This is a genomic window from Pseudomonas sp. 13159349 (assembly GCF_013305685.1).
GTDB lineage: Bacteria > Pseudomonadota > Gammaproteobacteria > Pseudomonadales > Pseudomonadaceae > Aquipseudomonas > Aquipseudomonas asiatica.
On the sequence record NZ_CP045553.1, the window covers coordinates 4283755 to 4340509 of the forward strand.

General features: G+C 63.4%; 52 protein-coding genes and 1 pseudogene (1 of these 53 cut by a window edge). 22 read left to right on the plus strand and 31 right to left on the minus strand.

Going from position 1 to position 56755, the window contains the following annotated elements:
* Positions 1 to 178 precede the first annotated feature (178 nt).
* Entirely contained in the window at positions 179 to 1459 is a 1281-nt protein-coding gene (locus GEV38_RS19795; RefSeq protein WP_054572796.1) for a M91 family zinc metallopeptidase, read from the plus strand.
* A 21-nt stretch (positions 1460 to 1480) separates the two neighbouring features.
* On the opposite strand, the gene astE is transcribed toward GEV38_RS19795, so the two are convergent.
* The 13 genes from astE to acs all read right to left on the minus strand — a co-directional run bounded on the left by astE (position 1481) and on the right by acs (position 16308).
* Positions 1481 to 2488: a succinylglutamate desuccinylase gene (astE, locus tag GEV38_RS19800; protein ID WP_173895925.1), complete on the minus strand. Its 1008-nt coding sequence runs from the start codon at positions 2486 to 2488 to the stop codon at positions 1481 to 1483.
* Between the two features lie 10 nt (positions 2489 to 2498).
* Positions 2499 to 2789: a topoisomerase II gene (locus GEV38_RS19805; RefSeq protein WP_003256592.1), complete on the minus strand. Its 291-nt coding sequence runs from the start codon at positions 2787 to 2789 to the stop codon at positions 2499 to 2501.
* 14 nt (positions 2790 to 2803) lie between these two features.
* The gene (gene astB, locus GEV38_RS19810) at positions 2804 to 4153 is read right to left on the minus strand and encodes an N-succinylarginine dihydrolase (RefSeq protein WP_015271266.1); all 1350 of its coding nucleotides are present in this window, start codon (positions 4151 to 4153) and stop codon (positions 2804 to 2806) included.
* Between the two features lie 23 nt (positions 4154 to 4176).
* Positions 4177 to 5640 (minus strand): succinylglutamate-semialdehyde dehydrogenase, encoded by a 1464-nt coding sequence (astD, locus tag GEV38_RS19815; RefSeq protein ID WP_015271267.1) that lies wholly within the window; start codon positions 5638 to 5640, stop codon positions 4177 to 4179.
* Entirely contained in the window at positions 5641 to 6669 is a 1029-nt protein-coding gene (gene astA / locus GEV38_RS19820; protein ID WP_013973651.1) for an arginine N-succinyltransferase, read from the minus strand.
* A gap of 78 nt (positions 6670 to 6747) precedes the next feature.
* Positions 6748 to 7767, minus strand: a complete 1020-nt coding sequence (aruF, locus tag GEV38_RS19825) for an arginine/ornithine succinyltransferase subunit alpha (protein ID WP_013973652.1) — start codon at positions 7765 to 7767, stop codon at positions 6748 to 6750.
* 147 nt (positions 7768 to 7914) lie between these two features.
* Entirely contained in the window at positions 7915 to 9135 is a 1221-nt protein-coding gene (locus GEV38_RS19830) for an aspartate aminotransferase family protein (protein ID WP_054572798.1), read from the minus strand.
* A gap of 560 nt (positions 9136 to 9695) precedes the next feature.
* A complete protein-coding gene (gene argR / locus GEV38_RS19835; RefSeq protein ID WP_054573802.1) occupies positions 9696 to 10676 on the minus strand; it encodes a transcriptional regulator ArgR in 981 nt (326 codons plus the stop codon).
* Between the two features lie 98 nt (positions 10677 to 10774).
* The gene (locus GEV38_RS19840; protein ID WP_013973655.1) at positions 10775 to 11539 is read right to left on the minus strand and encodes an ABC transporter ATP-binding protein; all 765 of its coding nucleotides are present in this window, start codon (positions 11537 to 11539) and stop codon (positions 10775 to 10777) included.
* Positions 11540 to 11561: 22 nt separating this feature from the next.
* Positions 11562 to 12260 (minus strand): ABC transporter permease, encoded by a 699-nt coding sequence (locus GEV38_RS19845; RefSeq protein WP_003260115.1) that lies wholly within the window; start codon positions 12258 to 12260, stop codon positions 11562 to 11564.
* The gene (locus GEV38_RS19850) at positions 12257 to 12946 is read right to left on the minus strand and encodes an ABC transporter permease (protein ID WP_003260113.1); all 690 of its coding nucleotides are present in this window, start codon (positions 12944 to 12946) and stop codon (positions 12257 to 12259) included. The genes GEV38_RS19845 and GEV38_RS19850 overlap by 4 nt, the downstream gene beginning before the upstream one ends.
* Positions 12947 to 13034: 88 nt before the next feature.
* On the minus strand, positions 13035 to 13820 hold the full coding sequence (locus GEV38_RS19855; protein ID WP_054573801.1) for an ABC transporter substrate-binding protein: 786 nt from the start codon (positions 13818 to 13820) through the stop codon (positions 13035 to 13037).
* Positions 13821 to 14346: 526 nt separating this feature from the next.
* Positions 14347 to 16308, minus strand: a complete 1962-nt coding sequence (gene acs / locus GEV38_RS19860; RefSeq protein WP_015271271.1) for an acetate--CoA ligase — start codon at positions 16306 to 16308, stop codon at positions 14347 to 14349.
* A 398-nt stretch (positions 16309 to 16706) separates the two neighbouring features.
* On the opposite strand from acs, the gene GEV38_RS19865 reads away from it, so the two are divergent.
* Positions 16707 to 16961 (plus strand): DUF2790 domain-containing protein, encoded by a 255-nt coding sequence (locus tag GEV38_RS19865; protein ID WP_003260110.1) that lies wholly within the window; start codon positions 16707 to 16709, stop codon positions 16959 to 16961.
* A 152-nt stretch (positions 16962 to 17113) separates the two neighbouring features.
* Here the strand turns inward: GEV38_RS19865 and GEV38_RS19870 are convergent, their stop codons facing one another.
* Entirely contained in the window at positions 17114 to 18673 is a 1560-nt protein-coding gene (locus tag GEV38_RS19870; RefSeq protein ID WP_015271272.1) for a sigma-54-dependent phenylalanine hydroxylase transcriptional regulator PhhR, read from the minus strand.
* Positions 18674 to 18929: 256 nt separating this feature from the next.
* Between GEV38_RS19870 and phhA the strand changes: the two genes are divergently transcribed.
* The 4 genes from phhA (at position 18930) to GEV38_RS19885 (ending at position 21721) form a co-directional block, all read left to right on the plus strand.
* Positions 18930 to 19718: a phenylalanine 4-monooxygenase gene (gene phhA, locus GEV38_RS19875; RefSeq protein ID WP_015271273.1), complete on the plus strand. Its 789-nt coding sequence runs from the start codon at positions 18930 to 18932 to the stop codon at positions 19716 to 19718.
* 39 nt (positions 19719 to 19757) lie between these two features.
* A complete protein-coding gene (locus tag GEV38_RS19880; protein ID WP_003254532.1) occupies positions 19758 to 20114 on the plus strand; it encodes a 4a-hydroxytetrahydrobiopterin dehydratase in 357 nt (118 codons plus the stop codon).
* 190 nt (positions 20115 to 20304) lie between these two features.
* Entirely contained in the window at positions 20305 to 20433 is a 129-nt protein-coding gene (locus GEV38_RS27795) for a hypothetical protein (protein ID WP_015271274.1), read from the plus strand.
* A 91-nt stretch (positions 20434 to 20524) separates the two neighbouring features.
* Positions 20525 to 21721 (plus strand): MFS transporter, encoded by a 1197-nt coding sequence (locus GEV38_RS19885; protein ID WP_054573800.1) that lies wholly within the window; start codon positions 20525 to 20527, stop codon positions 21719 to 21721.
* 138 nt (positions 21722 to 21859) lie between these two features.
* On the opposite strand, the gene GEV38_RS19890 is transcribed toward GEV38_RS19885, so the two are convergent.
* The gene (locus tag GEV38_RS19890) at positions 21860 to 24880 is read right to left on the minus strand and encodes an FAD-binding and (Fe-S)-binding domain-containing protein (RefSeq protein ID WP_054573799.1); all 3021 of its coding nucleotides are present in this window, start codon (positions 24878 to 24880) and stop codon (positions 21860 to 21862) included.
* A gap of 152 nt (positions 24881 to 25032) precedes the next feature.
* Between GEV38_RS19890 and GEV38_RS19895 the strand changes: the two genes are divergently transcribed.
* Positions 25033 to 25917: a LysR substrate-binding domain-containing protein gene (locus tag GEV38_RS19895; protein ID WP_015271277.1), complete on the plus strand. Its 885-nt coding sequence runs from the start codon at positions 25033 to 25035 to the stop codon at positions 25915 to 25917.
* A gap of 176 nt (positions 25918 to 26093) precedes the next feature.
* On the opposite strand, the gene GEV38_RS19900 is transcribed toward GEV38_RS19895, so the two are convergent.
* The 6 genes from GEV38_RS19900 to GEV38_RS19925 all read right to left on the minus strand — a co-directional run bounded on the left by GEV38_RS19900 (position 26094) and on the right by GEV38_RS19925 (position 32709).
* Positions 26094 to 27512 carry an amino acid permease gene (locus tag GEV38_RS19900; RefSeq protein WP_161551429.1) on the minus strand — a complete coding sequence of 473 codons (1419 nt, stop codon included), beginning with the start codon at positions 27510 to 27512 and terminating at the stop codon, positions 26094 to 26096.
* Positions 27513 to 28255: 743 nt separating this feature from the next.
* Positions 28256 to 29323, minus strand: coding sequence for a 23S rRNA pseudouridine(2605) synthase RluB (gene rluB / locus GEV38_RS19905; protein WP_013973666.1), 1068 nt, complete (start codon positions 29321 to 29323; stop codon positions 28256 to 28258).
* A 274-nt stretch (positions 29324 to 29597) separates the two neighbouring features.
* Positions 29598 to 30368: an SMC-Scp complex subunit ScpB gene (gene scpB, locus GEV38_RS19910; RefSeq protein ID WP_054573798.1), complete on the minus strand. Its 771-nt coding sequence runs from the start codon at positions 30366 to 30368 to the stop codon at positions 29598 to 29600.
* Positions 30355 to 31080: a ScpA family protein gene (locus GEV38_RS19915; protein ID WP_161551480.1), complete on the minus strand. Its 726-nt coding sequence runs from the start codon at positions 31078 to 31080 to the stop codon at positions 30355 to 30357. The genes scpB and GEV38_RS19915 overlap by 14 nt, the downstream gene beginning before the upstream one ends.
* A gap of 125 nt (positions 31081 to 31205) precedes the next feature.
* A complete protein-coding gene (locus tag GEV38_RS19920; protein ID WP_038408376.1) occupies positions 31206 to 31835 on the minus strand; it encodes an L-threonylcarbamoyladenylate synthase in 630 nt (209 codons plus the stop codon).
* A 13-nt stretch (positions 31836 to 31848) separates the two neighbouring features.
* Positions 31849 to 32709, minus strand: coding sequence for a PHP domain-containing protein (locus GEV38_RS19925; protein ID WP_054573797.1), 861 nt, complete (start codon positions 32707 to 32709; stop codon positions 31849 to 31851).
* A 67-nt stretch (positions 32710 to 32776) separates the two neighbouring features.
* On the opposite strand from GEV38_RS19925, the gene GEV38_RS19930 reads away from it, so the two are divergent.
* The 5 genes from GEV38_RS19930 to GEV38_RS19950 all read left to right on the plus strand — a co-directional run bounded on the left by GEV38_RS19930 (position 32777) and on the right by GEV38_RS19950 (position 36472).
* On the plus strand, positions 32777 to 33370 hold the full coding sequence (locus GEV38_RS19930) for a septation protein A (protein WP_003259096.1): 594 nt from the start codon (positions 32777 to 32779) through the stop codon (positions 33368 to 33370).
* A gap of 1 nt (position 33371) precedes the next feature.
* Complete coding sequence (locus GEV38_RS19935) at positions 33372 to 33671, plus strand: YciI family protein (RefSeq protein ID WP_015271283.1); 300 nt, start codon at positions 33372 to 33374, stop codon at positions 33669 to 33671.
* Positions 33672 to 33875: 204 nt separating this feature from the next.
* A complete protein-coding gene (locus tag GEV38_RS19940; RefSeq protein WP_013973673.1) occupies positions 33876 to 34553 on the plus strand; it encodes a response regulator transcription factor in 678 nt (225 codons plus the stop codon).
* Positions 34554 to 34654: 101 nt separating this feature from the next.
* A complete protein-coding gene (locus GEV38_RS19945; RefSeq protein ID WP_013973674.1) occupies positions 34655 to 35071 on the plus strand; it encodes a Spy/CpxP family protein refolding chaperone in 417 nt (138 codons plus the stop codon).
* 60 nt (positions 35072 to 35131) lie between these two features.
* Entirely contained in the window at positions 35132 to 36472 is a 1341-nt protein-coding gene (locus tag GEV38_RS19950; protein ID WP_054573796.1) for a HAMP domain-containing sensor histidine kinase, read from the plus strand.
* Positions 36473 to 36620: 148 nt separating this feature from the next.
* On the opposite strand, the gene GEV38_RS19955 is transcribed toward GEV38_RS19950, so the two are convergent.
* Complete coding sequence (locus tag GEV38_RS19955; protein WP_013973676.1) at positions 36621 to 37178, minus strand: nitroreductase family protein; 558 nt, start codon at positions 37176 to 37178, stop codon at positions 36621 to 36623.
* Between the two features lie 102 nt (positions 37179 to 37280).
* Here GEV38_RS19955 and GEV38_RS19960 point away from each other — a divergent pair, with 102 nt between their 5' ends.
* Positions 37281 to 38735 carry a TrkH family potassium uptake protein gene (locus GEV38_RS19960; RefSeq protein ID WP_013973677.1) on the plus strand — a complete coding sequence of 485 codons (1455 nt, stop codon included), beginning with the start codon at positions 37281 to 37283 and terminating at the stop codon, positions 38733 to 38735.
* Here the strand turns inward: GEV38_RS19960 and GEV38_RS19965 are convergent.
* Positions 38692 to 39753, minus strand: coding sequence for an AraC family transcriptional regulator (locus GEV38_RS19965; RefSeq protein ID WP_023662138.1), 1062 nt, complete (start codon positions 39751 to 39753; stop codon positions 38692 to 38694). The genes GEV38_RS19960 and GEV38_RS19965 overlap by 44 nt on opposite strands.
* A 153-nt stretch (positions 39754 to 39906) precedes the next feature.
* Between GEV38_RS19965 and GEV38_RS19970 the strand changes: the two genes are divergently transcribed.
* On the plus strand, positions 39907 to 40218 hold the full coding sequence (locus GEV38_RS19970; protein ID WP_015271286.1) for a DUF962 domain-containing protein: 312 nt from the start codon (positions 39907 to 39909) through the stop codon (positions 40216 to 40218).
* Between the two features lie 40 nt (positions 40219 to 40258).
* Here the strand turns inward: GEV38_RS19970 and GEV38_RS19975 are convergent, their stop codons facing one another.
* Positions 40259 to 41071 (minus strand): UDP-2,3-diacylglucosamine diphosphatase, encoded by an 813-nt coding sequence (locus GEV38_RS19975; RefSeq protein WP_039612598.1) that lies wholly within the window; start codon positions 41069 to 41071, stop codon positions 40259 to 40261.
* A gap of 131 nt (positions 41072 to 41202) precedes the next feature.
* Here GEV38_RS19975 and GEV38_RS19980 point away from each other — a divergent pair, with 131 nt between their 5' ends.
* A complete protein-coding gene (locus tag GEV38_RS19980) occupies positions 41203 to 41976 on the plus strand; it encodes an AraC family transcriptional regulator (RefSeq protein WP_015271288.1) in 774 nt (257 codons plus the stop codon).
* Positions 41977 to 42150: 174 nt separating this feature from the next.
* A complete protein-coding gene (locus GEV38_RS19985; protein ID WP_054573795.1) occupies positions 42151 to 43041 on the plus strand; it encodes a DMT family transporter in 891 nt (296 codons plus the stop codon).
* A 1-nt stretch (position 43042) separates the two neighbouring features.
* On the opposite strand, the gene GEV38_RS19990 is transcribed toward GEV38_RS19985, so the two are convergent.
* Positions 43043 to 43324, minus strand: coding sequence for a SelT/SelW/SelH family protein (locus tag GEV38_RS19990; protein ID WP_003259082.1), 282 nt, complete (start codon positions 43322 to 43324; stop codon positions 43043 to 43045).
* Positions 43325 to 43391: 67 nt separating this feature from the next.
* Here GEV38_RS19990 and GEV38_RS19995 point away from each other — a divergent pair, with 67 nt between their 5' ends.
* A complete protein-coding gene (locus tag GEV38_RS19995) occupies positions 43392 to 45578 on the plus strand; it encodes a patatin-like phospholipase family protein (RefSeq protein ID WP_013973684.1) in 2187 nt (728 codons plus the stop codon).
* 129 nt (positions 45579 to 45707) lie between these two features.
* Here GEV38_RS19995 and GEV38_RS20000 read toward each other — a convergent pair whose 3' ends face one another.
* Together GEV38_RS20000 and recQ are read right to left on the minus strand one after the other, a co-directional pair.
* Positions 45708 to 46145 carry a MarR family transcriptional regulator gene (locus GEV38_RS20000; RefSeq protein ID WP_013973685.1) on the minus strand — a complete coding sequence of 146 codons (438 nt, stop codon included), beginning with the start codon at positions 46143 to 46145 and terminating at the stop codon, positions 45708 to 45710.
* A 150-nt stretch (positions 46146 to 46295) separates the two neighbouring features.
* A complete protein-coding gene (gene recQ, locus GEV38_RS20005) occupies positions 46296 to 48443 on the minus strand; it encodes a DNA helicase RecQ (RefSeq protein WP_015271290.1) in 2148 nt (715 codons plus the stop codon).
* A gap of 246 nt (positions 48444 to 48689) precedes the next feature.
* On the opposite strand from recQ, the gene GEV38_RS20010 reads away from it, so the two are divergent.
* The 3 genes from GEV38_RS20010 to GEV38_RS20020 all read left to right on the plus strand — a co-directional run bounded on the left by GEV38_RS20010 (position 48690) and on the right by GEV38_RS20020 (position 51320).
* Entirely contained in the window at positions 48690 to 49277 is a 588-nt protein-coding gene (locus GEV38_RS20010) for a YecA family protein (protein ID WP_013973687.1), read from the plus strand.
* Complete coding sequence (locus GEV38_RS20015; protein ID WP_161551430.1) at positions 49231 to 49650, plus strand: YbaN family protein; 420 nt, start codon at positions 49231 to 49233, stop codon at positions 49648 to 49650. The genes GEV38_RS20010 and GEV38_RS20015 overlap by 47 nt, the downstream gene beginning before the upstream one ends.
* A gap of 311 nt (positions 49651 to 49961) precedes the next feature.
* On the plus strand, positions 49962 to 51320 hold the full coding sequence (locus GEV38_RS20020; protein ID WP_003259075.1) for a TolC family outer membrane protein: 1359 nt from the start codon (positions 49962 to 49964) through the stop codon (positions 51318 to 51320).
* A 128-nt stretch (positions 51321 to 51448) separates the two neighbouring features.
* Here the strand turns inward: GEV38_RS20020 and GEV38_RS20025 are convergent, their stop codons facing one another.
* The 4 genes and pseudogenes from GEV38_RS20025 to GEV38_RS20035 all read right to left on the minus strand — a co-directional run bounded on the left by GEV38_RS20025 (position 51449) and on the right by GEV38_RS20035 (position 54810).
* Positions 51449 to 52048 carry a tRNA-uridine aminocarboxypropyltransferase gene (locus tag GEV38_RS20025; RefSeq protein ID WP_015271291.1) on the minus strand — a complete coding sequence of 200 codons (600 nt, stop codon included), beginning with the start codon at positions 52046 to 52048 and terminating at the stop codon, positions 51449 to 51451.
* 164 nt (positions 52049 to 52212) lie between these two features.
* Complete coding sequence (locus tag GEV38_RS20030) at positions 52213 to 53241, minus strand: methyl-accepting chemotaxis protein (RefSeq protein WP_371035233.1); 1029 nt, start codon at positions 53239 to 53241, stop codon at positions 52213 to 52215.
* A 228-nt stretch (positions 53242 to 53469) separates the two neighbouring features.
* A pseudogene (locus tag GEV38_RS28075) lies at positions 53470 to 53778 on the minus strand (PAS domain-containing protein); the annotation flags it as partial.
* Positions 53779 to 53916: 138 nt separating this feature from the next.
* Complete coding sequence (locus GEV38_RS20035; protein WP_013973692.1) at positions 53917 to 54810, minus strand: LysR family transcriptional regulator; 894 nt, start codon at positions 54808 to 54810, stop codon at positions 53917 to 53919.
* A 225-nt stretch (positions 54811 to 55035) separates the two neighbouring features.
* Here GEV38_RS20035 and speB point away from each other — a divergent pair, with 225 nt between their 5' ends.
* The gene (gene speB, locus GEV38_RS20040; protein ID WP_013973693.1) at positions 55036 to 55986 is read left to right on the plus strand and encodes an agmatinase; all 951 of its coding nucleotides are present in this window, start codon (positions 55036 to 55038) and stop codon (positions 55984 to 55986) included.
* A 133-nt stretch (positions 55987 to 56119) separates the two neighbouring features.
* Positions 56120 to 56755, plus strand: partial view of a sodium:solute symporter gene (locus GEV38_RS20045; protein ID WP_173895927.1) — the 5' portion only. The gene runs 744 nt beyond the window's last position; only the first 636 of its 1380 coding nucleotides appear in the window; the start codon lies at positions 56120 to 56122; its stop codon lies off the right edge, out of view.

A 56755-nucleotide genomic window follows, 5' to 3' on the forward strand; every position in this document is an offset into this window, starting at 1 on the left:
ACGGGAGATACAGTGTGTTTGTACACCAGAACAGCAATCGGCGGATGAAAAGCCGTTCATTAGCACGACCAGGGCGGAAAAGCAGACCTGCGGGCCCACCCATGCGGTACATAAGCAACACCTGACCCGGGCAGTGGAACGGGATCCTGCCGACCCACCCTCGCTGCCGGAGCACTCCATGCCTGAGCTGAACATATCCAAACTCCACTCGGACCCGCATCCGCTACCCCACGGCATCATGCAGACCAACCCGAGACCGATCTACTACATCGACGCCCGGGAACCCGGCCACTCGCAAACCGCCTTCGACAATAACGAAGACAACCCTCGGCAGCAGACCGAGGTCAAGTACATCCAGGCCGACGAAAATGTGCGAATCACCCTCGAACGCGCCTATCCATTGGGCCGGCGCTATCGCCGCAGCACCCCGAACAGCGAGTTGCTGGTCTTCAACGTGGCCCCGCGTGCGCTGCGCGCGAATGAACAGCAAAATCGCGTACGTATCGCCCCGCGCGAATGCCTGCTGGAAGTTACCATCAACGATGCGGTATTCATGGTCCCCGCGCATACCGCCCAAGCCATTGCCATTCGCCTCACCGATGGCAATCACCACGTGGTCATCGCCCCGGAGGTGAAGAAGACGGTGCTGATCGACATGATAGGGACCGGCAACAGGATCGAGACCGGCGCAGGTATCGTCCACATCGACGCCCATACCGGCACGCACCAGATTGTGGTCGGTAGCGGCCCGGTACTCATCGACAAGGGCGACGCGGTTGTCAACGTCACGGGGCACCGCCTGCTTGGCCGCGAGTCCTCCAGGGTCGAGCTCTACCGCAATGCCGAAAACGATGCACGACTGGCCCGGCCCGTGATGGACGAACATCAGGCCCTGGGCAATATCGGCGTGCAAGTGACGGGTAGCGACCAATTCAGGCAAGCGGCAGAGGACGCGCTGGAACTGCTGCGCAAACTACCCTGTGGCCAGGCGCTACTGGCGGCCCTGGATAAAAAGGCCGGGCAGTCCGGAGCCCCGATCAGCGTGATCGAAGCAGCCAGACACCAATTCACGACCTATACACCCAGCGACCACGAAGAAGATGAAGACGAAGGCCACTTCATCATCGACGAAAACCAGAGTAGCTGGGGATACAGCGGCGGCACACTGGCATACAACCCAGGCTGGTCGACCGCTGCGCAACTGCCACTGCTCGACCTGTACCGCTGCCTGTGCCAAGGTTGGAACTCGATGTCAGGCACCGTCTTTCCGGGCCAGACCGAGGTTCAAGGCAAAAACGGCGCCTATCCGGTGGACAACCTGCTGCTACAGAGCATCGGCTTGCCCACCGATTGCAGGTTCACATTCGGCGGCAGCACCGCCCTGAACACCAACCCACCCGCCTTCACTGAAAACGGGCTGCGTCAGGCGTTGCAACTGGAGCTGCGCACACAGCCGTGAACCCAGGCTATCGGGGCCAGCTCAGCCTAATCGCTGGCCGGAGTCGGGAACGATCAGAATCCCCGCCCTGAGGCCATTCTTGACCTTGGGGTTGGGGAAGATGATGCGCGCGCCCTCCTCCTCGACCACCCAACGCGTCTCGGCCAGGTCCTCGGCCAGCAAGTAGCCCTTGCTCAGCTCGGAGAAGTTCTCGATGTCTGCAGGCAGGTGCAGGTGGAAGCTGTCGCTGTGCTTGATGATCTCGCGGGAAACGCTGAACAGCTGCAGGCCATCCAGCGAGCCTTCGCCTTCGGGCTCGGTGTTTTCGATGATGCTGATCAGCCGCTCCTCCAGCTTGTCGAGGTTGACGTCCTCGTTCTGGCCGAACGGGCGGGCCTTGCCCAACTCCAGGGTGAAGGCTTCGGCCTCCAACTGCTCGTAGGTGAAGGCGCTGAAAGTGATGGAAGACTTGCTCTGCAACAACACCGCCTCCATGCCCGCCGCCGCCAGGCGTGCCAGCTCGCGACGGGAATGCTTGCGCCCCTCTTTATAAGGGTACAAGGCGAACTGCTCGATCTTCGAGCCGCGGATGGCGGTATGCAGGTCGTAGTGCAGGCGGCTGCGCCCCGCCTTGCTGAAGAACACCCGGGCGAACTGTTCCAGCTCGGCGGCACGCAATGCCTCGAAGCCACTGGACAGCTCGTGGCGGCCGTTGAACAGGCGGTTGATGTCCTGCTCGATGAAGCGCTCGCCCTTGCGGATCGCTGCGGGGTTGCCAAACAGGAAAAGCACCCGGGCCTTGGGTTTGATCTTGCCATTGGCCACGCCATGCAACAGCCGCTCGAGCAACTCGATCGGCGCCGTTTCGTTGCCGTGGATGCCGGCGGACAGCAGCAGGTCCAGCCCGCAATCCTCGTTTTCGGCCGGGCGCACTTCGAGCGCGCCCTCCCCCAGCCAGCGCAAACGCGCGCCCTTGGGTGTCACTTGGGTCTTCTCGGCCGGTTCGTGATCGGTGAGGGTCAGCTCAAGCAATTTGCCAAGGGCGAGCATAGGTACTTCCTTAGTGGTGGTGGCCGCAATCGGGGCCATGGACGTGATCGTCGTCTTCGCCGACCTCCGCCGGTTCCATTTCCAGCTGCAGGCTGACCAGGTTGGTGGCCATCGGGCGCAGCAGCAGGTTGGCGTACTCGGTGTCGTCTTCCTCGACATCCACGCCGATCAGCAGCTGGCCACGACCATCCTGCTGAATCCACACTTCCTTGCCTTGCCAGACAACGGCAAAGCGGGTGCAGGAAGTTTCCAGCTGGGTGCCGTCTTCATCTTCCAGGATAAGGCGCAGGGCGTCGGTCATTGCAAAGTCTCTCTTCAAGGTTGGCGTTGGAACGGATACACCGAGCCCAACTTCAGGATCTGGGTCAATTCGTCCAGTGCCGTACGGCATTCCACCAGCAATTGCGGGTCGGCCAGGTCCGCCTCGCCAAGGCGATCGCGGTAATGCTTGTCGACCCACTGCAACAGGGTGTCGTACAGCGAGGCGGTCATGATAACGCCTTGGTTGACCGCTGCCAGTTCCGTTTCCTTCAACGCCACGCGCAAACGCAGGCAAGCCGGCCCACCGCCGTTCTGCATGCTCTGCTTGAGGTCGAACACTTTCACCTCCCGCACCGGGCCGCCCTGGCTGGTCAACTGGCCCAGATAGGCCCAGACCCGCTCGTTGTTGCGGCACTCTTCCGGCACCACCAGCAGCATGGAGCCGTCGTCGCGGCTGAGCAACTGGCTGTTGAACAGGTATGAACGCACTGCGTCCTCTACCGTCACCGCCGCCCGCGGCACGCAGATGGCCTGGAAGTTGCCACCCTTGCTGGCCAGTTTAGCTCGCAGCTGGCCAAGTACCGCGTCCGTCTCGAGGAAAGCGTCCTCGTGGTAGAACAGCACCTCGCCGTTGCCCACCGCAATCACATCGTTGTGGAACACGCCCTGGTCGATCACCGCCGGGTTCTGTTGAGCGTAGACCACGCCGTCATCGCCCAGACCATGCAGCCGGGCCACGGCCTGGGAGGCTTCCAGGGTCTGCCGGGCCGGGTACTTCTGCGGCGCCGGGTAGCGGCTGTCGAAGGCGCTGCGGCCGTAGACGAAGAACTCCACGCCGGCCTCGCCATAGGTACGGCAGAAGCGCGTGTGGTTGGCCGCCCCCTCGTCACCGAACTGTGCCACGGCAGGCAGTGCCGCGTGGTGGGCAAAGTGCTTGTCGTTGCTGAACATGGCCCCCAGTACGCGGCTGGTGGTCGGGTGCTCGATGCTGCGGTGGTACTTGCAGTTGAGGTTGGCAGCAGTGAAATGCACGCGGCCATCGGCAGTGTCGGCACTGGGGCTGACCGTGGCGGCGTTGGCCACCCACATGCTCGAAGCCGAGCAACTGGCCACCAGCAATGGCATGGCCTCCTTGGCGGCACGCTGGATCACTTCGGCATCGCTGCCGCTGAAGCCCAGGCGGCGCAGTGCAGCCACGTCCGGGCGCTCCTGCGGCGCCAGCACGCCCTGCTTGAAGCCCATGTCGGCCAGCGCTTTCATCTTCGCCAGGCCCTGGCGCGCGGCTTCGCGCGGGTTGGAACCCTGCTGGCTGTTGCTCTGCGAAGCCACGTTGCCGTAGGACAGGCCGCCATAGTTGTGGGTAGGCCCCACCAGGCCATCAAAATTCACTTCGTAGGATTTCATCGGCTAGGCTCCGTGACCTGTTGTTATAGGGTGACGCCCGGCGTCAAGGTTGCCGGCAAGGCAAGGCTGGCGGTCTCCAGCGAAGCCACGGGGTAAGCGCAGTAGTCCGCTGCGTAATAGGCGCTGGCGCGGTGGTTGCCACTGGCACCCACGCCGCCGAACGGCGCACTGCTGGCGGCACCGGTCAGTTGCTTGTTCCAGTTGACGATGCCGGCGCGGCTGCGCAGCCAGAAGTACTGGTAACGGGCGTGGGAGTCGGACAGCAAGCCGGCGGCCAGGCCGTACTGGGTGTTGTTGGCCTCATCGATGGCGGCATCGAAGTCGGCATAGCGGATCACCTGTAGCAGCGGGCCGAAGAACTCTTCGTCCGGGCGCTCGGCCACAGCGGTGACATCGACAATGCCCGGGGTCAGCAGTGCGGCATCGGCCTGTGGCTGGGTCATTTCCAGCAGCTTCACGGCGCCCTTGGCGACCAGTTCGGCCTGGGCCGCAATTAGCGCCCGCGCCGCCTGCAGCGAGATCACCGAACCCATGAACGGCGCCGGCTGCTGGTCGAACGCCCCGACCGTGATGGATCTGCTCACCTCGACCAGGCGCGCGATCAGCGCATCACCCCAGGCGCCTTGGGGCACCAGCAGACGACGGGCGCAGGTGCAGCGCTGGCCGGCGGAAATGAACGCCGACTGGATAATGGTGTACACCGCCGCATCTAGGTCCTTGACCTCGTCCACCACCAGCGGGTTGTTACCGCCCATTTCCAGGGCCAGGATCTTCTCCGGGCGGCCGGCGAACTGCTGGTGCAGCAGGTTGCCGGTGCGGCTGGAGCCGGTGAAGAACAAGCCATCGATACCTGGGTTGGCGGCCAGCGCCACACCCGTTTCGCGCGCACCCTGCACCAGGTTGAGCACACCCGCCGGCAGCCCGGCGGCAATCCAGCAATTGACGGTCAGTTCGGCCACCTTGGGCGTCAGCTCACTGGGCTTGAACACCACGCAGTTGCCAGCCAGCAGCGCTGGCACGATATGGCCGTTGGGCAGGTGACCAGGGAAGTTGTACGGGCCGAACACCGCCACCACGCCATGGGGCTTGTGCCGCAGCACGGCCGTGGCATCGGCCAGCGGGCCGCTCTTCTCGCCGGTGCGCTCGCGGTAGCTCTGCACCGAGATCCCGACCTTGTTGATCATGCTGGTGACTTCGGTCGCCGACTCCCACAGGGGCTTGCCGGTTTCCTCGCCGATGCACTGGGCCATGGCTTCGGCATGCGCTTTCAGTTGCGCGGCGAACTTCTCCAGCACATCGATACGCGCCTCCAGGCTCAATTGCGCCCAGGCCGGGAAGGCCTGACGCGCAGCCTGCACGGCGGCACCCACCTGGCTGGCGTCAGCGCCCTGCCCCTGCCAGACGACGGCTTGCGTCACCGGGTTGAGCGACTGCAGGGTTTCGCCCTGGCCAACCTGCCAATTGCCTGCGATGTAATGCGTGGTCATTTACTGGGCCTCCCGGCTTGCCGACAGCGGCACGGCGCGCACGTTGTCGCCGGCGCCCATGCGCAGGCGTTTGGCGGTCAAGGGGTCGACCACCAGGGTACCGGCAGCCAGCCGCGCAGGTGCGGCCGTGATGCGGCAGTCGTCGCGCTTGCGGTTGTGGATGATGTAAGGCGTCGCGTCATCGCCCGGCGTGCCCACCGCCAGCACCAGGGTCTGGCTCTCGCGCACGGCGCGGATCCTGGAGGTGTCGCACTCGATGGCGGGGCCGGCGTCGAAGATGTCGACGTAGCCCTGGTAGTTGAAGCCTTCCTGCTTGAGCATGGCCAGCGCCGGCTCGGTGTCCTTGTGCACGCGGCCGATCACGTTGCGCGCCGCCTCGGACAGGAAGCAGGTGTACAGCGGGAACTTCGGCATGAGTTCGGCAATGAACGACTTGTTGCCCACGCCGGTGAGGTAGTCGGCCTGGCTGAACTCCATCTTGAAGAAGTGCCGGCCCAGACTTTCCCAGAACGGCGAGCGGCCCTGCTCGTCGGACATGCCGCGCATTTCGGCGATGATCTTCTTGCCGAACAGCTCGGGGAACTCGGCGATGAACAGCATGCGCGCCCGCGACAGCAGGCGGCCGTTGAGGCCGGAGCGGTAGTCGCTGCGCAGGAACAGCGAGCACAGCTCGGAGTTGCCGGTCAGGTCGTTGGCCAGGAACAAGGTGGGGATTTCGCGGTAAATCTTCAGCTCCTGCGAGGCGCTGACGGTCAGCCCGACCCGATAGTTGTACCAGGGCTCGCGCAGGCCGACGGCACCAGCGATGGCACTGATGCCCACCACCATGCCTTCGTCGTTTTCCAGCACGAACAGGTAGTCGGTGTCGCCACGCTCGGCTTCGCCGCGGAAGCTCTTCTCCGCCCAGCCAACGCGATGCCCCAGGCGCTCTTCGTTGGCCGGCAGCGTGGTCAGCCCGGTGGTACCGGTGCTGCGTGCCAATTCGATCAACGCAGGCAAATCGCTGCTGCGTACAGGACGAACGATCATGCTATCTCCTTTTGCGGCGGCGGCGGCCGGCGCGAAACTCTTCTAACGCATCAATCCCGAAACGTCTGTTGCCAGACCTCAGACCGCAACCAGGCGCACGCTGGCACCCTCGCCCACCCCCAGCGCCTCGGCGGCTGCCGGGCTCAGGCTGACCGGCTTGCCGGGCACCCAGTCCAGGTCCAGCAGCACCGCGCGGTAGTCCTGCAACTGGCCGTTGCACACCAGGTACGGGCGCCCGCCCTTGACCGGGGCTTCCTCGAGCCTCACCGGCACAACCCGGCTCTGGGCGATCGAGCGGATACCCGAGGTACGCGCATGCAGGGTCGGGCCACCGTCGAAGATGTCGATGTAGTGCTCGGTCTCGAAGCCTTCGCGCATGAGGATGTCGAAGGTAATCTGCGCCCGCGGGTGCACCTGGCCCATGGCTTCCTGAGCCAGGTCAGGCAGCAGCGGCACGTAGATCGGGTAGTGCGGCATCAGTTCGGCGAGGAAGGTGCGGCTCTTCAGGCCGCACAGGCGCTCGGCGTCGGCGTAGTTGAGGTCGAAGAAGTTGCGACCGATGGCATCCCAGAACGGCGATTCGCCCTGCTCGTCGCTGTAGCCGACGATCTCGGTCACCACCGAGTCGGCGAAACGCTCCGGGTGAGCGGCCATGAACAGCAGGCGGCCACGCGAATTGAGCTCGGCCCAGCCACTGTTCACCAGTTCCGGCAGCACATAGAAGCTGGTCAGCAGGCTGTTGCCGGTCAGGTCATGGCACAGCGACAGCACATGGATCTTGTTGTGGATCTTCAGCTCGCGCGAGGCGTGCACGAAGGTCTCGTTACGAAAGCTGTAGAACGGCTCGGAGTAGCCCGCTGAAGCGACGATGGCCGAGCAACCGGCCAGCTTGCCGGTTTCGCTGTCCTCGAGCACGAAGAAGTAGCTTTCTTCACCGTTGAAGCTGACCTCGGCGGCGAAGGAAGTCTCGGATGCGGCGATCTTGTCGCCCAGGCGAGCGGTGTCGTCCGGCAGCGAGGTGACACCAATGGGGCTGTCTGCAGCCATGCGCTGCACTTCGTTCAGATCAGCCATTTGCGCGGGGCGCATCACCAGCATGGTGTCACTCCTTTGGAATACGGGCCGCTCACGGCGGCACGGAAAAACGGCAGATGCACTGGCACCTGCACTGGGATCGGGTATCACCGGCCCGGTACAGACTCGGGCTGAGCCTGCACCGTGGCCGGCAAAGGGACCGCGGGCGGATCAGCCCTTGGTCAGGGTGGCCACGGCGCGCTCGAAGCGGTCCAGGCCTTCGTCGATGTCGGCGTCTTCAACTACCAGGCTTGGCGCGAAGCGGACCACATCCGGGCCGGCCTGCAGCACCATCACGCCTTCTTTCTCGGCGGCGTTGAGCACGTCCTTGGCCTTGCCTTTCCAGGCCTCGGTCAGCACGCAGCCCAGCAGCAGGCCAACGCCACGCACCTGGCTGAACAGGTTGTACTTCTGGCCGATCTGCTCCAGGCGGCCCTTGAAGCGCTCATGCTTGGCCTTGATACCGGCCAGGGTTTCCGGGGTGTTGACCACGTCCAGCACCGCGCAGGCGACGGCGCAGCCCAGCGGGTTGCCGCCGTAGGTGGTGCCGTGGGTGCCGACGGCCAAGTGCTTGGCCAGTTCGGTGGTGGTCAGCATGGCACCGATCGGGAAACCGCCGCCCAGGCTCTTGGCGCTGGTCAGGATGTCCGGGGTAACGCCGTAGTGCTGGTAGGCATACAGCGAACCGGTACGGCCAACGCCGGTCTGCACTTCGTCGAAGATCAACAGGGCGTTGTGCTCGTCACACAGTTTGCGCGCGCCCTCCAGGTAGGCCTTGTCGGCCGGCACCACGCCGCTCTCGCCCTGGATCGGCTCGATCACCACGGCGCAGGTCTTGTCGGAAATCTGTGCCTTCAGCGCTTCCAGGTCGTTGTACGGCACATGGCTGATGCCGGTGATCTTCGGGCCGAAACCATCGGAGTACTTCGGCTGGCCACCGACGCTTACGGTGAACAGGGTACGGCCGTGGAAGCTGTTCACGGTGGCGATGATTTCGTGCTTTTCCGGGCCGAAGCGGTCATGGGCAACACGACGGGCCAGCTTGAAGGCGGCCTCGTTGGACTCAGCGCCGGAATTGCAGAAGAACGCACGGTCGGCAAAGGTGGCTTCCACCAGCTTGTGGGCCAGGCGCAGGGCCGGCTCGTTGGTGAACACGTTGGATACGTGCCAGAGGGTATTGGCCTGCTCGGTCAGGGCCTTGACCAGTGCCGGGTGGCAGTGGCCCAGGGCGTTGACCGCGATGCCACCGGCAAAATCGATCAATTCGCGACCCGACTGGTCCCAGACACGGGAGCCCTCGCCTCGCACAGGAATGAAGGCCGCCGGAGAATAGTTGGGGACCATGACCTGGTCGAAATCGGCACGTTGCACCGGGGCTTGCTCAACGGACATCTGAGTCTCCTGAAGAGGAACGCTGGCCTGGAAGTGGCGAGCGATGGGGGGATTGTAAGGACTGATCCGCGCCTGTCCTTGCGGCCAAGCGACAACTTGTTACAGCGCAAAACCCAGTTTTGACAAGGCTTTCGGCAATGCGACAAACACTGTCGCAATCGCGCAGTGTACGGGAGAGAGGGGGGCTGGGTGAACGGGTGTACACGAAGGTTTGTGAGGGGCCAGGGAGGTTCGGCGAAACGGGGGCGGCGCCTGTGAGACCGAGCGCCGCCCGCGCGGCGCTTCGCGGGACAAGCCCGCTCCCACATTTGTTGCAACGTGGCCATGCCTGTGGGAAAGGCGTTGCCAGCTTTGGCGGAGAGTTTGAGACTGGCGAGACGGCGGTAGCGCCAGCCGGGAAACCGCGTCAAGGCAACAAGGCTGACAACAATGGCCTGACAGGTTCGGCACGTTGCAACAAATGTGGGAGCGGGCTTGTCCCGCGAAGCGCCGCGCGGGCGGCGCTCGATTTCCGCCGCACCATCAAACCCAAGGCATACGCCCCAAACCCCCTCGAAATATCAGCCTTTTTCGGCAGGCGCCGAGCTCAGTTCGAACGGGCTGCTGCTACGCCGCTGGTTGCGATCCTCCCGCGGCGTTGCGCCAAAGAAGTTGCGGTAGGCGCTGGAAAAATGCGGCCCCGAGGAGAAGCCGCAGGACAGCCCGATCTGGATGATCGACTTGCTGGTTTGCATCAGCATCTGCCGCGCCTTGTTCAGCCGCAGCTCCAGGTAATACTGGCTCGGCACACGGTTCAGGTACTGCTTGAAGATGCGCTCCAGCTGCCGGCGCGACACGCACACGTGCTGGGCAATTTCGTCGGTGGTCAGCGGCTCTTCGATGTTGGCTTCCATCAGCAGCACCGCCTGGGTCAGCTTGGGGTGGCTGGAGCCCAGGCGGTTCTGCAGCGGAATACGCTGGCGCTCGCCACCCTCGCGAATGCGCTCGACCACCAGTTCCTCCGACACCGCCCCGGCCAGCTCCGCCCCGTGATCACGGGCCAACACTGCCAGCAGCAGGTCGGTCACGGCCATGCCGCCACAAGCGGTCAGGCGATCGCGGTCCCAGTCGAACAGGTGACTGGTGGCGATAACCTTGGGGAAGCGCTCGGCAAAATCATCCTGCCAGCGCCAGTGCACCGCAGCCCGGTAACCGTCGAGCAGGCCCAGCATCGCCAGAGGGTAAACCCCGGCCGACAGGCCGCCAATCATGCAGCCACTGCGCGCCAACTGCTTGAGCGCCGTAGACAACGCAGCCCCCACCGCCGGCGGCTGCTCGTCAGCCAACAGGAACAGCTTGTGACACCCCTCCAGGCGACCGTTCCACGGCTCGCCCGGCAAACGCCAGCTACCCTCTTGCGCCGGCTCCGCCTGCAGAAAGACCAGATCGTAGACCACCTCCGGGTGCACCCGCTGCGCCACCTGCAACACTTCCTCGGCCAGCGCCAGGGTCAAGGGCCGGGTGCTGGGCCAAATGAGAAAACCGATTCGCTGGGTGGTCATAGGGTGCGGTCCGAAACCTGAGGTCGTTCGAGTCTGTGCGCCGGGTCAGGCTGCGCTCGCCGCGCAGCATGCCCTATTCTGGTGCAAAAATGCAGCTTTTACTTCAGGCTGCCGGAGAGGAACTGCTTCAGGCGCTCCGACTGCGGGTTGGCCAGCACTTCGCGCGGGCAGCCGGTTTCTTCCACCAGGCCCTTGTGCAGGAACACCAGCTGGTTGGAAACCTCACGGGCAAAGCCCATTTCGTGGGTCACCACCACCATGGTGCGGCCTTCCTGGGCCAGCGACTGCATCACCTTGAGCACATCGCCCACCAGTTCCGGGTCCAGCGCCGAGGTCGGCTCGTCGAACAGCATGACCTCCGGCTCCATGGCCAGCGCCCGGGCAATTGCCACACGCTGCTGCTCGCCGCCGGACATGTGCCCCGGGAAGGCGTCCTTGCGGTGGGCGACTCCGACCTTGGCCAGGTAGTGCTCGGCCTTTTCCAGGGCTTCCTTGCGGTTCACGCCCAGCACGTGCACCGGCGCTTCGATGATGTTTTCCAGCGCGGTCATGTGCGACCACAGGTTGAAGTGCTGGAAAACCATCGACAGGCGCGAGCGCATGCGCTGCAGCTGACGCGGGTCGGCTGCCTTGAGCGCACCATCCTTGCCCGGTACCAGCTTCAACTCTTCGTTGTTGAGCAGGATCTTGCCGGCGTGCGGTTGCTCCAGCAGGTTGATGCAGCGCAGGAAGGTCGACTTGCCCGAACCGCTGGAGCCGATGATGCTGATGACATCGCCTGCCTTGGCCGACAGGGACACGCCCTTGAGCACTTCATGGCTGCCGTAGCGCTTGTGCAGGTCTTGGACTTCGAGTTTGTACATGCTGTCGATTCTCACAAAGCGGTCAGTGCTTGCGCGGCGCCAGGTAGCCGAGCCAGCGGCGTTCGGCCATCTTGAACAGGCGCACCAGGATGAAGGTCAGGCACAGGTAGAACACGCCCGCCGTGATATAGGCCTCGAAAGGCAGGTAGTACTGGGCATTGACCGTGCGCGCAGCGCCAGTGATGTCGATCAGGGTAACGATCGACGCCAGGCTGGTGGTCTGCAGCATCATGATCACTTCGTTGCTGTACTGCGGCAGCGCCCGGCGCAGGGCCGACGGCAGCAGGATGCGCCGGTACATCTTCATGCGCGACATGCCCATGGCCTTGGCCGCCTCGATTTCGCCATGCGGCGTGGCCTTGAGGCTGCCGGCGATGATTTCGGCGGTGTAGGCACTGGTGTTGATGCCGAACGCCAGGCAGGCGCAGAAGGTAGCGCTGGACAGCAGCGGCCACAGGAAGCTTTCGCGCACCGCCTCGAACTGCGCCAGGCCGTAGTAGATCAGGAACAGCTGCACCAGCATCGGCGTGCCGCGGATCACGTAGGTGTAAAGCCACGCCACGAGATTGACCGCTGGCTGCTTGGACACCCGCATCAGGCCCAGCGGAATGGCCGCCAGCAGCCCGAAGAACAGCGAAATCGCCAGCAGCTTGAGGGTGGTCAGCAGGCCGCCGAAATACATCGGCAGTGCCTCCCAGACGACGTTGTAGTCGAAGATCATAGTTCAGCCACCTTGACGCCAACCGAGTAGCGGCGCTCGAGATACTTCAGGGCCAGCAGCGAGATGCTGGTCAGCACCAGGTACAGGGCCGCCACCGCCAGGAAGAAGGTGAAAGGCTCGCGGGTGGCATCGGCCGCCTGCTTGGCCTTGAACATCATGTCCTGCAGGCCCACTACCGAAATCAGCGCGGTGGCCTTGGTCAGCACCAGCCAGTTGTTGGTGAAGCCCGGGATCGCCAGGCGAATCATTTGCGGCACCTGGATGCGGAAGAACACCTGGCGGTTGCTCATGCCATACGCCACGCCGGCTTCGGCCTGGCCTTTCGGAATACCAAGGAACGCACCGCGGAAGGTTTCCGACAGGTAGGCACCAAAGATGAAGCCCAGGGTACCGATACCCGCGATCAGCGGATTCAGGTCGATGTAGTCTTCATAACCGAGCAGCGGCGCAACCCGGTTGATGATGTCCTGCCCGCCGTAGAAGATCAGCAGGATCAGTACCAGGTCCGGAATACCACGAATCACCGTGGAATACAGATCGCCCAGCCAGGCCAGCCAGCGCACCGGCGACAAGCGCAGTGCCACACCGATCAGGCCGAGCACGATGGCCAGGGCCATCGACGACAGGGCGAGCTGAAGCGTCAGCCACGCCCCGTCGAGGATGACTGCCCCGTAGCCTTTCAACATGATGAGGTCCTCGACCTAGAGAATGAAAAATGGTGCAAACCTCAGAGCCTCTGCTGTTTGCACCATTGCACAGGTGAAACCCGACGTCTTATTTCGAGTCTGGACCGTAGATATCGAAGTTGAAGTACTTCTTCTCGATTTCTTTGTACTTGCCGTTGGCACGAATGGCGTCGATGGCCGCGTTGATGCGGTCGACGTTGGCCTTGTCACCTTTGCGCACGGCAATGCCGATGCCGTCGCCGAAGTACTTGGCGTCGGTGAAGGACGGCCCTACGAAGGCGAAGCCCTTGCCGGCGTCGGTCTTGAGGAAGCCATCTTCCAGCAGGGTGGCGTCGGCCACGGTGCCATCGAGGCGGCCAGCCGCCACGTCCAGGTAGATTTCGTTCTGGGTGCCGTAAGGAACCACGGTGGCACCTTTGGCGCCCAGTACTTCCTTGGCGAAGCGGTCGTGGATCGAACCGCGCTGCACACCAATCTTCTTGCCCTTGAGCTCATCCAGGCTGTCGCTGACGGCGGTACCTTCCTTCATCACCAGGCGCGCCGGGGTCAGGTAGTAGCGCTTGGTGAAGTCGACCGATTTCTTGCGGTCTTCGGTGATCGACATGGACGACAGGATGGCGTCGATCTTGCGCACTTTCAGCGCCGGGATCAGGCCGTCGAACTCCTGCTCGACCCAGGTGCACTTGGTCTTCATCTCTTCGCACAGAGCGTTGCCGATGTCGTAGTCAAAACCGGCAATGCTGCCGTCTGGCTGCTTGAAGGCGAAGGGTGGGTAGGCGGCTTCGATGCCGATTTTCAGCGGTTTTTCATCGGCCTGCGACACCAGGGAAAACACGGACAGCGCCAGGGCGCCAAGCAGTGCGAGCTTCTTCATCAGGTAACTCCATCGGTACAGGGCAATACAAGGCAGGTAACGGCTGCCCGATATGCGAATGGGTACAACGCGAGCCGCGCAGGGTTCGACCAAGGCCGCAGACCACGAGCGAGTGAGTGGCATTTTAACGACAGCCCGGTAGTCGATATTTCTTCAAAGCGACAACTACTTACAGAAGCGCTTGAAACGGCAACGGGCGATGTTGACAGCCATTGCAAAATATGCAAGAGCGCAAGAAATAGAACCTATAGTACTAGCAATTCCCGGGCCTATTATTGGCAAAGCCTTGTATTACGGCAAGTGCAGCGTGCCGTGTCGCAAAAAAGGCTGCGAAAACGCACCGAAACAGGCCGGATTTGTTTCCTGGCGCCCCGATATTGTGCGACGCCGGTGACAGAACAGTTACCGATGAATGTCGGGTAACAGTAAAGCAAAAACCCCGCCGGTTGCCCGGGCGGGGTTCTTGTTGGCGGCACAGCTCCTGTAGGCGCTCCCACAGCCCCCTACAAAATGTGCGACGCGGCTATCAGGCCGAAGCCAAGCTCATGGCCTTGTGGGTATCGATCAGGTGTTGCACCACACCCGGGTCGGCCAGGGTCGAGATATCGCCCAGGGCATCGTACTCACCCGTGGCAATCTTGCGCAGGATGCGGCGCATGATCTTGCCCGACCGGGTCTTCGGCAGCCCCGGCGCCCACTGGATCACATCCGGCGAGGCGATCGGGCCGATTTCCTTGCGCACCCAGTTCTTCAGCTCCAGGCGCAACTGCTCGCTGGCCTCGATACCGGCATTGAGGGTGACATACACATAGATGCCCTGCCCCTTGATGTCGTGTGGCACACCTACCACCGCGGCCTCGGCCACTTTCGCATGCGCCACCATGGCACTTTCGATCTCGGCAGTACCCATGCGGTGACCGGAGACGTTCAGCACGTCATCCACGCGACCGGTGATCCAGTAGTAGCCATCCTCGTCGCGGCGCGCACCGTCGCCGGTGAAGTACATGCCACGGAAGGTCTTGAAGTAGGTATCGACGAAACGGTCGTGGTCTCCGTACAGCGAACGCGACTGGCCCGGCCAGGAATCGAGGATCACCAGGTTGCCTTCGGCAGCGCCCTCGATCAGGTTGCCCAGGTTGTCCACCAGCGCCGGCACCACGCCGAAGAATGGGCGGGTTGCCGAGCCCGGCTTGAGGCCGGTGGCGCCCGGCAGCGGGCTGATCAGGATGCCGCCGGTCTCGGTCTGCCACCAGGTGTCGACGATCGGGCAACGCTCCTTGCCCACGGTCTTGTAGTACCAGTTCCAGGCTTCGGGGTTGATCGGCTCCCCCACCGAGCCCAGCAGGCGCAGGCTGGAGCCATCGGCACCTTCAACAGCAGCCTGCCCTTCGGCCATCATCGCGCGGATGGCGGTTGGCGCGGTGTACAGGATGTTGACCTTGTGCTTGTCGACGATCTTCGACACGCGCGTGATGTCGGGGTAGTTCGGCACGCCTTCGAACAGCAAGGTAGTGGCGCCGTTGGCCAGCGGGCCGTAAACGATGTAGCTGTGGCCGGTGACCCAACCCACGTCGGCGGTGCACCAGTACACCTCGCCCGGGCGATAGTCGAACACGCGCTCATGGGTGAGCGCGGCGTACACCAGGTAGCCACCGGTGGTGTGCAGCACGCCCTTCGGCTTGCCGGTGGAGCCGGAGGTATAAAGGATGAACAGCGCTTCCTCGGCACCCATCTCTTTCGGCGCGCAATGGCTGGAGGCGACTTTCATCAGGTCTTCGTACCAGATGTCGCGGTGCTGGTGCCAGGCAATGTCGCCACCGGTGCGCTTGCACACGATGATCTTCTGCACGCTGTTGGTTTCAGGGTTGGTCAGCGCCAGGTCGACGTTGGCCTTGAGCGGGGTACGCCGGCCACCGCGTACGCCTTCGTCGGCGGTAATCACGACCTTGGACTTGCAGTCGATGATGCGACCGGCCAGCGCCTCGGGCGAGAAGCCGCCGAACACCACCGAATGGATCGCACCGATACGGGCACAGGCCAGCATGGCGACCACGGCTTCGGGGATCATCGGCATGTAGATGGTGACCACGTCACCCCGGTGCACATCCTGGCCACGCAGGGCGTTGGCGAACTTGCAGACCTGCTCGTGCAGTTCGCGGTAGGTGATGTTGCGGTGTTCGGAAGGGTCGTCGCCTTCCCAGATGATGGCCAACTGGTCACCGCGCTCTTCGAGGTGGCGGTCCAGGCAGTTGGAGGAAACGTTCAGAGTGCCGTCGGCGAACCATTTGATATCGACGTGATGGTCGTCGAAGGAGGTCTGCTTGACCTTGGTGAACGGCTTGATCCAGTCGATGCGCTGGGCCTGCTCGCGCCAGAAGCCGTCCGGGTTGATCACCGATTGCTGGTACATGGCCTTGTAGGTGGCCTCGTCGGTCAGGGTGGTGGCCGCAACCTCGGGACGAACGGGATACAGTGGAGCCGCACTCATCTGTGTTACCTCGGTGTAATAGTTGTTTTTGTATGGAACCGTTTGTAACTGTACCAGAGCGACAAAAGCCATTCGACGTTGGTAGTAATTTGGTACGCCCGTTCAGACAAAGCGCTCTGGCACGCACCTTACAGCCCAGGCGAGAAATTACGGGCGCGGTTTACCAGAGGATTGTTACAGATTCTGTCAAAACACTTTATCAAAAGACCCACTGTTTCGGCCTTGGCCCCAGCCATAAAATTCACCTCGCCAGCAACGGCAAGGCGATTAACAACTGGTAACAGCCCCCACGAAGGCAAGCGTTAATCCCCCTCCAAACCTGATAGTTAAAACTAGCAATACTCGCGGCGCCATAAGCGCCGCGTGCCCCCTCACGACCTTAGACAGGTAAATTGAAAATGAAAGCTTTACTGGTATTGGTACTTGGCAGTCTTTGCGGCGCGGCGATGGCCGGCGAAGCCAAAGATGCCGAGCAGATTCCGGTTGAACAGTACAGTTACTCGCAGCACCTGGACATTGCCCGCGTCATTTCCATGAGCGAAGTGCCCAATGTGTGCGAAGTCGTGCCAGCCCGCATGACCTACGAGGACTCCAAGGGCCAGAAGCACATTCTCGAATACCGCGTGATGGGGAACGGCTGCTCGAACGGCTGATACCTTGTGAATTGGGGCCCTGCGGGCCCCTTTCGCGACACAAGGCCGCTCCTACAGGTACTGCGCAGGCTTCAAACATTGCGCAGTACCTGTAGGAGCGGCCTTGTGTCGCGAAAGGACTGCGCAGCAGTCCCGCCTTTTATAAAGGCGGATTATTCTGCAGACTTGCCAAGTGAATAATCCCTCAACTTGTTGGCAATAGTCGTATGCGAAACACCCAGTCTTTTACCTAAAGCCCGACTACTCGGGAATTCCCCCATCAAACTTTCCAGTACCGCTTTTTCAAAACGTCCGACAATCTGCGAAAGATCCCCATCCAGCGAAAATTCACCCAGCGGTTGGCGCACGCCGTAATCCGGCAAACGTATATGTTCACTTTTGACCACGCCGCCTTCGCATAACGAAACCGCCTGGAACAACACGTTTTCCAACTGCCTTACATTACCCGGCCAATGGTACTGGCCGAGTTTATCCATCGCCGCTGGCGCCAGGCGCGGCATGGCGCAGCCGATCTGCCGGCTGGCCTGGTCGAGAAAGTGCTGCACCAGCCCTTCCAGGCCATCCATGCATTCGCGCAATGGTGGAATGTGCAGCGACAACACATTGAGCCGGTGATACAGGTCCTGACGAAACTCGCCCCGGGCACACAATTCGGACAAATCCACCTGGGTCGCGCAGATCACTCGCACATCCAGGTACACCTCTTCATCGCTGCCTACGCGGCGGAAGCAGCCATCTTGCAGAAAACGCAGCAGCTTCACCTGCAAGCGTGGGCTCATCTCCCCTACCCCGTCGAGAAACAGCGTGCCACCGGCGGTCAGCTCCAGCAGCCCCAGCTTGCCCTCGGCCCGCGCCCCTTCGAATGCCCCAGGGCCGTAGCCGAACAGCTCGGTCTCGGCCATCGACTCGGGCAACCCGGCGCAGTTGAGCGCCATCAACGGCGACTGGCCGCGCGGGCTTGCCAGGTGGCAGGCACGCGCCAGCAACTCCTTGCCGGTGCCGGTCTCGCCCTCGATCAGCAAAGGCGCGTCCAGCGGCGCCATGCGCCGCGCCTCGCGCACCACCGCAGCCATTACCCGCGAGCTCTGGAAGATACTGTCGAAACCGCGCAGCTCCTGCTTGCGCACGTTATAGATGCGCTCACCGATACGGTCGGCGCGGTGCAGGGTCAGCACCGCGCCGGCCAGCGCCTCGCTGTCGTCGTGCTCGGACTGCAGCGGCGCGATATCGGCCAGGAACACATCGCCCTTGACCTTGATGCGCAGGCCGTTGATGCGCGACTTGTTGGCGCGCACCAGCTCTGGCAGGTCGAAGTCCTCCACATAGCGCGCCAGCGGCATGCCCGGCACCTCGTCCACCCGCACCCCCAGCAGCTGCGCAGCGGCACGGTTGGCGGCGACGATGCTGCCGCCCATGTCGATCGACAGTACCGGAAAGTCCAGCGCACCCAGCAACGCATTCAGCTCCATGTGTCGGCGCTCGCTGGGCATCAGCCCCACGCGCTTGACACCGAATACCCCGGCAATCGCCTCGAACTTCGGCCGCAACGCCTGGAACTGCAGATTGATCAGGTTCGGGCAATGCAGGTAGATGGCGTTGCCATGGTCACCGCCCACCTCGCCGCGCAGCACGTTGATGCCGTACTCCACCAGCAGGTTGAGGATGTCGCGCAGGATGCCAATACGGTTCTGGCAATGCACTTTGATACGCATGAGGGCTCTCGAAGCGCCAATGTTTTTCAACATCGCGCGGAAAAGTCGTAAAGATAAGCTGACAAAAACAGCCGAAGCTTCAGCCAGATGCCTCGGATTTTCCGACACCTACGCCTTTTTGTAAAATTATCGTTACGAAAACATCGCCGAATGCCGGTCCCGCTCACTGGCCCACCCCGTGCAAAGTGGCCAGCGAAGGGATATTCATTAGGCATGTCCTGCACATAACAAGAAAAGCCCTCACCAGGAGAGCCACATGAAACAGACGCAATACGTGGCACGCGAGCCCGATGCGCATGGTTTTATCAATTACCCGCAGCAAGAGCATGCGGTATGGAACACCCTGATCACCCGTCAGCTGAAAGTGATCGAAGGCCGCGCGTGCCAGGAATACCTGGACGGCATCGACCAGCTCAAGCTGCCCCATGACCGTATTCCGCAACTGGGCGAGATCAACAAGGTGCTGGGCGCCACCACCGGTTGGCAGGTTGCTCGGGTCCCGGCGCTGATCCCCTTCCAGACCTTCTTCGAACTGCTGGCCAGCAAGCGCTTCCCGGTAGCCACCTTCATCCGTACCCCGGAAGAGCTGGACTACCTGCAAGAGCCCGATATCTTCCACGAGATCTTCGGCCACTGCCCGCTGCTGACCAACCCTTGGTTCGCCGAATTCACCCATACCTACGGCAAGCTCGGCCTGGCCGCGACCAAGGAACAACGCGTGTACCTGGCGCGCCTGTACTGGATGACTATCGAGTTCGGCCTGATGGAAACCGCGCAGGGCCGCAAGATCTATGGCGGCGGCATCCTCTCGTCGCCAAAGGAGACCGTCTACAGTCTGTCTGGCGAGCCCGAGCACCAGGCCTTCGACCCGATCGAGGCCATGCGCACACCGTACCGCATCGACATCCTGCAGCCGTTGTATTTCGTGCTACCGAACATGAAGCGTCTGTTCGACCTGGCCCACGAAGACATCATGGGCATGGTTCACAAAGCCATGCAGCTGGGCCTGCACGCACCGAAGTTTCCACCCAAGGTCGCTGCCTGAGCGACCTTGCCGATAACAACTCGAACCGGAAAACACCACATGAATGCCTTGAACCAAGCCCATTGCGAAGCCTGCCGCGCCGACGCACCAAAGGTCACCGACGAAGAGCTGGCCGAGCTGATTCGCGAAATCCCGGACTGGAACATCGAAGTACGTGACGGCCACATGGAGCTGGAACGCGTGTTCCTGTTCAAGAACTTCAAGCACGCCCTGGCGTTCACCAATGCCGTGGGCGAGATCGCCGAGGCCGAAGGCCACCACCCGGGCCTGCTGACCGAGTGGGGCAAGGTCACCGTGACCTGGTGGAGCCACTCGATCAAAGGCCTGCACCGCAATGACTTCATCATGTGCGCACGCACCGACAAGGTGGCGGAGACGGCTGAAGGCCGCAAGTAAGCACTGAAAGAATGGGGCCCGATGGCCCCATTTTTTATGGAAAACATGTCCGCTGTTCGCCCGCAAAACCGACAAGCGACCGCCAAAAAATCCAAACTGTCATCCAGACTTGTGTATCCTGCCCCAGCTTTGCGAAGCTTCAAACGCGCCTGGCGCAGACTTTTCACTCACACTTGCGAGGAACGACGAGATGCATGAAATCCCGAATCTTCCCTTCCCAAGCCTGAACCCAGAAGAGCCAACCGTGACCGTTCACGCCGAACCGGCAGCTGCCGTCGAGCAGGATGGTGACGATCAATCAAGCGCTGACCAGGAATAACCGCGCATCCCCCGACTGTGTGAAAACGGCTGACCTGCGGGCTACCCCCGTCATCACGTTTTCACACCGTCCAGAACCCACGTAGGCCCTCATGCCCCACTCACCGCGCCCTCTTGCGGTCACCCTGCAAGTCGTCTCCATCGTCCTCTTCACCTTCATCGGCTACCTGAACATCGGCATCCCGCTGGCCGTATTGCCCGGCTATGTGCACAACGACCTGGGCTTCAGTGCCGTGGTCGCGGGCCTGGTGATCAGCGTGCAGTACCTGGCCACCCTGCTCAGCCGCCCCACCGCCAGCCGCATCATCGACAACCACGGCAGCAAGAAGGCGGTCATGTATGGCCTGGCCGGCTGCGGCCTCAGCGGGGTTTTCATGCTGGCCTGCGCCTTCCTCACCCACCTGCCCTGGCTGAGCCTGGCCTGCCTGCTGGTCGGCCGCCTGGTACTCGGCAGTGCGGAAAGCCTGGTGGGCTCCGGTTCCATTGGCTGGGGCATTGGCCGCGTAGGTGCTGAAAACACGGCCAAGGTCATTTCCTGGAACGGCATCGCCAGCTATGGCGCGCTGGCCATCGGCGCTCCGTTGGGCGTGCTGATGGTCAAGAGCCTGGGCCTGTGGAGCATGGGCGTGAGCATCATCCTGCTGTGTGCGCTCGGGTTGCTGCTGGCCTGGCCCAAACAGGCCACACCGATCGTCAGTGGCGTGCGCCTGCCGTTCCTGCGGGTGCTGGGCAAGGTGTTCCCGCACGGCTCGGGGCTTGCCTTGGGCTCGATCGGCTTTGGCACCATCGCCACCTTCATCACCTTGTATTACGCCAGCCGTGGCTGGGCCAATGCGGCACTGACGCTGAGCCTGTTCGGCGCCAGCTTCATCAGTGCGCGACTACTGTTCGGCAACCTGATCAACCGGCTTGGCGGGTTCCGGGTGGCGATCGCCTGCCTGTCGGTGGAAACACTCGGGCTGCTGATGCTGTGGCTGGCGCCCAGCGCCGAACTGGCGTTGGCGGGGTCCGCACTGAGCGGGTTCGGCTTCTCGCTGGTGTTCCCGGCACTGGGGGTGGAGGCGGTGAACCAGGTGTCGGCGGCCAACCGCGGGGCGGCGGTGGGGGCTTATTCGCTGTTCATCGATTTGTCGCTGGGGGTGACCGGGCCGCTGGTGGGCGCGGTGGCGGCGGGGTTCGGGTTTGCTTCGATGTTCCTGTTTGCGGCAGCAGCGGCGGCTTGCGGGCTGGTATTGAGCCTGTATCTGTATCGGCAGGCATCATCTTCAAGGCATGCACGGGACTTGTAGGAGCAGCCTTGTGCTGCGAAGAGGCCATTACTGCCGAAGAAAACCTATTGGCTCTACCAGCCTCTTCGCAGCGCAAGGCTGCTCCTACAGGGACGGCGTAAACCAGGGGGCTGCAAGGCAGCCCCGAGGCCCTGATGGTCAGCGCTTGGCGTACTGCAGCACCACTTCCAGCGGGTGGCGCATCTGCCGCTCGGTCATGCGCTTGACCTGGCTGCGGCACGAGTAGCCTGTCGCCAGCGGCTCGCCTTCCTTGTCCAGCTTGGTCGCCCACGACTGCTCGAAGATGGTCCGCGAGGTATCCTGATTGCGCGCCTCGTGCCCATAGGTACCAGACATACCGCAGCAACCAGTCGCCTCGGTCACCAGCTTCAGGCCCAGACGGGCGAACACCTGCTCCCACTGCTTGGTGCTGGCCGGCACGTTGGTCTTCTCGGTGCAGTGCGCCATCAGGCGGAAATTGCCCGGCGCAGTCGGTGCCTGCTCCGGCAGCACGTCCATCAACCACTCCTGCGGCAACAGCACCTGCGGGCAGCCATCCAGGCCCGGCACTTTCTGGTACTCCTGGCGATACACCAGGGTCATCGCCGGGTCCAGGCCCACCAGCGGCACGCCGCAGTCAGCCAGGGCCTTGAGCTGGGTCGCATTACGGACAGCCGCCTTGGCAAACGCACCGAGGAAGCCCTGAACGTGGAGTGGCTTGCCGTTTGCACTGTACGGCGCCAGGAACACCCGGTGGCCCAGGCGGTGCGCCAGGTCGATGAAGGCCGACAGCAGCGGTGTCTCGAAGTAACGGGTAAATGCATCCTGCACCAGCACGATGCTGCGCTCGCGCTGGGCCGGGGTCAGCTCACGCAGTGCCGGCACGCTGGCCACGCCGACGCGACAGCGGGTCAGGGTAGCCTGGAAGTTGAAGCGACTGATCAGCGGGCTGTCGACCATGCCGACCTTGTCGGCCAGCAGCTTGCTCACCCACTTCGAGCCCATCACCGCGTTGTACAGCCCTGGCGCGTGGGCCAGGTACGGGATGGTGAACTCCAGCGAACCGATCAGGTAGTCACGCAGCGGGCGCTGGTAGCGGCCGTGGTACAGCTCGAGGAAGCGCGAGCGAAAGTCCGGCACGTTGACCTTGATCGGGCACTGACCGGCGCACGACTTGCACGCCAGGCAGCCGGCCATGGCGTCGTACACCTCATGAGAGAAGTCTTCCTGGCCCTGGCTGCGCGCGCGGTTGTTGCGCAGGCGTGCCGGCAGGCCCTTGAGCCACGACACCTTGTTGCGTGCCGCCGCCAGCACGTCGATGTTGGCCTCGCCCTGCAGGCGCAGCCATTCGCGCATCAGCGAGGCACGGCCCTTGGGTGAGTGCTGGCGCTCGCGGGTGGCCTTCCACGACGGGCACATGGCGTCGTTGGGGTCGTAGTTGTAGCAGGCGCCGTTGCCGTTGCAGTGCACGGCGCTAGGGAAGTCCTGCCACACGCGTTCGTCGATGGTGCGGTCGAGATCGCCGCGCAGGGTTACGCCATCGACCGGGGTCAGGCCTTCGGCACTGCCCAACGGGGTGCAGATCTTGCCCGGGTTGAGCTGGTTGTGTGGGTCGAAGGCGCCTTTCAGGCGCTGCAGCGCCGGGTACAGCTCGCCGAAGTACTCCGGCACGTATTCAGAACGCAGGCCCTTGCCGTGCTCGCCCCACAGCAAGCCGCCATAGCTTTTGGTCAGCGCCGCCACGGCGTCGGAAATCGGCTTGACCAGTGCGGCCTGGGCCGGGTCCTTCATGTCCAGCGCCGGGCGCACGTGCAGCACGCCGGCATCGACGTGGCCGAACATGCCATAGGCCAGGCCGTAGCCATCGAGCAGTGCACGGAAGTCGGCGATGTAGTCGGCCAGTTGCTCCGGCGGTACCGCGGTGTCTTCCACGAACGGTTGCGGGCGTACTTCGCCCTCGACGTTGCCCAGCAGGCCCACCGAACGTTTACGCATGGTGTAGACGCGGGTCACCGCCTCGGCACCCTCGGCCAGGGTATGGCCCAGGCGCTCGACGCTGGTGTCGCTCTGCAGGTGCTGGATGAACGCTTGCACCTTGGCATTGACCTCGGCCGGCTCGTCGCCGCAGAACTCCACCAGGTTGATGCCCAGGGTCGGGCGCTCGGGGTCTGCCGGAAAGTATTCGGCGACGCTGTGCCAGACGATATCCTTCATCGCCAGCATCAGCACCTTGGAGTCGACGGTCTCGATCGACAGCGGCTTGTGCGCCATCAGCGCGTTGGCATCACGCAGTGCATCCATGAAGCTGGTGTAGCGCACGTTGACCAGCACGGCGTACTTGGGGATCGGCAGCACATTGAGCTTGGCTTCGACCACATAGCCCAGCGAGCCCTCGGCACCGCACAGCACGCTGTTGAGGTTGAAGCGGCCCTGCTCGTCGCGCAGGTGGGCCAGGTCATAACCGGTCAGGCAACGGTTGAGCTTGGGGAAAGTGGCTTCGATGAGATCGGCCTGGGTTTCCTGGATCTCCCGCGCCATGCGGTACACCTCGCCGACCCGGCCGGGCGCGGCACAGGCCTGTTCCAGCGCAGCATCGTCGATCGGCAGGCTGTGCAGGCGCTCGCCACCGAGCAGCACGCTGTGCAGCTCCAGTACGTGGTCGCGGGTCTTGCCATAGGTGCAACTGCCCTGGCCACTGGCATCGGTGTTGATCATGCCGCCGACAGTGGCACGGTTGGAGGTGGACAGCTCGGGGGCGAAGAACAGCCCGTGCGGCTTGAGCGCAGCGTTGAGCTGGTCCTTGACAGTACCGGCCTGCACCCGCACCCAGCGTTCCTCGACGTTGATTTCGAGGATCTTGTTCATGTGCCGCGACAGGTCGACGACGATACCGTCGGTCAGCGACTGCCCGTTGGTGCCGGTACCACCACCGCGTGGGGTCAGCTTGACCTGCTGGAAGCGCCCCTCGGCCATCAGCGTGGCGACCCGCGCCACATCGTCGGCGTCCAGCGGGAACACCGCCGCCTGTGGCAAGCGCTGGTAGATCGAGTTGTCGGTGGCCAGCACCGTGCGGGTGCCGTAGTCGGCACTGATCTGGCCACGGAAGCCGCTGTTGCGCAGGGCTTCGAGGAATTCGGGGTAGTTGGCGCTCGGGGCAACGGTCGGCAGCTGGGCGATCATCGAAGGATGGCCTCTTGATATTGGCTAATTCACGGGATTCCTGTCGTTCCGGCATGGGTGATGACATGCGGAGGTGACGTGCAGGCCAATGTTCCTGTAGTTTCGCTTCAGGGGCAAACGGATAATCCTGCCGCTATTAATGACTTTCATGAATGAATTACCGCCATCTCACCCCGTCCATGTCGCTGCTACTGGCTTTTGAGGCTGCCGCCCGGCATGAAAGCTACACCCGAGCCGCCGCCGAGCTGTCGCTCACCCAGAGCGCGGTCAGCCGCCAGGTGCAGGCGCTGGAGCAGCAACTGGGCCTGACCCTGTTCCGCCGCGAGGGGCGCCAGGTGCAGCTGACCGATGTCGGCCGCCTGTACCAGCGCGAGCTCAGCGAAGCACTGGGGCGCATCCGCAGCGCCACCTTGCAGGCGTTGGCCTACCAGTCGGGGGTAGGCACCTTGCGCCTGGCCACCCTGCCCACCTTCGGTTCGAAATGGCTGCTGCCGCGGTTGCATGCCTTCTACAGCGCACACCCGGGCATGCTGGTGCACATACATTCACGCATCGAAGCCATCAACTTCGACACCAGCGAGATCGATGCCGCCATCGGCGTGGCCAGCCACGACCTGCCGGGGTTGATCTGCCATCGCCTGCATGCCGAGGAACTGGTGGTGATATTGCCGCCTGAGGCTGGTGCGGACAGCCAAGGCTGGAGCCCTGCACGCATCACTGAAGAGGTGCTGCTGAATGTGGCCAACAACCCGCATGCCTGGGGCGAGTGGTTCTCGCACCATGGCCTGGCGCACCGGGCGATGCGCCTGGGGCCGAGCTTCGAGCTGACCTCGCACCTGATCCAGGCGGTACGGGCCGGGATCGGCATCGGCCTGGTGCCGCGCATACTGGTGGAGGAAGAACTGGCCAAGGGTGAGCTCTACAGCCCAGGGGTGGCATTTGCCAGCCAGCGCAGTTATTACCTGATCTACCCGCCGCGCAATGAGGCGTTGCCGTCGCTGCGGGCGTTTCGCAGTTGGTTGCTGGAGCAGATCTGATTCTTGCCTGTGCCGGCCTCTTCGCGGGTAAACCCGCTCCCACAGGTATAGCGCTGCTTTCAGGTCAGGTGATGTCCCTGCGGGAGCGGGTTTACCCGCGAAGAGGCCGTTACAGGCAATAAAAAACCCGAAGCCAGTTCCTGACTTCGGGTCTTTTGTACGCTACCTGCAGCGCCTTACTTGGCCACGCTACCAGCAGCCCCAAGGGCCTGCGCCTTGCGACGCGGCTTGACCATGTAGACCACGAACATGGCGAACAGCCACACCGGGATCGCATACACGGAAACCTGGATACCCGGGATCATCGCCATGATGCCCAGAATCAGCACCACGAACGCCAGGCAGATGTAGTTGCCATAGGGGTACCACAGCGCCTTGAACAGCGGCTTCTGGCCAGTGCGGTCCAGGTGCTGGCGGAACTTCAGGTGCGAGTAACTGATCATCGCCCAGTTGATCACCAGGGTAGCCACCACCAGCGACATCAGCAGCTCCAGCGCGTTTTGCGGCATCAGGTAGTTGAGCAGCACCGCGATCAGCGTCACGCCTGCCGACGCCAGGATCGAGCGCACCGGCACACCGCGGCTGTCGACCTTGGCCAGCGACGCCGGAGCGTCACCTTGTTCGGCCATGCCCAGCAGCATGCGGGCGTTGCAGTAGGTGCCGCTGTTGTACACCGACAGCGCTGCAGTCAGGACCACGAAGTTCAGCAGGTGCGCGGCCACGTCACTGCCCAGCAGCGAGAACACCTGCACGAATGGGCTGCTGCCATAGCTGCCACCGGAGGCATCGATGCTGGCGACCAGGTTGTCCCATGGGGTCAGCGACAGCAGCACCACCAGGGCACCGACATAGAAGATCAGGATACGGTAGATGACCTGGTTGATCGCCTTGGGGATCACGGTCTTCGGCTTGTCGGCCTCGGCTGCGGTGAAGCCGAGCATTTCCAGGCCACCGAAGGAGAACATGATGAAGGCCAGGGCCATCACCAGCCCGCTGACACCGTTCGGGAAGAAGCCGCCGTGCGACCACAGGTTGGCCACGGTTGCTTCCGGGCCGCCGCTGCCGCTGGTCAGCAGGTAGGCACCCAGGCCGATCATGCTGACGATGGCCACCACCTTGATGATGGCAAACCAGAATTCGGCCTCACCGAAGAACTTCACGTTCATCAGGTTGATGGCGTTGATCAGCACGAAGAACGCTGCCGCTGTGACCCAGGTGGGGATCTCCGGCCACCAGTAGTGGACATACTTGCCGACCGCCGAAAGCTCCGACATGCCCACCAGGATGTACAGCACCCAGCAGTTCCAGCCCGACAGGAAGCCGGCGAAACCACCCCAGTAGGTGTGGGCGAAATGGCTGAACGAGCCGGCCACCGGCTCTTCGACGATCATTTCGCCGAGCTGGCGCATGATCATGAAGGCGATGAAGCCGCAGATGGCGTAGCCAAGGATCATCGACGGGCCAGCGGATTTCATCACGCCTGCCGAGCCGAGGAACAGGCCGGTACCAATCGCACCGCCGAGGGCGATCAACTGGATATGGCGGTTCTTCAGGCCCCGCTTGAGCTCGCCTGAATGCATGTTTTGTCCACTCATGAACGAAGTCACCTGCATTGTTTTTATCTGTGACGGAATCGGACCCACCGCGCTCGTGGCGCAGCGGAATGGGCAAGGTGGTTACCTTGGGTTTCCTGACCTCAGGGGCCGCCGGAGCGGGTCAACCAGGCGTGATCAAGAGTGCGCGGTACGCAAAGGAGTCACAGGTAAAACGCGGCGCACTGTATACCCCTGCAAACGCGCAGGCGTCAACGCGTTGCATCGTTTCCTCGGGAAAAAACGCAGCGATCCTGTGGTGTGGGCCTTGAAAGGCGAAGTGATCGGCGTACATGGCGCCTCCATTTGTTGTTTTGTCAGCCTGGCTCTGTGGGCAGGCTTTTGCACACGGCAATGGCGGCTATAACACCGTGGGGCGGGGCTTTGGGCAAGGGTGGGCGGGGCTTGGCTGGCTGTTTTGATGGGGAGTCGGCGGCAAGGTTTGTTTACACGATTCGACCTAATCTGAAATCCGGGCTGAAACCGACTACATTCGTACAATTTTCTTTACAGGGTGGTTCGGGAACTTGCCAGTCGTCCGAAAATTCTTTTTGTTCAATATCTTGGGGCCGCTTTGCGGCCCATCGCGACACAAGGCCGCTCCTACATGGACCGCGTCAATTTCAAATATTGCGCGGCCCTGTAGGAGCGGCCTTGTGTCGCGATGGGCTGCGCAGCAGCCGCAAATTCTCACAGCCATAAAAAAACCAGCCCGAAGGCTGGTTCTATTTCAACGCAAAGGCCAATCAGCCACGCGGTTTGCCGCGGCCACGCCCTGCCGGCTTGTCACCTTCAGGCTTGGCCGGACGCTTGCGCATCTCGCTCGGGCGTTCGGCCACGGTGCTGCCACGGCCGGTCTTGCGCGGGGCCTCTTCACGCGCCTGGCGCGCCGGGCGTTCGCCGGCAGCAGCACCTTCGTGGGCCGGGCGCAGGCTGCGCACGCGCTCGCCACGGCCCAGCGGGCGGGTCGATTTGCGCTGCAGGCGCTCCATCTTGTCCTTGGCCTTGAGCTTCATGGCTGGCAGCGCCACCGGCTGCAGGCCCACTTCAGCAGCGAGGATGTCGATTTCGCCCTGGGTCATTTCACGCCAGCGGCCCATCGGCAGGTCGGAGTTGAGGAACACCGGGCCGAAACGCACGCGCTTCAGGCGGCTGACCACCATGCCCTGGGACTCCCACAGGCGACGCACTTCACGGTTACGGCCTTCCATCACCACGCAGTGGTACCAGTGGTTGAAGCCTTCGCCACCGGGTGCCTTCTGGATGTCGGTGAACTTGGCCGGGCCATCTTCCAGCATCACGCCGGCCTTCAGGCGCTCGATCATCTCGTCGTCGACCTCACCACGCACACGTACCGCGTACTCACGGTCCATCTCGTAGGACGGGTGCATCAGGCGGTTGGCCAGTTCACCGTCGGTGGTGAACAGCAGCAGGCCGGTGGTGTTGATATCGAGGCGGCCGATGTTGATCCAGCGGCCTTCTTTCGGACGTGGCAGGCGGTCGAACACAGTCGGGCGGCCCTCCGGGTCGTCACGGGTGCAGATTTCGCCATCGGGCTTGTTGTACATGATCACCCGGCGGGTGGCCTCGGCGGCCTCTTCGCGCTTGATCAGCTTGCCATCCACGGCAATGGCGTCGTGCAGGTCGACGCGCTGGCCGAGGGTGGCCTCGACGCCGTTGACCTTGATGCGGCCCTGGCTGATCCAGGCCTCGACGTCACGGCGCGAGCCAACGCCAATGCGCGCCAGCACTTTCTGCAGCTTTTCGCCGGATGGAGGGGTGATCTCGGTATCTTGCAGGTCTTGCTCACTCATCTGGGCACCTCCCGGTGTAGGAATGAAATAAGGGTTCTGGCGACGAACGCGCCAAAAGGCCGCGCATCATACGCGGTTCGGCGGGGGAACGCACTGGAGGGTAGAGGGTTTTGTGGGCTTTGCGAGGGGTTTCTGCCTAATGGTTATGTATTGGCAGTACCGGCCTCTTCGCGGGTAAACCCGCCCCCACAGGTACCGCATCACTCTCAGGGCCTGGAATATCCCTGTGGGAGCGGGTTTACCCGCGAAAGGGCCAGCACAGACAACAGAAGACTCAGGGCTGCAACTTGCCGTCCTCTTCCACAGCAGCCTCAGCCTCTTCCTCGCGCAAGTCATCGAAATCGGTCTTCAGCCCCTCTTCCATGGCATCCAGCTCCACCAGCAGGCTACGGAAGCTGGTCTCCTCCTTCGGCTCGGCAACCTCTTCCTCTTCCCCAAGGCTGGCATCCGCCAATGCCTGCAGGTGCGCCGGCACTGGCGCATCATCCGGGTCGAGCAGCGGCTCGGGCTCCATCTCCCGCAGCTCGGCCAAGGCCGGCAGCTCGTCCAGGCTCTTGAGGTTGAAATGGTCGAGAAACGCCTTGGTGGTGGCGAACATCGCCGGCCGCCCGGGCACTTCGCGGTAGCCGACCACGCGGATCCACTCGCGCTCCATCAGGGTTTTGATGATGTTGCTGTTCACCGCCACGCCGCGCACATCTTCGATTTCGCCACGGGTGATGGGCTGGCGGTAGGCGATCAGGGCCAGGGTTTCCAGCAGCGCGCGCGAGTAGCGCTGCGGGCGTTCTTCCCACAGGCGCCCGACCCACGGCGCAAAGTCCTCGCGAATCTGCAGGCGGTAACCGCTGGCCACCTCCTTGAGCTCGAAGGCGCGGCCGTTGCACGATTTGCCCAGCAGCTCCAGCGCCAGCCTGAAGACCTTGGGCTCCGGTCGCTCGGCTTCCTCGAACAGTTCGTACAGACGCTCCAGGGATTGCGGCTTGCCCGAAGCCAGCAGGAAAGCCTCGATCAGCGACGCGAGGTCGCGGGGTTCATTCAGGTTCATCAGGGTCTTCAACAAGCGCCGGGCGAAGCCGCACGTGGATGGCGGCGAAGGGTTCATTCTGCACCAGTTCGATCAGCGATTCCTTCACCAGCTCGAGAATCGCCATGAACGTCACCACTACGCCCAGCTTGCCCTCCTCGGCGGCGAACAGCTCGACGAACGGCACGAAACCGCCACCCTTCAGGCGTTCCAGCACCTGGCTCATGCGTTCGCGGGTGGACAAGGTCTCGCGGGTGATCTGATGGCTTTCGAACAGGTCGTTGCGGCGCATCACCTCGGCCATCGACACCAGCAGCTCTTCCAGACTGACCTGGGGCAGCAGCTTGCGCACCTTGGCCTGCGGCGCCTCCAGGCGCGGCACCACCACCTCGCGGCCGACCCGTGGCAATTCATCGATACCTTCGGCGGCAGCCTTGAAGCGCTCGTACTCCTGCAGCCGGCGAATCAGTTCGGCGCGCGGGTCACCCTCCTCCTCCTCGACCTCGGCCGAGCGCGGCAGCAACATGCGCGACTTGATCTCGGCGAGCATGGCAGCCATCACCAGGTATTCGGCGGCCAGCTCCAGGCGCACGCTCTTCATCAGCTCCACGTAGCCCATGTACTGGCGGGTGATTTCCGCCACCGGAATGTCGAGGATGTCGATGTTCTGCTTGCGGATCAGGTACAGCAACAGGTCCAGCGGGCCTTCGAAGGCTTCGAGGATGACTTCCAGAGCGTCCGGCGGGATGTACAGGTCCAGTGGCAGTTCGGTCAGGGCTTCGCCATAGACCAGTGCCAACTGCAGCTGCCGAGGCGTTTCGGCCTGTTCGGCCGGTGCCTCGGGCGTTTCCACCTGGCTCACGCGTTGACCAGGAACGGCGTGGGGTCGCCGCAGCCTTCACGGACCAGTTCCGGTTCATCACCGGACAGGTCGATGATGGTCGATGCCTTGAGGTCACCGAAACCGCCGTCGATCACAAGGTCGACATGGTGCTCCAGGCGCTCGCGGATCTCGTAAGGGTCGGTCATCGGCTCGGTGTCGCCTGGCAGGATCAGGCTCACACTCATCAACGGCTCGCCCAGTTCGGCCAGCAGGGCCAGGGTAATGGCATGGGCCGGCACCCGTAGCCCGATGGTGCGCCGTTTATCGTGCAACAGCAGGCGCGGCACTTCGCGCGTGCCGTTGAGGATGAACGTGTAAGGCCCCGGCACATGTGCCTTGAGCAGCCGGAAGGTGCCGGTGTCGACCTTGGCGTACAAACCCAGCTGCGACATGTCGCAGCACATCAGAGTGAAGTTGTGCGTCTTGTCCAGCCCGCGCAGGCGCCGCACCCGTTCGATGGCCGCCTTGTCACCCATCTGGCAACCCAGTGCATAGGCCGAATCCGTCGGGTACACCACCACACCGCCCTTGCGGATAATCTCGACGGCCTGCTTGATCAGGCGCTGCTGCGGGTTCTCCGGATGAATCTGGAAAAATTGGCTCACGTAGTCGTCCTGTTCATACCGCCAAAGGCTGTTCATGGCTGAATCGGCGCCACAGAGGTGGCAGGTCCTCGGGCAAAGGCCGGTAGGCACCGATCTCGCCCCAGGTGCCGGGGCCGTGGAAGTCACTGCCAGCGCTTGCCAGCAGGCCGAACTCACGGGTGAGGATGGACATGGTGCCCACCTGCTCGGCAGGCATCATCCCGTTGACCACTTCAAGCGCCTGCCCGCCTGCCTGAATATAGTCGGCAATCAGTCTTCTGCGCTTGCTGCGGGTCAGATCGTAGTGCATGGGATGCGCCAGGCTCACCCAAGCGTTGGACTGGCGCAGGGTCGCGACGGTTTCATCAAGGGTCGGCCAGTGCTGCTTGACGTCCCCCAGCTTGCCGGCGCCCAGCCATTTGCGAAACGCCTCGCTGCGATCCTTGACGTGCCCGGCACGCACCAGGTACTCGGCAAAATGCGGGCGCGCCGGGGCGTTGCCGCTATCGCCCAGTTCGTGCTGCACGGCGCGAGCGCCGTCGAGGGTACCGGGCATGCCCTTGGCCGCCAGCCGTTTGTCGATTTCTTCGGCGCGCAGCCAGCGGCCACGGTGCAGCGCTTCGATCGCCGCCAGCAGGGGCGGTGCGTCGAGCGGGAAGTCATAGCCCAGCACATGGATGGTCGCGCCACCCCAGGTGCACGACAGCTCCACCCCGCTGACCCAGTGCATGCCCTTGTCGCGGCACGCCTGGCGCGCCTCGGGCAGGCCTTCGATGGTGTCATGGTCGGTCAGTGCCAGCGTTTGCACCCCATGCTCATGGGCCCGGGCGACCAGTGTCGAAGGCGACAGGGCGCCGTCGGAGGCCGTGCTGTGACAGTGCAGATCAACATTCATGGAGGAGCGCTTTCGCTGGAATCGATGTTTGTTATTATGCCGTCACATCCCGATTCTGGCTGCCATTGTGAAACAATTCATCGATTTCATCCCGCTGCTGCTGTTCTTCATCGTCTACAAGCTCGACCCGCGCCCCATGGAAGTCGCCGGCCACAGCTTCGAATTCGGCGGCATCTACAGCGCCACGGCCATGCTGATCATCAGCTCGCTGGTGGTCTACGGCGCGCTGTTCCTGCGCCAGCGCAAGCTGGAAAAGGGCCAGTGGCTCACCCTGGTGGCCTGCCTGGTGTTCGGCGGCCTGACCCTGACCTTCCACAGCGAAACCTTCCTCAAGTGGAAGGCACCGGTGGTGAACTGGCTGTTCGCCCTGGGCTTCGCCGGCAGCCACTTCATCGGCGACCGGGTGCTGATCAAGCGCATCATGGGCCACGCCCTGAGCCTGCCCGATGCCATCTGGACCCGCCTGAACCTGGCCTGGATCGGCTTCTTCCTGTTCTGTGGCGCGGCCAACCTGTTCGTCGCCTTCACCTTCCAGGACTTCTGGGTCGACTTCAAGGTGTTCGGCAGCCTGGGCATGACCGTGATGTTCCTGGTAGCGCAGGGCGTGTACCTGTCGCGCCACCTGCACGACGACCCTTCTACCTCCAAACCCAAGGATTGACATGCTCTACGCCATCATCGCCAGCGACGTCGCAAACTCCCTGGAAAAGCGCCTGGCTGCCCGCCCGGCGCACATCGAACGCCTGCAGCAGTTGAAGGCCGAGGGCCGCGTGGTACTGGCCGGCCCGCACCCGGCCATCGACAGCAACGACCCTGGCGAAGCGGGTTTCAGCGGTAGCCTGATCGTTGCCGAGTTCGACTCCCTCGCCGCGGCGCAAGCCTGGGCCGATGCCGACCCCTACATTGCCGCGGGCGTGTACGACAAGGTGGTGGTCAAGCCGTTCAAGCAAGTGCTGCCTTGATCTGAGACCGCGTGGGCTTCTTCGCGGATAAACCCACTCCCACAGAGACGGCGCAGGCTTCAAGCTTGCACTGCTCCTGTAGGAGCGGGTCTACCCGCGAAGAAGGCCACGCGGTACCAGCAGTTATACTGTTGCCATCAGTCTGCGGTATCTTTGCCACTGGCGGGCCGAATAGCCGCCGTCAATGGTTGAATTGAGTGAGTCATGAGCGAGCTGTTACTGATAGATGATGACCAGGAGCTGTGCGAGCTGCTCGGCAGCTGGCTGACCCAGGAAGGGTTTACCGTGCGCGCCTGCCACGATGGCCAGAGCGCACGCCAGGCCTTGGCCACGCATGCCCCGGCGGCCGTGGTGCTGGACGTGATGCTGCCCGACGGCAGTGGCCTGGAACTGCTCAAGCAGTTGCGCAGCGAGCATGCCGAACTGCCGGTACTGATGCTCTCGGCCCGCGGCGAGCCGCTGGACCGCATTCTCGGCCTGGAACTGGGCGCCGACGACTACCTGGCCAAACCTTGCGACCCGCGTGAACTCACCGCTCGCCTGCGTGCCGTGCTGCGCCGCAGCCACCCCACCGCCACCACCAGCCAGGTGGAGCTGGGCGACCTGGTCTACAGCCCTGCCCGTGGCGTGGCCAGCATCGATGGCCGTGAAATGACCCTGACCCTGTCCGAAAGCCGCATTCTGGAAGCGCTGCTGCGCCAACCCGGCGAGCCGCTGGACAAGCAGGAACTGGCGCAGATCAGCCTGGGCCGCAAGCTGACCCTGTACGACCGCAGCCTGGACATGCACGTCAGTAACCTGCGCAAGAAGATCGGCCCCCACGCCGATGGCCGGCCACGCATCGTCGCCCTGCGCAGCCGTGGCTATTACTACTGCCTCTGAACATCTTTACCGAGCCTTTACCATCCGCTGACCGCGCTTGACGGTGATCTCCCTAGACTGTGCTCATCCGGTAACCACCGGCCCATGAAAGGAGAGACACCATGCGCAAGACCCTTATCGCCCTGATGTTCGCCGCCGCCCTGCCGACCGTGGCCATGGCCATGCCTGAAGGCGGCATGCGCCACGACGGCCCACATCATCGCGGTGATGCGCCTTTCCACCAGCTGGACCTGAGCCGTGACCAGCGCCAGCAGATCGGCAAGCTGATGGGCGAGCAGATGAAACAGCGCCGCGACATTACCGAGCGCTACCTGTCCAAACTGCCGGCCGCCGACCAGAAGGCGATGAAGGACGAACTGCAGGCCAACCGCGACAAGACCGACAGCGCGGTCCGCGCCCTGCTCAAGCCTGAGCAGCAGAAGAAGTTCGACGAACTGCAGAAGGAACGCGCCGCACAGAAAGCCGAGTGGCAGGAGTTCCAGGCCTGGAAAGCTGAAAAAGGCAACAAGGCCCAGTAAGCTGTCCGCCCGATGCCCGGCCCGCCTCAGTGCGAGCCGGGCTTTTCTTGTTTGCAGGAGGTGCACTTGCGTTCACTGTTCTGGCGCATCCTGGCCAGTTTCTGGCTGGCCATCACCCTGGTTGCGGGCCTGTCGATCCTGCTGGGCCACATGCTCAACCAGGACGCCTGGATCCTCAGCCGCCACCCGGGCCTGAATACCCTGGCCAGCAAGTGGGCCAAGCATTACGAACAGGAAGGCCTGGCTTCGGCACAGCATTTCCTGGAACGGCGCAAGGACCGCTACAAGATCGACGTGCAGGTGCTCGACGACAGTGGCGAAGCCGTGGTGCCCGGCACCTTCCCGCGCCGTGCGGCGGCCTTCGAGGCACGCCAGCACAATGACCAGCGGCGCCTGCCGTGGCGCCGGTTGACCGAGGAATACACCAGCCCCGACACCGGCCAGACGTACCTGCTGATCTACCGCATCCCCCACCCGGCGCTGGATGCCTGGCACCGCGAAAGCCTGCTGTGGCCGCTCAGTGCGCTGGGCATTGCCCTGGTGGTGCTGACCCTGTTCAGCCTGCTGGTGACCCTGTCCATCACCCGCCCGCTCAGCCGTCTGCGCAGCGCCGTGCATGACCTGGGCCAGACCACCTACCAGCAGAACAGCCTGGCGCAGCTGGCGGCGCGGCGTGACGAATTCGGCGTGCTGGCCAAGGACTTCAACAAGATGGGCGCGCGCCTGCAAAGCACCATCGGCAGCCAGCGCCAGTTGCTGCGCGATGTGTCCCATGAATTGCGTTCACCGCTGGCCAGGCTGCGTATTGCCCTGGCCTTGGCCGAGCGCGCCGAACCTGAGCAGCGTGAAGCGCTGTGGCCACGCCTGACCCGCGAATGCGACCGCCTGGAAGACCTGATAAGCGAAATTCTCGCCTTGGCGCGGGTCGATGCCGAACAGGCCCATGCCGAGCCGGTGGACCTCAACGCCCTGCTCGGCAGCGTGCGCAAGGACGCCCAGCTCAGCGCACCAGAGCAGGATGTGCGCCTGGAGGCTCAGCCGGGGTTGACCTTGCAAGGCTGGCCAACGCTGATCGAGCGTGCCGTGGACAACCTGCTGCGCAATGCCCTGCGCTTCAACCCGCAGGGCCAGCCGATCGAAGTCAGCGCCGCGCGCGAACAGGACCGTATCCTGATCAGCGTGCGTGACCATGGGCCGGGGGCGGCGGCGGAGCACCTTGCGCAGTTGGGGGAACCGTTCTTCCGTGCGCCGGGGCAGGATGCGCCGGGACATGGGCTGGGGCTGGCGATTGCACGCAAGGCGGCGGAGCGACACGGTGGCAGCCTGGTACTGGAGAACCATCCACAGGGGGGCTTCGTGGCGCGGCTGGAGTTGCCTGTGACTGAAGCGACAGGCAGTTGATTTGATGTAAATGCTCCCGGCCTCTTCGCGGGTAAACCCGCTCCCACAGGTAACCGTGCAAGGCCTGAAACTTGCGCCACACCTGTGAGAGCGGGTTTACCCGCGAAAGGGCCGGATGCCTTGATACGGCAATCAGCCCCAGGCCGCGCTATTCACCCCAGGCACTGACGAAATCAGCAGTTTCCAGAATCGGCGCGGTGCGCGGCTCGGTCAGCGGCGTACCCACATACAGGTAACCGATCAGCTCCTCGTTCGCAGCCAGCCCCAGGCCCTTGTGCACATGGGCATCGAAAGCCATGTCCCCGGTGCGCCATACCGCACCGATACCTTGCGCATGCGCCGCAATCAGGATGCCGTGCGCGGCACAGCCCGCCGCCAGCCGCTGCTCGGACTTGGGCACCTTGAAGTGGTCCTGCAGCTTGGCAATCACCACGATCAGCAACGGCGCCCGCAGGGGCATGGCGCGGGCCTTGTCCAGGGCAGCCTGGGTGGCATCCCCCTTGTGCTGCAGCGCTTCGGCGAACAGCTCACCCAGCTTCTCGCGGCCCTGGCCTTCGATGGTGAGAAAGCGCCACGGCCGCAGCTGGCCGTGGTCCGGGGCGCGCAGGGCGGCCTGGAACAGCGCCTCGCGCTGGGCGGCATTGGGCGCCGGGTCGGTCAGGCGTGGCACGGAAACACGGTTGAGCAATGCGTCGAGAGCCTCCATCGGCTACCCTCCTGGCAGGTAAATGTGCGGCCATTCTAGCGTTTACATCACCAGACCCATAGGTAGAATGGCGCCCTTCCGTTTCGAGTCAGAGCAGATCACATGGCGTTGCCGACCTTAAGGATCATTGGTTTCATCATCGGCATCTTCCTGATTACCCTCGCCGTCAGCATGGCCGTGCCCATGGCGACCCTGGTGATCTTCGAACGCACCCGTGACATGCCGTCGTTCCTCTGGTCGAGCCTGATCACCTTCATCGCCGGCCTGGCCCTGGTGCTTCAGGGTCGCCCCGAGCATGTGCACCTGCGCCCGCGCGACATGTACCTGCTGACCGTCAGCAGCTGGCTGGTGGTGTGCGTGTTCGCCGCCCTGCCGTTCCTGCTGACCCAGCACATCAGCTACACCGACGCCTTCTTCGAGAGCATGTCGGGCATCACCGCCACCGGTGCCACCGTACTCAGCGGGCTGGACAACATGTCACCGGGCATCCTGATGTGGCGGTCGATGCTGCACTGGCTCGGTGGCATCGGCTTCATCGGCATGGCGGTAGCGATCCTGCCGCTGCTGCGCATCGGTGGCATGCGCCTGTTCCAGACCGAATCATCCGACCGTTCGGAGAAGGTAATGCCGCGCTCGCACATGGTCGCCAAGTCGATCGTGGGGGTATACGTCGGCTTCTCGATCCTGGGCGCGCTGGGCTTCTGGTGGGCTGGCATGAGCCCGTTCGATGCGATCAACCACGCCATGTCGGCGATTTCCACTGGCGGGTTTTCCACCTCCGACCAGTCGCTGGCCAAGTGGGATATCCCGGCCGTGCACTGGGTCGCGGTTGTGGTGATGATCCTCGGCAGCCTGCCCTTCACCCTTTACGTGGCGACCCTGCGCGGCAACCGCAAGGCACTGATCCGCGACCAGCAGGTGCAGGGTTTGCTGGGCATGCTGGTGGTTACCTGGCTGGTGCTCGGCACCTGGTACTGGGCCACCACCAACCTGCACTGGCTCGACGCCCTGCGCCACGTGGCGCTGAACGTGACCTCGGTGGTCACCACCACCGGCTTCGCCCTGGGTGACTACAGCCTGTGGGGCAACTTCTCGCTGATGCTGTTCTTCTACCTGGGCTTCGTCGGTGGCTGCTCCGGCTCGACGGCTGGTGGTATCAAGATCTTCCGCTTCCAGGTCGCCTACATCCTGCTCAAGGCCAGCCTCAATCAGCTGATCCACCCACGTGCGGTGATCAAGCAGAAGTACAACGGCCACCGCCTTGACGAAGAAATCGTGCGTTCGATCCTGACCTTCTCGTTCTTCTTCGCCATCACCATCTGCGTCATGGCGCTGCTGCTGTCTTTGCTTGGCGTGGACTGGATGACTGCCCTGACCGGCGCTGCGGGTACGGTTTCGGGTGTGGGGCCGGGCCTGGGTGAAGTGATCGGCCCATCGGGCAACTACGCCACGCTGCCGGATGCTGCCAAGTGGATTCTCGCCAGCGGCATGTTGCTCGGCCGATTGGAAATCATCACCGTGCTAGTGTTGTGCATGCCGGCGTTCTGGCGCCACTGACCACCTCGGGCTCGGCGCCCAGGCGGGCGCGGTACTCGCTGGGCGTGACATGGAACCAGCGGCGAAACGCACGGTAGAAATTGCTGGGGTCGGCAAAACCCAGCAGGTAGGCGGTTTCCAGCAGGGTCATGCCCGGCTGCGCCAGGTACTGTTCGGCCAGTTCGCGGCGGGTGTCGTCAAGCAGGGTCTGGAAGCTGGTACCCTCCTCCTGCAGCCGCCGCTGCAAGGTGCGCTGCGACAGGTGCAGGGCCTGGGCCAGGGTTTCGCGCTTGGGCTCGCCCTGCGGCAGGATGCGGCACAATACCTGGCGCACCCGGTGGGTGACCCGGCTTTCCGAGAAACGCGCCAGGTATTCGCCGGCAAAACGGTCATGCAGTATCGCCATGGCTTCATTGGCGGTGGGCAGCGGTGCCTCCATGTCGGCGCGCTCGAACACCAGCGCATCGTGCGGCGCACCGAACACCAGCGGCGAATGGAACGCCACCTTGTAGGGTTCGATATTCTTTGGCTGCGGCCCCTGCACCAGCACCCGGCGCGGTTGCACCGGCCGACCGCTGAGCCAGCTGCACAGCGCCAGCGCACAGGCCAGCGATGCTTCGGCGCTGTGCCGGGTCGGTGGCAGGTGGTCGCCGTGTACGGTCAGGATCAGCGAATAGCCCTCAGGGCCGAGGACGAAGCTGAGGTCGGAGCTTTCGGCAATGATGCGCTGGTAACGCACCAGGCGCTCGAAGCCTTCGGCCAGGGTGCGGCTGGACATCAACGCATAACCCACCACATGGAACGATGCCGGGCGCACCACCCGCGCCATGTTCAGGCCTATGGCCTCGTTGCCCGACAGCTCTACCGCCAGTTGCCACAGCCGGGTCATGGAGTCCTGGGGGAAGCGCGCGTCGGGGTCGTCGAGGGCAGCGAAATCCAGCCCCAGCTGCTTGAACATGGCCCGGCAGTCCAGCCCTTCCAGTTCGAGTGCCTTCACGATCCCTGATGCCCAGCTGGCTGACGTGGTTCTTTCGCTCATGACAGGCTTCTTATGCTGACCGCTCCTGCGGTGAACCCCAAGGATATTCAATTGGCGCCTATTGTCACTGATAGGCTTCGCCAGTCACTCTAGACTCGAATCAGGCTCCACGCCGTGCATCTTGTCCAGAAGTGTTAATCCCGGAGCACTGTCATGAACCGCACAGCGCAGTTTCGCAGTTTTGCCGAGTTCTACCCTTACTACCTGGGGGAGCACAGCAACCCCACCTGCCGCCGCCTGCACTTCGTCGGCACCAGCCTGGTGATAGCCCTGCTGGCCTACACCATCGGCAGTGGCAAATGGTTGTTGCTGCTGGCCTTGCCCGTGTTCGGCTACGGCTTTGCCTGGGTCGGGCATTTCTTTTTCGAAAAGAACCGGCCTGCAACCTTTACCCATCCGCTGTATAGCCTGATCGGGGATTTCGTGATGTTCAGGGATATCCTGCTGGGCAAGATCAGCCTGTAGATCTTTTGGGGCTGCTTTGCAGCCCCTGGGCTATCAAGCCCTAAGCCGGTTCGCGCACCGCCGCTGCTGCCTTCACCTCTCGCGCCTGTGCTTCCGCCAGCCGATAAAGCTCGATCGTGCCATCCCAATGCTCGATCAACGCCGTGCACGACTCCACCCAATCCCCGCAATTGAGGTACTCCACCTCCCCCACCTGGCGAATCTCGGCATGGTGGATATGCCCACACACCACCCCATGAAAACCGCGGCGGGTGCACTCGTGGGCAATGGCATCTTCGAAGTCGCTGATGAAGTTCACCGCACCTTTGACCTTGTGCTTCAGGTACGCCGACAGTGACCAATAGCCGTATCCATAGCGGGCACGCCAGTGGTTGAGCCAGCGGTTGAGCACCAGAGTGAACTCGTAGGCACGGTCACCGAGGAACGCCAGCCAGCGGTGGTAACGGGTAATCACGTCGAACTGGTCGCCATGGATCACCAGCAGGCGGCGGCCATCGGCGGTCAGGTGCTCGGCCTCGTCCACCAGCTGGATGTTGCCGAGGATCAGCCTGGAGTAACGGCGCAGGAATTCGTCATGGTTGCCGGTGACGTAGATCACCTCGGTGCCCCGCTTGCTCATGGTCAGCAGGCGGCGAATCACGTTGGTGTGGGCTTGAGGCCAGTAGATACCACCGCGCAGCTTCCAGCCATCGATGATATCGCCAACCAGGTAGATACGGTCGGCCTGGTAGCCCTTGAGGAACTGCGACAGGTGTTCGGCCTGGCAGTCGCGGGTGCCCAGATGCACATCGGAAATCCACAGAGTACGCACACGTTGCTTGCGCGAGGGACGTGACAGTTCGGCATGGGTCATGGGCAGGCTCCGGCGCAGTTTGCTGGAGACTGGCAGGCGCGGATGACAGATCGGTGGCAAAACCGTTACGAGTGATGGACTGCGGGGATTGAGGCACAATGCGGTTCTGCCCTGCGAGGACGACTCTCCCCATGACCGCCGGCCCGATCCTCTCGCTGCGCCATTACCGCGACAGCCTGATCGCCCACAGCCACGAACACCCGCAACTGGTGTTCGGCCTGCGCGGTCGTCTGGACTTCGAGGTGCAGGGGCATGGCGCCGGGATCGATCGACAGGGGTTGATCGTGGTACCGGCGGGCGCCCATCACACCTGCGCCAGCGATGGCGGCAGCGATTGCCTGGTGCTGGATGTACCAGGGGACCATTGGTTGCGCGAGCAACTGGGCGAACATGCAGATGCCAGCCGCCGCCTGCTCGACCGCCCCGCCGCCCTGGGCCTGGATGAGCGCCAGCAACAGTTGGTGGACTGGCTGGCGACCAGCCCCATGCACGACCCGCTGATTGCCCGACAAGGGGCAGCGCTGCTGCTGGCCAGCCTCAACCCCACGGCGGCCGCCAGCGTCACAGCCAGCCAGCGTCTGCCCTATGCCGCCTTCGACGCACATATCGAGCGGCATGCCGCCTACCCGCTGCAAGTGGCTGACCTGGCGCGCATCGCCGGGTTGTCCAGCGCCCGCCTGCATGCGCGCTTTACTGCGGAATGCGGGATGACGCCGATGGACTACATTCGCCAGCGGCGCTTGCTCAAGGCGCGACGGCTGGTGATGCAGACCTTGCTACCGATGGGGGAGATTGCGGCGCAGGTGGGGTACAGCTCGCAAAGTGCGTTTTCGGCGGCGATGTTGCGGGCGTTCGGGTGTACGCCGCTGGCTTTGCGGCGAGAGTCTGGCGACAAACCACACTAGCCTTGCGACAGAATGCATTCTCCTGAGCCTATACACTTGGCCTGTGCCGGCCCTTTCGCGGGTAAACCCGCTCCCACAGGTACTGCAAAGGCTTCGAAAGCGGTGCAGTAGCTGTGCGGGTTTACCCGCGAAGAGGCCGGCACAGCCAGTAGAGATCTTGAGCAAGGACCACCCATGAACCACCGCACCGCCCTCGGCGCCCTGCACATCGGCGCGCTGTTCTTCGGCCTCACCGGCGTCTTCGGCAAACTGGCCACCAGCGCCAGCCCGGCGATCATCGTCTTCGGCCGCGCCGCCTTCGCCGTGCTCGCCCTGGCCCTGTTCGCCAGCCTGGCCGGCCCGGGCTGGCAACGCCTGAGCGGCCAGGACACTCGCCGCCTGCTGCTCGGTGGCGTGCTGCTGGCCGGCCACTGGGTCAGCTTCTTCATCGCGGTAAAGGTTGCCGGCGTGGCCATCGCCACCCTCGGTTTCGCCAGCTTCCCGGCCTTTACCGTGATCCTCGAGGGCCTGCTGTTCCGCGAACGCATCCGCCGCAATGAGGCTTTGCTGGTACTGCTGGTCAGCATCGGCCTGGTACTGGTCACGCCGGCATTCGACCTGGCGAGTGAAGCCACCGGTGGCCTGCTCTGGTCATTGCTGTCGGGGCTGCTGTTCTCCCTGCTGTCACTCACCAACCGCGCAGGCTCCGGCCGCCTGCCTGCAGTGCAGGCGGCGCTGTGGCAGAACCTGGTAGTGGGCCTGTGCCTGCTGCCGTTCGCGGCGCCGGACCTGGCCGGCGTAACTACCATGGACTGGCTGTGGATCGCCCTGCTCGGCATCTTCTGCACCGGCGTGGCGCACAGCCTGTTCGTCGCCAGCCTGTCGGTGATCAAGGCGCGCACCGCCGCCGTGGTGTTCGGCATGGAGCCGGTCTACGGCATCGCCGTGGCCTGGGTGGTGTTCGCCGAAACCCCCACCCTGCGCATGCTGCTGGGCGGTGCACTGATCATCTTCGCCATCGTGCTTTCCAGCCGCCTGGCCGCCGAACAACCGCCCAGGCAGCGGCCACTGGCCGAAAGCGCCTGATTCAGCGGTCGTTGTGACCCAGGTCACGCTGCGGGTCGATCTGGTCGCGCACCCGCTGCTTCAGCACCTTGGCTTCGGGGAAGCCACCGTCGGCTTTGCGCTCCCAGATCTGCACGCCATTGCAGGTAATGCGGAAGATACCGCCGGTGCCAGGCTCCAGGGCCACTCGGCCGAGGTCGTCGGCAAAGGTGCTGAGCAGTTCCTGGGCCAACCAGGCGGCCCTCAGCAGCCATTGGCACTGGGTGCAATACGTGATGACAATTTCCGGTTTGCTGTCGGCCATGGTGAGGCATCTCCAGATGAGGGGCCGCTTATACTAGCCGTCTTTAGCCCACGGTTTGAGACTCACGATGCGCCGTTTGCTGTTCTGTTTCCTGCTCACCCTCTCCTCCTTCACAGCATTCGCCGCCGAACCGGCCAGGCCCAAGGTTGGCCTGGTGCTGTCGGGGGGCGCGGCCCGCGGCCTGGCCCATATCGGTGTGCTCAAGGCCCTGGAGGAACAGGGGGTACGCATCGACGCTATCGCAGGCACCAGCATGGGGGCGGTGATAGGCGGCCTGTATGCCTCTGGCTACAGCGTCGAAGAGCTGGAAAAGCTTGCCACCACCCTCGACTGGCAACAGGCGCTGTCCGATGCCCCGCCGCGCAAGGACGTGCCGTTCCGGCGCAAGCAGGATGACCGCGACTTTCTGGTCAAACAGAAGCTCAGCTTTCGCGACGACGGCAGCCTGGGCCTGCCGCTGGGGGTGATCCAGGGCCAGAACCTGGCGCTGCTGCTGGAAAGCAAGCTGGCGCACACCGCCGACACCCGTGACTTCGACAAGCTGCCAATCCCCTTCCGCGCCGTGGCCACCGACATTGCCAGTGGCGAAAAGGTGGTGTTCCGCCGTGGCCACCTGCCCCAGGTGATCCGCGCCAGCATGTCGATCCCGGCGGTGTTCGCCCCGGTCGAGCTGGACGGCCGGCTGCTGGTGGACGGCGGCATGGTCGACAACATCCCGGTGGACGTCGCCCGCGAAATGGGTGTGGACCTGGCCATCGTGGTCGACATCGGCACGCCGCTGCGTGACCGCAAGCAGCTGGCCACGGTGGTCGACGTGCTCAATCAGTCGATCACCCTGATGACCCGGCGCAACTCGGAAGAACAACTGGCCAGCCTGCACCGCGACGACATTCTCATCCAGCCACCGCTGACCGCCTTTGGCGTCACCGACTTTGGCCGCGCCAGGGAAATGATCGAGGCCGGCTACCGCGCCACCCGCCTGCTCGACCCGCGCCTTGTCGCCCTGCGCCAGCCCGAAGGTGACAGCAGCCTGGCCGTGGCCCGCTCGCCACGCCAGCGCACGCCAACGATAACCGCGATCAGGATCGAGAACGACTCCAAGGTCAGCGACGAGGTCATCCGCTCGTACATCCGCCAGCCGATCGGTGCGCCGCTGGAGCTAGGCCGCCTGCAGACCGACATGGGCACGCTGTACGGACTGGACTACTTCGACCGGGTGCAGTACCGCGTGGTGCACAAGGGCGACGACAACACCCTGGTGATCAACGCCCGGGGCCGACGCGGTGGCACCGACTACCTGCGCCTGGGCCTGAACCTGTCGGACGACCTGCGCGGCGACAGCGCCTTCAATCTGGGCGCCAGCTACCGGGTAAACGGCATCAACAGCCTCGGCGCCGAATGGCTGACCCGTGGCCAGATCGGCGACCAGCAGGAGTTGTACAGCGAGTTCTACCAGCCGCTGGACGTGGGCTCGCGCTATTTCATCGCACCGTACCTGGACTTCAGCTCGCAGAACATCGAAGCCACCCTGGACAACGACCCGGTAGCCGAGTACCGCCTGGAGCGTTACGGTTTTGGCCTTAACGTGGGGCGGCAGATCGGTACCAACGGTGAAGTGCGCCTGGGCGTGGGCAAGGCCTGGGGCGAGGCCGAGGTGCGCATCGGCGACCAGGACCTGCCCAAGGTCAGTTTCAACGAAGGTTTCTACGAGCTGAAGTACTCGTTCGACACCCTGGACAATGTGTACTTCCCGCACAGCGGCGAGGATATCGGCCTGACCTTGCGCAAGTATGACCAGTCTCTGGATTCTGACCAGGATTACCGGCAGTGGATGTTCAACCTGGACAAGGCCATCAGCAGCGGGCCGAACACCTTCGTTCTGGGCGGGCGCTACGGGCGCACGCTGGATGATACCGAGGTGGTGACGTCGAGCTTCGTGCTGGGTGGCGCGCGGGAGCTGTCAGGCTTTCGCCAGGACTCGGTGTCGGGGCAGAACGTGAGCCTGATGCGCATGGTCTACTACCGCCGCCTGACGCCACGGGCCTACGTACCGCTGGACTTCCCGCTGTACATCGGCGGGTCGCTGGAGCGAGGGCGGGCGTGGAACAACGACAACGAGTTCGACAGTGGGTACATCAATGCGGCGAGCATCTTCCTGGGGCTGGAGACGCCGCTGGGGCCCTTGAACTTCACTTATGGTGCCAACAGTGCGCATGAGCAGGCGGTGTACCTGAACCTTGGGCATACCTTCTAGGGCCTGCACTGAACCTGTAGGAGCAGCCTTGTGCTGCGAAGAGGCAGGTTTGACAGAAGATGTTCTGTGCCTGGAATGACCTCTTCGCAGCACAAGGCTGCTCCTACAACGATCGCGGGTGCAGGTTGATCAGGATTTCTCCAGGTTGGCCAGGATCTTGGCATGCACCCGCATGCACACCTGCAGCTCCGCCTCATCCACCCCGGTGAACAGCTCTACCCGCAGTTGATTGGCAATGGTCTCGATCTGGTCGATCAGCGGCTTGGCCGGCGGGCACAGCACAATTTTCTTCGCCCGTCGGTCCTCCAGCACCGCCTGCCGGCGTACCAGCCCCTGCGCTTCCAGGCTATCGAGCAGGCGCGCCAGGGTCGGGCCTTCGACGCCCACGCTCTGGGCCAGCTCACGCTGGGTCGGGGCCTCTTCGAAACGGGCCAGGTGCAGCAACACCAGCCAACGTGCCTGTGATAGGTTGAGCCCGGCCAGGCGGCGGTCCAGCTCGGCACGCCAACCCCGGGACATCTGGGCCAGCTGCATGCCGAAGCGGTGTTGGTTGTCGGTCAGGGGCATAAGCAACTCATTGAATAGATCTAATTATTAGGCAGCTAACCATGGCCCGCCCCACGAGGCAAGGCTCGGGCACCCTGGAATATTCGATAATCGTCAAAAAACATGACAAAGGTCAGCAGATGGCAGTTCTGCCTCCGATCCTGTCACCACTTACAGCTCGAACTCGGCCGCCAGCGCAGCCCGCACGCAGTACAGCACGCCCTCCGGCACCCGCCCCCCGAACAGCGGCACGATCGCAGACACCGGTGGCAGCTCGCCCTCGCCATCGAGGAAGGCATCCTGCACTTCCATCAACAGGTCTTCCGGCAGGTCCAGGGCCTGCTCGAGGCTCAGTTCCTGGCGGCCCAGCGCCTCGGCCAGCAGGCTGTAGACGTTCTTCTCGCTGCAGTTGAGCTGGCCGGCGATCTGCGCCGGGGTCATGCCGGCGCGTGCCAGGCTGACCAGTTCGTGGCGCAGGTCGAGCACCACTTTCGGTGCTTCTTCGGTGCCACCGCTATTGTTCAGCACCTCGAGGAAGGCCTGGCCATAACGCTCCAGCTTGCGCGCACCCACGCCGCTGACCTGGGCCATGTCGCTGAGGCTGACCGGCTGGCTGCGCAGCATCTCCAGCAGCGTCGAGTCGGGGAAGATGACATAGGGCGGCACGCTGTGCTCCTCGGCCAGCTTGCGCCGCAGGGTACGCAGTGCTTCCCACAGCTCGCGCTCTTCGGCACGCACCAGCTGGCTGGCCGGGCTGCCGCCACTGGACGACGACGTCCTGGCGGTGGTCTGCGGCTTGAGGTCACGGCGCAGCTGCAAGGTCACCTCGCCCCGCAGCAGCGGCCGGCAGCTGTCGGACAGGCGCAGGCCACCGTAGCCTTCCAGGTCGATGTCGACCAGGCCGCGCGCCACCAGCTGACGGAACAGCGAACGCCACTCGACCTCGGCCAGCCCCTTGCCGACGCCAAAAACCGAGAGTTTTTCGTGGCCGAAATTGCGCACCTTTTCGGTGTCCTTGCCCAGCAGCACGTCGACCAGGTGCCCGACGCCGTAGCGCTGGCCGGTGCGGAACACCGCCGACAGCGCCTGGCGGGCAGGCTCGGTGGCATCCCAGGTCTGCACCTGGTCGACACAGTTGTCACAGTGCCCGCACGGTTGCTCGAGGGTTTCGTCGAAATAGGCCAGCAGTGACTGGCGGCGGCAGCGGGTTTCTTCGCACAGGGCCAGCATGGCATCGAGCTTGTGCTGCTCGATGCGCTTGTGGCGCTCGTCCCCTTCGGAGTTCTGCAGCATCTGCTTGAGCATGACCATGTCCTGCAGCCCGTAGGCCATCCAGGCATCGGACGGCAGCCCGTCACGGCCGGCACGGCCGGTCTCCTGGTAGTACGCCTCGAGCGACTTGGGCAGGTCAAGGTGGGCAACAAAACGCACGTTCGGCTTGTCGATGCCCATGCCGAAGGCAATGGTGGCGACCATGATCAGCCCTTCCTCGTTGAGGAAACGGTGCTGGTTGGCCGCGCGCGTCTCGGCTGCCAGGCCGGCATGATACGGCAGCGCCGGGAAGCCCTGGTCACAGAGGAAGGCAGCGGTTTCGTCGACCTTCTTGCGTGACAGGCAATAAACGATACCGGCGTTGCCGCGGCGTTCGCCGAGGAAGGCCATCAGTTGCTTGCGCGGCGCCTCCTTGGGCACGATGCGGTAGAAGATGTTGGGCCGGTCGAAACTCGACAGGAAGCGTTCGGCGCCTTGCAGGTGCAGGCGCTGGACGATCTCTTCACGGGTGCGCATGTCGGCGGTGGCGGTCAGCGCTATGCGCGGCACATGCGGGAACAGCTCGGCCAACTGGCCCAATTGCAGGTATTCGGGGCGGAAATCGTGGCCCCATTGCGACACGCAGTGGGCCTCGTCGATGGCGAACAGCGAGATATCCAGATCACGCAGGAAGTCGAGCATGCGCGGCTGCACCAGGCGTTCCGGTGCCAGGTACAGCATCTTCACTTCGCCACGGCGCAGGCGCCCGGCCAGGTCACGCTGCTGCTCGGGGGTCAGCGTGGAGTTCAGCGCGGCAGCCGGCACACCCAGTTCGTCGAGCGTGGCGACCTGGTCGTCCATCAGCGCGATCAGTGGCGAGACCACCACTGTCAGGCCCGGACGCAGCAGCCCCGGCACCTGGAAACACAACGACTTGCCGCCGCCGGTGGGCATCAGCACCAGGGCATCGCCGCCATTAGCCACGCAGTCGATGATCGCTGCCTGGCGCCCGCGGAAACTGTCGTAGCCAAAGACGTCCTTGAGAACGCGCTGAGCCTGTTCGAGCATGTGCAACTCCACAAATCGCCGTACCATCCCGGATACAGGCTGGACGAAAAACCCGCCCCGCACACGCCAAATGCGTAAGCGGTTTTTGCCAGGCGGCCGGCAAATCCTGCCCCTGGATGAAAAATCGCGGAGTATACCGCAGCACCGCCCCGCGCAGGGCACCACGGCGATAGACGTTCCCTTTACCCCGCTGCCGTCGCAAGGTGCTAGAATTCGTTATCGTTTATTCCCCAAGGTAGCCCTGTAATGTCCTTCGCCGAGCAACTGACCCGCCTGCAAGCCTTCCTCGACGCCGACGAGCTGCACGAAGAAGCGCTGGACTATGTCGCCGCCCACGGCTACCTCACCGCCCTGTCGATCAATGCCGAGGAAGTGCCCGAGCGCGAATGGATCGACGCCCTGTTCGCCGAAGAGCCGCACTACGCCAGCGACGCTCAGCGCACCGAGATCGAGGCCACCCTGGTAGCGCTCAAGGCACACATCGCCCGCCAGCTGGCCAGCGACGATGAATTCGAGCTGCCGTGCGACCTCGACCTGACCGAAGAGCCGGACGATTCCGACCTGCGCGGCTGGTGCATCGGCTTCATGGAAGGCGTATTCCTGCGTGAAGAGGCCTGGTTCGAAAACGCCGAGGAAGAAGTCAGCGAGATGCTGCTGCCGATCATGGTCGGCTCGGGCCTGTTCGACGAGCAGCCGGAGTTCGCCGACATCGCCAGCAACGCCAACCTGCAGGACGACATGATCGTACAGATCCCCGAAGCACTGACGGCGCTGTTCCTGCTGCTGCATGCCCCTGACGAAAAGCCGGCACTGCTCAAGCCACGTCACCACTAAGTCGCCTGTGCGCTACCTGCTGCTGGCCACCGGCTGGCTCAGCGTCGCGTTGGGGGTGTTGGGGATATTCCTGCCGGTATTGCCCACCACCCCGTTCCTGCTATTGGCGGCTGCCTGCTTTGCCCGCAGTTCGCCGCGCTTTCACCACTGGCTGGTTCATCACCCCAAGCTCGGGCCATGGATCCGTGACTACCTCAGTGGTGAAGGTATCCCCCTCAAGGGCAAGGTCTACGCCATCGGCCTGATGTGGGCCAGCATCGGCCTGTCGTGCTATCTGGTGCCCCTGTTCTGGGCACGCATCTTCATGTTGTCCAGTGCAGTCCTGGTAAGCCTGTATATCCTCAGCCAGAAAACCCTGCACAAGCCAAAGTGACAATATTCTGTCGCCAAATATCACTTTCGCCTAGTTCGTGCTTCCCTTATCCGAAATGATTCTGGAACTCGGTTAAAGCCCTGTATTCATTGGCCTTAATGGAGTTTTACGCCGCCATTTCCAAGGTTCACCTGCGAGCCTGTTAGATTATTTAATTAGGTTATGGCAATTTGATATGAATAAATCTTCTTGTCTATCGCGTTGAATGTACTTAGCTGTGTTATTAAAAACCTGCAACACTATATGAAATAACTTTATCGTCATTTTTTTGGCGAATAGCAGGATCAATTCCAGGATCAGGGAGATGTACCATGCGCGTTTTGAACCCCATCACCAGTGCATTACTGTTGGCCCTGGCGAGTGCCAACGTACAGGCGATGTCGATCACCGAGGCTGTCCAGAGCGCCGTGGACTACCACCCGCAGGTCAGCTCCAACCGCAACAGCAAGCTGTCTGCCGATGAAGATGTTAAGTTTGCGCGTGGTGGCTACTACCCTTCCGTGGATCTGGTCGCAGGCTATGGCCGCCAGCGTTCTGACAACACCACGACGCGTGCCGAGGGCAACCACAACAAGGAAACCCTCAACTACACCCAGTCCGAGCTGCGCCTGCGGCAGATGATCTTCGACGGCTTCAACACCTCGAATGAAGTGGGCCGCACCGAAGCGGTCTCCACCTCCCGCGCCTACTACACCCAGGCCGTTGCCCAGGATGTCGCCCTGCGTGCAGTCGAGGTGTACCTGGAAGTGCTCAAACGCCGTGAACTGGTGACCCTGGCCAGGAACAACCTGCAAGCCCACCTGCGCGTCAACGACCAGATCGGCCTGCGCAACGAGCGCGGCGTCGGCAGCACCGCCGACCTTGACCAGTCCCGCGCACGTCGCGCCCTGGCGGAAAACAACCTGGACACCGCCGAAGTCGACCTGGCCGATGCCGAGGCCAACTTCTTCAGCGTCGTCGGCCGCATGCCGGACGAGCTGGAAAGCCCGCAGTCCATCAAGGGCGAGGTGCCTGGCACCCTTGATGAAGCCCGCGACGGCATGCGTCAGAACAACCCGTACATCAAGTCTGCCCAGGCTGACGTCAATGCTGCCGAGCAGCAATACGAAGTGGCCAAGTCGACCTTCTACCCACGCTTCGACGCCATTCTGGCTACCGGTGCCAACAACAACACCGGTGGCGAGAAAGGCCACAACAACAACGACTGGCAAGCCGGCGTGGAAATGAACTACAACCTGTTCCGCGGCGGCAGCGACAAGGCTCGCCTGCAGTCCGACGCGCACAAGATCAACCAGGCCCTGGACATCCGCAATAACGCCCTGCGTGAGCTGACCGAAAACCTGAGCCTGGCGTGGAACGCCATGAACAACGCCAGCAAGCAGCTGCCGACTGCGCGTGAATACGCCGAGACCACCAAGCGCGTGCGTGCCGCCTACCAGGACCAGTTCGGCCTGGGCCAACGTACCCTGCTCGACGTGCTCGACAGTGAAAACGAGCTGTACAACGCCGACCGCCGCTACACCGAGGTGCGTTATACCGAGGAGTTCTCGCGCTACCGCGTGCTGGCGACCATGGGCGAGCTGTTGACCAAGCAACGTATTTCGCTGCCACCGGAAGCGCTGGCTACCACCGAAGTACGCACCGAGGCACGTTTGCCTGATATGCGTTGATCGGGTTCGAGATAGCCGGGGCCGCTTTGCGGCCCATTCGCAGCTCAAGGCTGCTCCTACAGATGTTGCGCGCTTTCCTGTAGGAGCAGCCTTGTGCTGCGAATGGGCTGCAAGGCAGCCCCCAGCCCCTACTCGCTGCCATGGTTGCGCCGGAACGTCTCCTCGCCCATGGCCCTGATCTGCCCTTCGATCAATGCCTCGAACGGCGCCAGCAATGCATCGAAACAGGCCGGTTGCTCAAGCGCATTGAGCGCCCCCACCACCGCCTCGATAGTCGACAACGCCCCCGCCTCCGGCGCCTTGCGCAAGCGGTAGCGTGAAGGCGCGACAGCCCCCAGCGTCACTCGCGGCAACGCCTCCAGCAATGGGTTCAGGTACAACAGCTTGCGTGCCTTGCGCCAGGTGCCGTCGGGTACGATCAACAGCAAGGGTTTGTCGTCCGTCTTGCCATAGGCCACCAACCTCTGGGCGTCGTCGCCCGGGAACAGCAGGGCCGGCCGGTAACCGGGGGTCGCCAGCAATTCGTTCAGGTCATCGAATACCTCGCCTACCCGCAACTCGGCGTTGTTCAGGCCAAGGGCGGCCAGGCGGGCGGTATTCAGGGCATGGGCGGTTTCACTGGGGTGCTGCAGCAGGATGACGCGGGTACGGCTGTCGAGCGCGGGGATCAGTGGGCAGAGGCAATGGTCGAGCGGGCGCTGGCAGCGCTCGCAGCGGGGTCTGGGCATGGGGTTCTCCTTGGCGGGAACAGTTTGCCACAGAACCGGGGCCCGCTTTGCGGGCCTTTCTCCGGCAGGCCAGCTCCCACAGGATCACCACAGGCCTGAGCCTTGTGCGATACCTGTGGGAGCTGGCTTGCCGGCGAAAGGGCCGCAAAGCGGCCCCGGCGATCTCAACGGTTGAACCGCTCTGCCAGGCTATGCAGGTATTCCGCCATGCGCTCCAGGTCCTGGCTGATTTCCGCGCCCTGCCTGGCCTGCCCGGCACTCTGGTCGCATAGGTGGGCTATGCGCACGATCTGCTGGTTGATGTCCTCGGCCACATGGCTCTGCTGCTCCGACGCCGTCGCCATCTGCTGGCTCATGCCGGTGATGCGGCTGACCGCCTGGGCAATCCCGCTCAACGCTGCCTGCACCGCCTCGACGCTGTGCACGCTGTCCCGCGAGATCTGCTCGCCGCGGCTGGCAGTGCTGACCGCGCGCGCTGCCCCGGCGCGCAACGAGGCGATGATCTGGTGGATCTCCTCGGTCGAGGCACGGGTGCGCTGGGCCAGCGAACGCACCTCGTCGGCCACCACGGCAAACCCGCGCCCCTGTTCGCCGGCACGCGCCGCCTCGATGGCTGCGTTGAGCGCCAGCAGGTTGGTCTGCTCGGCGATCGAGGTAATCACATCGACCACGCTGCCGATCGACTGGGTCTGCTCAGCCAGGGCATTGACCGCCTGGCCGATGTCGTTGACCGCATTGCTCATGCTGCCCATGGCTTGCAGGCTCTGCATCGCCAGCTCGCTGCCCTGTTGCGCCAGTTGGTCGGCATCGCCCGCTGCGTGCGCCGTGCTCTGCACGTTGTGGGTAACCTGCTGGATGGTCGCCGCCATCTGCGCGATGGCGGCGGCGGACTGGTCGGTCTCGTTGCGCTGGCGGTCGAGCATCTGTGCCTGGGCATCGGACAAGTCGGACGACTGCGCTGCCCGCGACTTCACCCCGACCCCGGCATCCACCAGGCGGGTCAAGGCCGTTTGCAGGCGTGCTTCTTCACTGATGATGGCAAGATCCAGCTGGCCTTGCAGGCCTGGGTTATCACTGTAGGTCAGTGCCACCAGCGGGCTGGTGAAGGCCTTGGGATGCTCGGCCAGCGTGCGGCGGACCGCCTGGTTCTGCCGGTGCTCGACCAGATACCAGGCCAGCAGCAGGCTGGCCATCAGCACCCCGAGCGCCGCGTAGGGCGGTAGCCACAGGTAGCCCGCCGCCGACAGCAGTCCCGCACCTATCAATGGCCAACCGTGGCCCAGGCCATGCAGCAGGCGGGCCGCCCACGGCACCGGTGTGCGGCCGGCCCGCAGGCGCGCATACAACGCCTCGGCGCGACGGATCTGCTCGCGAGTGGGCACCGAGCGCACCGACTCGTAGCCACTGATGCGGCCCTGCTCGTAGATGGCCGTGACGTAGGCGCTGACCCAGTAGTAATCACCGTTCTTCGCCCGGTTCTTGACGACCCCCATCCACGGTTTGCCTTGCTTGATGGTTTCCCACATGTGGCCGAACACTGCCGGCGGCATGTCCGGGTGGCGCACCAGGTTGTGGGGTTGGCCGACCAGCTCGTCGTAGGTGAACCCGCTGATCGCCACGAAAGCGTCGTTGCAGTAAGTGATGCGGCTGTTGAGGTCAGTGGTGGAAATCAGGCGTTGATCGTTGGGAAAGGTTCTTTCGTGCTCAGTGACGGGCAAATTCATGCGCATCTTGGCAATCCTTGCAGGATGAAAGGGAGGTAGACAGCAGCACACGCAAATTTGATATATAGCAGGACGCCATTATGTTGTCGGTCGACAGCACCAACAATTTAACGGGTGCCGACGAAATACAGCATATGCCGGGCTTCAGCCCACGTTGAGCTGGCTTTTGAGGAGGTCGCGGAAGGTCTGGATCAATGGCTCACGGCTGCGCCCGCGGCGAATGATCAGCGAGAACGGTGCCTGGTAGCCGAAGGTCGACGGCGACAGCACGCGCAAGTCGCCCTTGTCGACCCAGGCCTGGGCATAGTGCTCGGGCAGGTAGCCGATGTAGGCCCCGGACAGGATCAGGATCAACTGCGCCTCCATGCTCTCCACCGTCGCCGCGCTGTGCTTGAAGCCATGCCGGGCCAGTTCGGCCTGGCTCCAGTAGCCACGCCCGACCATGCGCTGCTGGGTCACCACCTGCTCGGGGATGCGCCGTTCGGCATACAACGGGTGGCGGCTGCTGCAGTACAGCCAGTGCTGCTCACGGTACAGCGGCTGGTAGAGCAGCCCGCTCATGCGCGAGGAGAACGCCCCGATCGCCAGGTCCAGACGGTTGTCCTGCACGCCCAGTTGCAGCTCGTAAGGGCTGGATACCGACAAGTGCAGGTGCACCGCCGGGTGTTCCTGGCTGTAGGCGCCAATGGCTTCGGCCAGCGGCAAGGCCCTGTCACCGACCGTGGAATCGATCACCCCCAGGTTGAGGGTGCCACGCAACTCGCCCTTGAGGGCGGCGGCGTACTGTTCGAAGCCGTCCAGCTCGGCCAGCAGGCGCAGGGTTTCCTGGTGGAACAGCTCGCCCTTGCTGGTCAGGCTGAAGCCGCCACGGCCACGGTGGCACAGCACGATCCCCAGGGCACCTTCCAGCTGGCTCATGTAGGTGCTGATGGCCGAGGTCGACAGGTTCAGCTCGCGCTGGGCATTGGCAAAGCCCTGGTGGCGCACCACGCTGACGAAGATGCGCAGCAGTTTCAGGTCGGGCAAGGTCGAGGCCATGGTGCAACGGTTCCGCAGGGGGTATTAGCGCGCAGTCTAACCGCTCTGCCGCCTTTAGTTCAGAAATTCCTGAACTAAGTATTTGCCGGTAGCGATTTTTCCCCGGCACTACCTTCAGCAGACTTGGCCGAAATGTCCCTGCCCGCCGGCAAGACCACACCTGGAAGGCGCGCGGCGGCACAGGTTCGAACAAACAGAACAATCGACCGACTGATGAGGCCCACCGTGGACAAGATCCTCCACCAACCACTGGGCGGCAACGAAATGCCGCGTTTCGGCGGCATCGCCACCATGCTCCGTCTCCCCCACCTGCAAAGTGCCCAAGGCCTGGACGCCGCCTTCATCGGCGTGCCACTGGACATCGGTACTTCGCTGCGCTCCGGCACCCGTTTCGGCCCGCGTCAGATCCGCGCCGAATCGGTGATGATCCGCCCGTACAACATGGCCACGGGAGCTGCACCGTTCGACTCGCTGTCGGTGGCCGACATCGGTGACGTGGCGATCAACACCTTCAACCTGCTGGACGCCGTGCGCATCATCGAAGAAGCGTATGACGAGATCCTCGAGCACAACATCATCCCGCTGACCCTGGGTGGCGACCACACCATCACCCTGCCGATCCTGCGCGCGCTGCACAAGAAGCACGGCAAGATCGGCCTGGTGCACATCGATGCCCACGCCGACGTCAACGACCACATGTTCGGCGAGAAGATTGCCCACGGCACCACCTTCCGCCGTGCCGTGGAAGAAGGCCTGCTCGATTGCGAGCGCGTGGTGCAGATCGGCCTGCGCGCCCAGGGCTACACCGCCGATGACTTCAACTGGAGCCGCCGCCAGGGCTTCCGTGTAGTCCAGGCCGAAGAGTGCTGGCACAAGTCGCTGGAACCGCTGATGGCCGAAGTGCGCGAAAAGGTCGGCGGTGGCCCGGTGTACCTGTCGTTCGACATCGATGGCATCGACCCGGCCTGGGCTCCCGGCACCGGTACCCCGGAAATCGGCGGCTTGACCACCATCCAGGCGATGGAGATCATTCGCGGCTGCCACGGCCTGGACCTGATCGGCTGTGACCTCGTCGAAGTCTCCCCGCCTTACGACACCACCGGCAACACCTCGCTGCTCGGTGCCAACCTGCTGTTCGAGATGCTCTGCGTGCTACCGGGCGTAGTGCGTCGTTAATACCGCTATACCCCGGCAGGAGCCATGAGGGAGGGCCACAGAGGCCCGCCAACAACACGACAAGACCGCCGGGCGCCGTGAACCCGCCCGCGTGGTCGATCTCGCCATAATAAAGATAATCGGGAGACCCCCAATGGCCTTGGACATCATTGTTGTAATGATCTATACCGCCGGCATGCTCGGGCTTGGCTGGTACGGCATGCGGCGCGCGAAAACCCATGAGGACTACCTGGTGGCCGGGCGCAACCTCGGCCCGGTCCTGTACATGGGCACCATGGCCACCACCGTACTCGGTGGCGCTTCCACCGTCGGCACCGTACGCCTGGGCTACGTCCACGGCATCTCCGGCTTCTGGCTGTGCGCAGCCCTGGGCCTGGGCATCATCGCCCTCAACCTGTTGCTGGCCAAACCCTTGCTGCGCCTGCGCATCTTCACCGTGACCCAGGTGCTGGAACAGCGCTACAACCCGGCCGCACGCCAGGCCAGCGCCGTGATCATGCTGGCCTACGCAATGATGATCGGCGTTACCTCGACCCTGGCCATGGCCACCGTATTGCAGGTGCTGCTCGACCTGCCGTTCTGGGCCTCGCTGCTGCTGGGCGGTGGTGTGGTGGTGCTGTACTCGACCATTGGCGGCATGTGGTCGCTGACGCTGACCGACATCGTCCAGTTCGTGATCAAGACCGTCGGCCTGATGTTCATCCTGCTGCCTGTGTGCCTGTACAAGGCCGGTGGCTGGGACACCCTGGTGGCCAAGCTGCCGGCGGCC

Bases quoted from the DNA above. Each gene is read 5' to 3' on its own strand.
- aruF (WP_013973652.1), bottom strand. From the start codon at position 7,767: ATGCTGGTGATGCGCCCCGCGCAAATGGCTGATCTGAACGAAGTGCAG.
- astE (WP_173895925.1), bottom strand. From the start codon at position 2,488: ATGCTCGCCCTTGGCAAATTGCTTGAGCTGACCCTCACCGATCACGAA.
- recQ (WP_015271290.1), bottom strand. From the start codon at position 48,443: ATGCTCGAACAGGCTCAGCGCGTTCTCAAGGACGTCTTTGGCTACGAC.
- GEV38_RS20010 (WP_013973687.1), top strand. From the start codon at position 48,690: ATGTCCTTCGCCGAGCAACTGACCCGCCTGCAAGCCTTCCTCGACGCC.
- GEV38_RS19850 (WP_003260113.1), bottom strand. From the start codon at position 12,946: ATGTTGAAAGGCTACGGGGCAGTCATCCTCGACGGGGCGTGGCTGACG.
- GEV38_RS19975 (WP_039612598.1), bottom strand. From the start codon at position 41,071: ATGACCCATGCCGAACTGTCACGTCCCTCGCGCAAGCAACGTGTGCGT.
- argR (WP_054573802.1), bottom strand. From the start codon at position 10,676: ATGACCACCCAGCGAATCGGTTTTCTCATTTGGCCCAGCACCCGGCCC.
- GEV38_RS19955 (WP_013973676.1), bottom strand. From the start codon at position 37,178: ATGGAGGCTCTCGACGCATTGCTCAACCGTGTTTCCGTGCCACGCCTG.
- GEV38_RS19890 (WP_054573799.1), bottom strand. From the start codon at position 24,880: ATGATCGCCCAGCTGCCGACCGTTGCCCCGAGCGCCAACTACCCCGAA.
- GEV38_RS20000 (WP_013973685.1), bottom strand. From the start codon at position 46,145: ATGCCCCTGACCGACAACCAACACCGCTTCGGCATGCAGCTGGCCCAG.
- GEV38_RS19990 (WP_003259082.1), bottom strand. From the start codon at position 43,324: ATGGCCGACAGCAAACCGGAAATTGTCATCACGTATTGCACCCAGTGC.
- GEV38_RS19840 (WP_013973655.1), bottom strand. From the start codon at position 11,539: ATGTACAAACTCGAAGTCCAAGACCTGCACAAGCGCTACGGCAGCCAT.
- GEV38_RS20025 (WP_015271291.1), bottom strand. From the start codon at position 52,048: ATGCCCAGACCCCGCTGCGAGCGCTGCCAGCGCCCGCTCGACCATTGC.
- GEV38_RS19970 (WP_015271286.1), top strand. From the start codon at position 39,907: ATGAACCGCACAGCGCAGTTTCGCAGTTTTGCCGAGTTCTACCCTTAC.
- GEV38_RS19980 (WP_015271288.1), top strand. From the start codon at position 41,203: ATGACCGCCGGCCCGATCCTCTCGCTGCGCCATTACCGCGACAGCCTG.
- GEV38_RS19985 (WP_054573795.1), top strand. From the start codon at position 42,151: ATGAACCACCGCACCGCCCTCGGCGCCCTGCACATCGGCGCGCTGTTC.
- GEV38_RS19895 (WP_015271277.1), top strand. From the start codon at position 25,033: ATGAATTACCGCCATCTCACCCCGTCCATGTCGCTGCTACTGGCTTTT.
- GEV38_RS19900 (WP_161551429.1), bottom strand. From the start codon at position 27,512: ATGAGTGGACAAAACATGCATTCAGGCGAGCTCAAGCGGGGCCTGAAG.
- GEV38_RS19935 (WP_015271283.1), top strand. From the start codon at position 33,372: ATGCTCTACGCCATCATCGCCAGCGACGTCGCAAACTCCCTGGAAAAG.
- astA (WP_013973651.1), bottom strand. From the start codon at position 6,669: ATGATCGTTCGTCCTGTACGCAGCAGCGATTTGCCTGCGTTGATCGAA.
- GEV38_RS19880 (WP_003254532.1), top strand. From the start codon at position 19,758: ATGAATGCCTTGAACCAAGCCCATTGCGAAGCCTGCCGCGCCGACGCA.
- phhA (WP_015271273.1), top strand. From the start codon at position 18,930: ATGAAACAGACGCAATACGTGGCACGCGAGCCCGATGCGCATGGTTTT.
- acs (WP_015271271.1), bottom strand. From the start codon at position 16,308: ATGAGTGCGGCTCCACTGTATCCCGTTCGTCCCGAGGTTGCGGCCACC.
- astD (WP_015271267.1), bottom strand. From the start codon at position 5,640: ATGACCACGCATTACATCGCAGGCAATTGGCAGGTTGGCCAGGGCGAA.
- GEV38_RS19965 (WP_023662138.1), bottom strand. From the start codon at position 39,753: ATGAGCGAAAGAACCACGTCAGCCAGCTGGGCATCAGGGATCGTGAAG.
- GEV38_RS19830 (WP_054572798.1), bottom strand. From the start codon at position 9,135: ATGTCCGTTGAGCAAGCCCCGGTGCAACGTGCCGATTTCGACCAGGTC.
- rluB (WP_013973666.1), bottom strand. From the start codon at position 29,323: ATGAGTGAGCAAGACCTGCAAGATACCGAGATCACCCCTCCATCCGGC.
- GEV38_RS19885 (WP_054573800.1), top strand. From the start codon at position 20,525: ATGCCCCACTCACCGCGCCCTCTTGCGGTCACCCTGCAAGTCGTCTCC.
- scpB (WP_054573798.1), bottom strand. From the start codon at position 30,368: ATGAACCTGAATGAACCCCGCGACCTCGCGTCGCTGATCGAGGCTTTC.
- GEV38_RS19995 (WP_013973684.1), top strand. From the start codon at position 43,392: ATGCGCCGTTTGCTGTTCTGTTTCCTGCTCACCCTCTCCTCCTTCACA.
- GEV38_RS19940 (WP_013973673.1), top strand. From the start codon at position 33,876: ATGAGCGAGCTGTTACTGATAGATGATGACCAGGAGCTGTGCGAGCTG.
- GEV38_RS20015 (WP_161551430.1), top strand. From the start codon at position 49,231: ATGCCCCTGACGAAAAGCCGGCACTGCTCAAGCCACGTCACCACTAAG.
- GEV38_RS27795 (WP_015271274.1), top strand. From the start codon at position 20,305: ATGCATGAAATCCCGAATCTTCCCTTCCCAAGCCTGAACCCAGAAGAG.
- GEV38_RS19865 (WP_003260110.1), top strand. From the start codon at position 16,707: ATGAAAGCTTTACTGGTATTGGTACTTGGCAGTCTTTGCGGCGCGGCG.
- astB (WP_015271266.1), bottom strand. From the start codon at position 4,153: ATGAAATCCTACGAAGTGAATTTTGATGGCCTGGTGGGGCCTACCCAC.
- GEV38_RS20030 (WP_371035233.1), bottom strand. From the start codon at position 53,241: ATGGCCAGCCTGCTGCTGGCCTGGTATCTGGTCGAGCACCGGCAGAAC.
- GEV38_RS20035 (WP_013973692.1), bottom strand. From the start codon at position 54,810: ATGGCCTCGACCTTGCCCGACCTGAAACTGCTGCGCATCTTCGTCAGC.
- GEV38_RS19855 (WP_054573801.1), bottom strand. From the start codon at position 13,820: ATGAAGAAGCTCGCACTGCTTGGCGCCCTGGCGCTGTCCGTGTTTTCC.
- GEV38_RS19870 (WP_015271272.1), bottom strand. From the start codon at position 18,673: ATGCGTATCAAAGTGCATTGCCAGAACCGTATTGGCATCCTGCGCGAC.
- GEV38_RS19925 (WP_054573797.1), bottom strand. From the start codon at position 32,709: ATGAATGTTGATCTGCACTGTCACAGCACGGCCTCCGACGGCGCCCTG.
- GEV38_RS19795 (WP_054572796.1), top strand. From the start codon at position 179: ATGCCTGAGCTGAACATATCCAAACTCCACTCGGACCCGCATCCGCTA.
- GEV38_RS20020 (WP_003259075.1), top strand. From the start codon at position 49,962: ATGCGCGTTTTGAACCCCATCACCAGTGCATTACTGTTGGCCCTGGCG.
- GEV38_RS19805 (WP_003256592.1), bottom strand. From the start codon at position 2,789: ATGACCGACGCCCTGCGCCTTATCCTGGAAGATGAAGACGGCACCCAG.
- GEV38_RS19945 (WP_013973674.1), top strand. From the start codon at position 34,655: ATGCGCAAGACCCTTATCGCCCTGATGTTCGCCGCCGCCCTGCCGACC.
- GEV38_RS19960 (WP_013973677.1), top strand. From the start codon at position 37,281: ATGGCGTTGCCGACCTTAAGGATCATTGGTTTCATCATCGGCATCTTC.
- GEV38_RS19845 (WP_003260115.1), bottom strand. From the start codon at position 12,260: ATGATCTTCGACTACAACGTCGTCTGGGAGGCACTGCCGATGTATTTC.